Origin of the sequence: Yoonia sp. I 8.24, from assembly GCF_022096995.1 — a bacterium.
GTDB lineage: Bacteria > Pseudomonadota > Alphaproteobacteria > Rhodobacterales > Rhodobacteraceae > Yoonia.
Genome location: NZ_JACXGQ010000003.1, coordinates 514,256 through 554,938 on the forward strand (window position 1 = coordinate 514,256; position 40,683 = coordinate 554,938).

A 40,683-nucleotide genomic window follows, 5' to 3' on the forward strand; every position below is an offset into this window, starting at 1 on the left:
ACTCCGCAAGGCGGTTCCGGATTTGGATGATGATCTGGCCCAAGGGGATACGTCAGCGGCAACATCTTGGTTGCGCGAAAACCTGCAACAATTCGGCGGTCTGCGCACGCCGACCGATACAATCGCGCATGCAACGGGTACAATGCCAAGCGAAGCGCCATTGTTGGATTATCTCGAAGAGAAGTTCAGCGGTATCTACAGGCTGTAATCATCCTGCACAAAAAAAGGGCCGGAGAATTTCCGGCCCAGTCAGGAAGATGCAAACGTGTTAGGCTTGCCAGAAAGGTTTGATCACTTCCGCCTTGGCGGTTGCTGAATCCAAACCAATATCGTTCAACAAATGCGCGGGAAGCGCCTTGAGATGCTTGCGGGTTTTGCGCCGCGTTTCCCATTGCGTCACGGCCACTGCAAAGCGAACCGCAATACGTGCCGCGAGAGGCATGCTTGATGGTGAACTAAGTGCGGCGAATTGCGCCGCTGGGAGCGCGTATGACATGGGTATGTTCCTTAAATTGTATTGACACAATATCGTGCCTTGCTGTAATTGAATTGATACAAAGTGTTTTTGCGCGGGTCTAGAAAATGATTGTAACCGATACAATTTGGCAGCCAAATCTCGCTGACGCGGGGCGGTCCAAATATCAGGCGTTGGCGCATGCGATCCGCGAGGGGATTGCCTCTGGTCAGCTTGCTGAGGGTGAAAAGCTGCCACCGGTGCGCGATTTGGCGTACCGCGTCAGTGTGACACCGGGGACCGTTGCGCGGGCCTACAAGCTGCTTATCGATGAATCCTTGCTTGAGGCAGGCGTCGGGCGTGGGACCTTTGTCGCCAAAGCAAAGCCGTCCCCTGTGCGCAGTTTGCCCTCAGCGGATCGATTCTTCGACCCTGCGCTTGATCGTGATGGTCAGGCACATCTGCTGAGCCCAAAAATGCCCGACGTAGGGCAGGCGAACATGATCCGCGAAGCCATGCATATTTTGGCGGACACAACTGCACCAGACATGTTCCTGCGCTACCCGACGCGCGATACAGATCTCCCTGCGCGCGAAGCCTTTGCCGCGACGCTTGATCCTGAGCAGGTTGGCGCCTTTGACATTCATAACATTGTCACCAGCCATGGTGGGCAAAATGCGATTGTCATGATCTTACAAAGCATTCTGACTGGCACGAACCCGGTGATTGCAGTGGATGAGCTGAGCTACGGTGGGTTTCGATCCGCTGGCGTGCTTTGCCGTGCTGAGGTCGTGGGTATCCCATGGGATGAGGACGGGCCGCTTGTCAGCGCGCTTGAAACCGCAATTAAGACCCATAAGGTTCAGGTTTTCTGCACCTCCGCCGAAGTGAGCAACCCCACAGCCAAACAAACGACGCCCGAGCGGCGAGTGGAAATTGCGGCGCTTGCGCGCGCGCATGGTGTGCATATCATCGATGATGATTGCTACCGGTTGATGAACACAAGGCGGATCGGCCCGAGCTATCGCGCACTGCTACCGGGGTTGGGTTGGTATCTGACCTCGCCGTCGAAATCGATCACGGCCTCCTTGCGTATAGGGTTTACCGTAGCCCCCAAAGGCTGGAGCAAGGCACTCACCCGAACGGCAACCTTTTCATCGTTTGGCGTGACGCGGATGGTGACGGATCTTTACGCCGCGATCATGGGCCACCCAGAAATTAATACTGTTGTTGATCGGGTGAAAGATCGCATCGGCAAGGACATTTCCGCCGCCGTGCGTATCCTTGATGGCTACGAAATGCGCCACTCCGCCACGGTACCGTTTTTATGGCTTGAGCTCCCGATAGGTTGGCGGGCAGGGGAGTTTTGTCAGGCCGCCGAAGCCGCAGGGATCTTGATCAAATCGGCAGATGATTTTGCGTTGCGCGAAAGTCGATCAGTACACGCGGTGCGCATCGCCGTGAATGGGCTGGTGCCGCATGCGCATTTCGTGAAAGCAATGGAATGCTTGCGCGATTTGCTTGATCATCCACCAGAACGGATCGCGATTTAGTTGGGGTAAAATAATACCTAATTTGTAAGCTATTGTTTTTGAATATATAATTAACCCTCGCAGCGCTTGACTGCGTTGCGAACCTCTCTATAACACCCCAATCCGAATGACTGTGGCCTTGTGCCACCCCAAACTTCTGGTGAGATATGAAAACCTTTACCGCTACCCCAGCGGATATCGACAAGAAATGGATCCTGATCGACGCTGAAGGCGTTGTTTTGGGTCGCCTTGCGTCGATCATCGCTATGCGCTTGCGCGGCAAGCACAAACCATCCTTCACGCCGCACATGGATATGGGCGACAACGTGATTGTCATCAACGCTGAAAAAATTCAGATGACTGGCAACAAGCGTGATGAAAAATATTACTGGCACACTGGTCACCCCGGTGGGATCAAAGAAAAGACAAAAGCCGAGATTCTTGAAGGTGCGCACCCTGAGCGCGTCGTCATGAAAGCCGTCCAGCGCATGCTGCCCGGTGGCAAACTGTCCCGCCAGCAAATGACTCACCTGCGTGTATTCGCGGGCACAGAGCATGGCATGGAAGCCCAAAAGCCAGAAGTTCTGGACGTTAAGTCCATGAACAAAAAGAACACGAGGACTGCGTAATGTCTGATCAAGTGAATTCTCTCGAAGAGCTGGGCCAAGTTGCTGAAGCTGCTGAAGTTGTTGTTGAGGTTGCTGCACCGCGCGAACCTGTGCGTGACGAGCTGGGCCGCTCTTATGCGACTGGTAAACGGAAAGACGCGGTTGCCCGCGTTTGGATCAAGCCAGGCTCTGGTAAGGTCACCGTGAACGGCAAAGATATGAACACATACTTCGCACGTCCCGTTCTGCAAATGATCCTCGCACAGCCGTTTTCGGTTGCTGGCGTAACTGGTCAATTTGACGTCATGGCGACTGTCAAAGGTGGCGGTCTTTCTGGTCAAGCTGGCGCTGTGAAGCACGGTGTTTCCAAAGCCCTGCAACTTTACGATCCGTCCCTGCGCGCGGCCCTGAAAGCCGCTGGCTTCCTTACACGCGACAGCCGCGTTGTTGAGCGTAAGAAATACGGTAAAGCAAAAGCCCGTAAGAGCTTCCAATTCTCGAAGCGTTAATCGCAACCGAGACTATTTTTGGAAAAGGGCAGTTTCGCGACTGCCCTTTTTTGTTTTTGGGATACCCACAACCGACATGAGGGCGAAGATGTATATTCCTGCACATTTTCAAGAAACCGATCCATCTGCGATTGCGGCGATGATCGCGGCGCACCCGCTTGCGCAAGTCGTGGCGCATACGGATCAGGGGCTTGTTGCGAACCCGCTGCCGTTACTTGCTGTCAATGAAACGACGCTTGTCGGGCATCTTGCGCTTGCAAATGATATGCACCGTATTGTGCCGAATGGCGCGGATGTTTTGGTTATCTTTCAAGGGGGTGACGCCTATGTCTCTCCAAATTGGTACCCGTCTAAATCGATCGACCATAAGGTTGTGCCCACGTGGAACTATGAAACGGTGCAGATGCATGGTCGCATCTCTTTTCAACACGATATGAAATCCAAGATCGCTGCGGTTGGGCGGCTGACCAAGACGCATGAGCAGGCAACAAATGAGGCGCAGGCGTGGAAAATGGCGGATGCACCGCCGGACTATATGGCGCAGATGCTTGATGGAATTGTCGCATTCCAGATCGACATTGGGCGCGTCTTCGCAAAATCAAAGCTGAGCCAAAATAAATCTGCGGATGACATCAACGGCGTCGCTGACGCATTACATCAACGTGGTGACAAAGACATTGCAGCAGCCATGCTGCAATCCGAAAAGCCCGTCTAATTAGCGCAACACGACCGCATAGCGCAGGGCAATTGTTTCAAGCCCGGGGTTTAAATCTTGGGTATCTGCGTTGGATCGGTGGTCGTAGTGCAGCGAAAGCGTTGCCCCGCTATCAAATTCGTAACCAATGCCAAAGGCCGAACGAAAATGCAGGTTGCCACCCAGATCAGGCCCATCACCCCGGTGATAATAGCCGGGCATCAATGATGTCTCAATAAAGAACGGGCTGTCAATCGCGTCTGCACTTGTCCATTTGAAACCCGCGCCAACCCACGTTGCGCCATTGCTGCCGATTGAGGCACCGAATGTAGGTTGAAACGGGCCATAGCGTCGATCCATATCGTAACCGAAATAGACTTCTTCGCTGATGATCTCTTCTTGGAATTCCATATCCGCAACTTGGAACGAAAGCCGGGCTGTGGCGGTATCCTGCGTCAAGCACCCATCCGTCCGGCAGTCGTTTAACCCCATATCGGTGAGGCTGGTAATCAGAAAAATAATCGCAAGCGATCCATCCATCGGAAACTCCTATTGATCCGCGTCAAGCAACCCAAGGCCACGCAGGTAAATACCAATCCCGCTTTCCAGCAGGTCTTCGGGTGAAAATGGGCTTTTTGAACCGGGATTGCCGCGGGCAAAAAGTTCAACAACGCCATGCGACAGCGCCCAGATATGCGCGCTAAACATCTGTGGGGGCGGGCGACGATCGGCGGGAATGTGTTGACCAAGCTCCTCGGCGGCTTTTTCCAAAACGCCCATCGCGCGCGTTGCCGCCGCATGAAGGTCCGGTGAGCGGTGCATTGAAATACCCGATTCAAACATCGCGATATAGTAACCCGGATGATCGCGCGCGAACGTCAGATAGGCGCGGCCTGTGCGTTCAAACGCTGCCAAGTCTGACGGCTGACCATTGCCATATGCAATTTCCATAGCGTCGCCAAACATTTCATAGCCCTGCTGCGCGGCGGCGGCGATCAAATCTTCGCGCCCATCAAAATGGCGGTACACGGCGGCGGGGGTTACGCCTGCTTCGCGGGCCGCTTCCGACAGCGTAAACCCGGTCGGTCCCCGCTTTTCAATCAACGTCAAACAGCCTGAAATCAGGGCTTTGCGCAGATTGCCGTGATGATACCCGCGTTTAGACATGCCAGAGATCAGGGCCTCCTGCGATTTTCGTATCAATCGGCCCAACCGCATCCGCATCTTTGCGGGCATAGTCCAATTGGTGCAAAATACTGCGAATGGTCTGCACCCGCGCGCGCCGTTTATCGTCAGAGCGGACAATGGTCCAAGGGGCCGTATCACTATGTGTGCGGGTCAGCGTTTCATCAATTGCAGCGCTATAGGCATCCCATTTGGACAGGCCTTTGACATCAATACTGCTAAGTTTCCACTGCTTAAGCGGGTCTTTCTCACGGTCCAAAAACCGTTTTAATTGCGTGGGTTGCCCGACATTGAGCCAAATTTTGATCAACGTGATCCCTTCGTCGACCAGCATTTGTTCAAAGGCGGGCACCTGACCAAACCAGCGGCCGCGCTGTTCTGGTGTGCAAAAGCCAAACACATGTTCGACGACACCGCGGTTGTACCAGCTGCGGTCAAAAATCGTAATTTGCCCCTTTGCGGGTAGATGCGCGATGTAACGTTGGAAATACCATTGCGCTGCCTCAACATCGGTGGGTTTTGATAGGGCAACCACATTGGCGACACGCGGGTTCAGGTTTTCGCGCAGCCGTTTGATGGTGCCGCCTTTGCCCGCCGCATCGCGGCCTTCGAAAACAATCGCGATCCGCTGCCCGGCATCGCGCACCCATGCTTGCATGCGCACCAATTCGATCTGAAGCGCGGCAAGCGCATCTTCGTAGTCGTTTTTGTCCCAGCGTGTATCATAGGGATAATCGGGATTGAGAATATCGGATTTACCCGCGGATTTGATCGCTTTCTTGACCGTATCGGGGGCCTGATTGCGGTAAAATGCGCTAATGCCTCCATCGAATGGCAATTCCATTGAAACTCTCCCGATACTCTCTTGTTATATATATGGAGATTTGTGCGCCTAAGTGCAATTCACGCCGCGCAATAAACGATTTTTCGGTATGAACGGCGCGACGCCCAGACGTTGGGACCAAACACTAGGATCCAATATCATCTAGATTGAAATGGGTGGTCTGGTAGATTTGGTTAATCCAATTCCCATACAAAAGATGTGCGTGGCTTTTCCAACGGTTCAGCGGCTTTTGCTTTGGGTCATCATTTGGGTAGTAGTTCAGCGGAACATTAATCGCCGTACCCGCCGCGACGTCGCGGTCATATTCTTGCTTGAGCGTCTCACTGTCATATTCGAAATGGTTAAAGATATAAAGCGCGCGGTGCGCCGGATCTTCAACCAGACAGGGGCCAGCCTCGTCACTGCTGATCAATGTGGTTAGACCGCGGGCTGTGTCAATTTCAGATTGGCGCATTTCAGTCCAACGGCTGACGGGGATCACGCAATCATCTGAAAACCCCATCAAATAAGGTGATGTGTTTTCATTCAGATGGTGGCGATAGCATCCAAAAAACTTGTGATCCAAGAGGTGTTTTTTGACACCGTGGAAATGGTTGATCATCGCCATGCCGCCCCAACACACGCCAAAGGTGGAATGCACATTGGTTTGTGTCCACGCGAAAACCTGTTTGAGTTCTTCCCAATAGGTCACATCCTGAAAGGGCATATGTTCGATGGGCGCGCCGGTGATGATGAGCCCGTCGAATTTTTGGTCAAGCACCTCACTAAAGGGCACATAGAATTCTTCCATATGCTCCGCTGCGGTGTTTTTTGTCTGATGTTCCGACATGCGGATCAGGGTCAATTCGATCTGCAATGGGGTCGCCCCAATCAGCCGCGCAAACTGGTTTTCAGTTTGAATTTTCTTGGGCATCAGGTTCAGCAAAGCAATCCGCAGCGGGCGGATGTCCTGTCGGGCGGCTTGTTCTTCAGCCATGACGCTCACACCTTCGCGTGACAAAACGTCAAAGGCGGGCAGAGCAGAGGGCAGTTTAATCGGCATAATGGTCGTCCTAAAGCAGCAGGGTTAAGAAATAGGGCTCTTACCTGCGCATCTCAAGTGCGTCAGCGATCATGCCAACAAATCCCTCCGCGTCTTTGACCTTTGTCACGGCGTCCATCGGCACGGTGATGCCCCATTTTTCGGCCATCGCCCGGTAGCGCGGTTGACGGTGCGCCAATGCCTTTGCAAAAGCCCAGCGAATGAAATCATCCGGGTTCACCTTGTCTGGGGCCACGCCAAATTCATCCAAATAGGCGTTCCATGTCTTTAGCAAAAACACGGGATCATATGACATCGGTTTGGGTTCACGGTCGAACCGGCGTACAAATTCGGCGGTATGCGCATCCGATCCTTCGATCCAGACCATCAGCGTTTTAGATGCGAGGTCAGTCAAGATCGGATCATTGGGATCTGCCGCATCCACCCATTCGCAAATCGATCCGCCCGTGTCGCAGATGAAATGCGGATATTGGTAAAGATCATACGACCGTTCAATGAAATGCCCCGTGTCATGCAGTGCCGCGATTTCCGCCTGCTGGAACTGATCCTGACGTCGGGTGTATTCATCCCACGGCAGCCCGCCAAGGTCCGGATCACCCGGTTTACCCAAATAAGACGACATCGGCTTTAGGTCGTTAAAAGAGATATTCGACCCGATATAGATGCTATCCGACCGCAAAAGATCGCGCAAGAACGGCACTTTCATCGCTTCGCGCTTTGCATTATCCGCGATCAGTTCGCCCATGTACCGGGTCCCAATGCGGTAATCGATAGAATAGTGGAACCAGTCGCCTTGCGCGCGGAGCATCGACGAGAGATAGGTTTTCCCCAAGCCCGACATCGCGAACAGTAAGACACGTTTTTGCGGCGCAGCGCGCCATTCAGAGGCAGAATTGTAAATCATGGTCTCTGGGTAGCGGGCTGCACGGTTTTCTGCCAGTTGTTTTTCACCATATTTTACGCTTACCTGCCATTTGTGGCTCGACCTAGCCATTGTTAAAAAACGTGGAAATATGATGAGACCGATCCAACGCTCAGTTGCGCGAGTATTAGCCGTCTGCGGGCTTATCTTTGCCAAAAGTGCCACCGCAGATACACCACCTGATCCCTGCCATCTTTTTCAGACAGAGACTGAATTTGTCACCCAGACGCTGTACATGCGGCTAGAAGATGTGCGGCATCAGTTGACCGTGCCAGAAGTGTATTTCGAGGATGTGTTCGACCGGGTCGATGGTTCTGAGCATCGCGCGCAACTTTTTCGCATGATGGTCGCTGACTTCACACCTGTTTCGCGTCAAGATACCGCCGATTTGCTGAGAGAAGGCCGGAAAGAATACTTCAATTTTGTGCTCAGCGATTACGTCAGCATGGACGAGGCGCTTCCGATCATAGCGTCATTAATGCGTACTGGCGATGGGCGTGATATGTCGGCCTATTATGAGATTGAAGCTGACTTTAATCTGGCCACGCTTTTGCCACGGAGTGGTGCTCAAGTGCGTAACGACGTTTTTGTGGCGCGCGACCAGAACGGCCAGCCTGCATCGATAATTAGCTGTTCGAATAATCCAGCTTTCCTAAATCATAGCTGCTATCAGAATTTCCGCGCGAGCGGCATCGATGTGCGCATGTGGTACCCGCGTGAATACCTGAATGAATGGCAAAACCTTCAAACATCGGTGTCTGATTTTATTGCCTGTGCGCACCAAGGCCCGTAACGTATTCGTTAAGCCTAAGACTCTGACAAGGACATTGTCATACCATAAGGGAATGCACGACGCCGAGGCACTGCATTTAGCGGCAAAATTGCAAATCGTCGTCTCTCGAGAGAGATTGCATTATTTATTAGTTTTAAATTGACGGTGGGCTGGTTCTTGAATGCAGCGATGCGGCGGATTACGTACATCCTAACCTCATGATAAATAACAAGGACCACAGCATGCGCGCAGCTATCCATGATACATTCGGCGAACCTTCCGAGGTTATGAAACTGGCCGATGTGACCACCCCCGCACCCAGCGCGGGCGAGGTTTTGGTGAAAACCACCCTTTCCCCCATCCATAACCATGATCTTTGGACCGTGCGTGGCGACTATGGCTATAAGCCCAAACTTCCCGGCGCAATTGGTGGATCAGAGGCTTTGGGTGTGATTGAGGCCGTCGGCGCAGGCGTTGATGAGGCGATGATTGGCCAACGCGTCGCGATTGCGGGCGTACATGGCACATGGGCAGAATATTTCACGGCCCCAGCCGCAGGCGTGCTGCCACTGCCTGATATGATTTCCGACACTTTGGGCGCCCAGCTGATTGCGATGCCTTTCAGCGCAATTTCTTTGCTAGAAACGCTACGAGCAAAAGAAGGCGATTGGATCATTCAGACAGCTGCCAATGGGGCGGTGGGTAAGATCATGACGGTGCTGGCAAAGGCACGTGGGATCAACCTGCTGAATCTTGTTCGCCGCGCAGAGGCCGCTCAGGAGTTAACTGATCTTGGCATCGAAAACGTGGTCGTGACAGCGGACGCGGATTGGAAAGACGCCGCGCGCGTGATCATTGGTGATCCCGGCGCTGTATCGGCGATTGATTCAGTTGGGGGCGCATTGGCCGAAGATCTATGCGACCTGCTGGGCGTGAATGGCGAGTTGGTCGTTTTTGGCACGGCAACTGGCGCGCCGCTCACGCTGTCGTCTGGCACGCTGATTTTCAAGCATATCACAGTCAAAGGTTTCTGGGGATCACGGGTCAGCAGCGATATGCCTGCGGATGACCGTAAGCGCCTGATCACCGAATTAGTGACACTTGCCGCAACGGGCCAATTGGACCTGACCGACGGCGGCGTTTACGGGATTGATGATGTCACCAAGGCGATGAAAGCTGCGGTCACGCCGGGCCGCAAAGGCAAGGTTATGATCAAACCTTAGTGTCTGATCCCACGCGCGCATATTGATTATCGGCGTTTGTCTAAGAGGGGGCTTATATCACATAGGCCCCTTCATTTTGTCCGGCCCGGCACATTTTTTTGTGACAAAATCACCAAACTAATTTGGGCCAATCGCTAAACATTTGGCAAATGACCGAACCAGATGGGAATCGCGTAGATGGCATATACTGAAAAATTTCAAACCTTGGCTGATACTGCCCGCAAAAAAGTCGATGAGGTCCAGCCCGCAGACGTCGATCAGCTGATAGCGCAGGGTGCGGTCGCTCTCGATATTCGCGATAAAGAGGAACATGATGCAGGCCATATTCCCGGCGGCATCAATGTTAGTCGCGGCAAGCTTGAGATGAACATCGAAGGCGAGATCAGCGATCTCGATACAACAATTCTGTGCTACTGCAACGCTTACAACCGTGGTGTTCTCTCAGCGGCGACGCTACGCGATATGGGCTATAAAAATGCAAAGTTCATTGCAGGTGGATTAAATGCCTATCGCAAGTGCCACAAATAAATCGGATTGGCAGGGTTAACCCCTGCCATCCTCTGAATTGGAGCTACTAGGCCCCGCGCCAAATCCACCCACCACCCAGAACACGTGTGCTATCGGGATCGTAGAAAACACAGGCTTGTCCGGGGGATACGCCTTGTTCCGCGACCAGTAGTTCAACCTCGGCTTCGGTCGCTGAAATTGGGCGCAAGACCGCATCTGTTGGTGGCCGGGTGGAGCGCACCCGCACCATGATATTGCGCTCTTTCATATCGGCAAAGCCACCGTCACCCAGCCAATTCACCTCGCGGATCGGCACGCGCCGGGTGGCGAGCATTTCACGCGGGCCAACGATGACGTGCTTTTTATCAACATCTAGTTTCACCACATAAAGCGGATCAGCCAGTCCGCCGATGCCCAGCCCGCGGCGCTGCCCAACGGTATAGTGGATCACACCGTTGTGCTGGCCCAAAACGGAGCCGTTTGTATCGACAATATCGCCGGGTTCAGCAGAACCCGGGCGCAGTTTCTCGATCAGCTTGGCGTAGTTCCCATCGGGGACAAAGCAAATATCTTGGCTGTCAGGCTTATCTGCGACGCTTAGCCCGTATTTTGTGGCGAGCGCGCGGGTTTCATCCTTGGATTTCAAATGGCCAAGCGGAAAGCGCAGGTAGTCCAGCTGATCTTGCGTTGTGGAAAACAGAAAATAGCTTTGGTCACGGTTGGCGTCAGCGGCAGAATGCAGCTCTGCTTTTTGGGTGCCCATTTGGCGCTGGATATAGTGGCCTGTCGCCATGCAATCGGCGTCCAAATCCTTGGCTGTTTCAAGTAGGTCTTTGAATTTCACCCGCTCATTGCAGCGAATGCAAGGCACAGGGGTCGCACCTGCAAGATAACTATCTGCGAATTCGTCAATCACGGCTTCGCGGAATGTGTTTTCGTAATCAAGCACATAGTGCGGGAAACCCATTTCCTCAGCCACACGGCGCGCATCATGAATATCGCGCCCCGCACAGCACGCCCCTTTTTTGGCCAGTGCCGCACCATGATCATAAAGCTGCAAGGTCACGCCAACGACGTCATAGCCTTCTTCAGCGAGCTGCGCGGCAACAACAGAGCTATCGACCCCACCGGACATGGCCACAACAACCCGCGTTTCAGCGGGGGGCATTGCAAATCCGAGCGAGTTGAGCGGCGAATCAAGGGGCATAACGTGTCCAATTGGGTAAAGTTCGATATGAAATATAGGAAAATGCGCCGTACTCTCAAGGGCAGGTTATACGGATCATTAAGTCCTTGGCGTCATACCCGCTGTCGGGAGTAACCGAAAGGGGTGCATGATGTATCTTAGAAAAGTAGAAGGACCACGGTCAATCACGTTGCCAGACGGGTCGATTATGACCCGGGCAGATTTGCCACCCGAAAATACACGGCGCTGGGTGGCATCGCGTAAAGCGGCTGTTGTCCGGGCGGTATCAGGGGGGTTGATCCCGCGCAAAGATGCGCTCGAACGGTATGGGCTGTCCGAAGAAGAATTCAGTGAATGGGAAAATGCGGTCGCGCAGCACGGTGAAGCAGCGCTAAAGACAACTGCACTTCAACAGTATAGACAACCCTAGATTGAAGTGAGATAACGTAATCACTGGTAACGGGTGGTTAACCTTTCGCGGTTTAGGTTAACGCTATAAACGAGAAAGCGGAGAATCCCGAATGCGTGTTTTGCTGGTTGAAGATGACCCAACAACGTCCAAAAGCATTGAATTAATGCTGACCCATGCCAATTTGAACGTCTATGCGACGGATTTAGGGGAGGAGGGGATCGATCTCGCGAAGCTATACGACTACGATTTGATCCTGCTTGACCTGAATTTACCTGACATGAATGGGCATGAGGTCCTACGCCAGCTGCGGCTCAGCCGCATTGATACCCCGATTTTGATTCTTTCAGGTGATGATGGCACCGAAAGTAAGCTGAAAGGGTTTGGCTTTGGGGCAGATGACTATCTGACCAAGCCGTTCCACCGCGAAGAATTGGTCGCGCGTATTCACGCGATCATTCGGCGGTCGAAAGGCCATGCGCAGTCGATCATCAAAACAGGTCAAATCGCAGTTAATCTGGACGCGAAAACAGTTAACGTCGGGAAAACTGCGGTCCATCTCACGGGTAAAGAATATCAGATGCTCGAACTGTTGAGCCTGCGCAAAGGCACAACTTTGACCAAAGAAATGTTCCTCAATCACCTCTATGGGGGCATGGACGAACCTGAACTCAAGATTATCGATGTCTTCATCTGCAAACTGCGTAAAAAACTAAGTGAAGCAACCGATGGCGAAAACTATATCGAAACTGTCTGGGGCCGCGGTTATGTATTGCGTGATCCAGATCCAGTCGCGCAGTCCGAACCCATCGCGGTTAGCGCCTAACACAGGTATCTTCCACCACTCACGGATCTGATTGACCAGGTTTGGGGCGCTTCGGTACTGGACGTTATCGGCTGGGTTGCCTAAGAATTACACCGGTTACCAGCGCAGGCTGGCTGTGAAATTCTGGGGGGCCTCGTGACCAAGAAAACGCCGACCACGCTGCAAGCACCTGTCGAAAGTCTTACAAATGCACAAGCCAAGGCAGAACTGTCGTGGCTTGCGACCCAATTGCGTGCGGCGAACAAGTCTTACCATGGCGCTGACGCCCCTGACATCTCTGACGCTGACTATGACCACCTGAAACAGCGCAACAAATCCATCGAAACGGCGTTCCCGACGCTAAAGCGCGACGATAGCCCCAGCGAACAAATCGGTGCAGCCCCGGCGGACGGATTCGGTAAAATTAAACATGTTGTCCGCATGTTGTCGTTGGGTAACGCATTTAGTGACGATGACGTGTTTGATTTTGATACACGGGTTCGTAAATACCTCGGTCGCGAAAATGAGATCGGCCTGGCCTATACAGCCGAGCCAAAAATTGACGGTCTATCGCTGTCTTTGCGTTATGAGAACGGGCATCTTTTTCAGGCTGCGACACGCGGCGATGGTGAGGTTGGGGAAAACGTGACGGCAAACGCGCGCACGATCTCCGATATCCCGCATCAGATTAGCGGCGCGCCTGACGTGCTAGAGGTGCGCGGCGAAGTTTACATGAGCCACGAAGATTTCGCGGAGCTCAATGCCCGCCAATCAGATGCGGGTGCCAAAACATTTGCAAACCCGCGTAACGCCGCTGCCGGATCGTTACGCCAACTAGATGCCAGCATCACAAGGGCGCGACCGCTTCGGTTTTTCGCCTATGCATGGGGTGATCTTTCTGCGCCTTTGGCGCAAACACAATCAGACGCGATTGCGCGGCTGCAAAGTTTTGGGTTTTCAACCAATCCTTTGACACAAATATGCAGCGATCCCGCAGCGATGATTGCGCATTATCAAAAAATTGAGCAGCAGCGCGCCACGCTTGGTTATGATATCGATGGGGTGGTCTATAAGGTGAACGACCTTGGTCTCCAGCATCGTCTTGGCTTTCGGTCAACAACGCCACGTTGGGCGATCGCGCATAAATTCCCGGCTGAGCTCGCGTGGACACGGTTGGAACGGATCGATATTCAAGTGGGGCGCACTGGCGCATTGTCACCCGTTGCGCGGCTGACGCCGGTCACAGTTGGCGGCGTCGTCGTATCAAACGCAACTTTGCACAACGAAGATTACATCGCTGGTCGCGATGGTGACGGGCAACCGATCCGTGAAGGGCGCGATATTCGGCCCGGTGACTGGGTGCAAATTTACCGCGCGGGCGATGTTATCCCCAAAATTAAGGATGTTGATCTGTCGCGCCGGGCTAAGGATGCGCCGGCCTTTGTGTTTCCGGATCACTGTCCCGAATGTGGATCTGCTGCGATCCGCGAAGAAGGTGACGCTGTGCGCCGCTGCACGGGCGGGATGATATGCCCCGCGCAAGCCATTGAAAAATTACGCCATTTTGTATCGCGGGGCGCGTTCGATATCGAAGGCATGGGTGCGAAACAAGTCGAACAGTTTTACGCAGACGGATGGGTGGAGACACCCGCCGATATTTTCACCTTGCGTGCGCGGTTTGGCGACGGGCTTCAGCAACTTAAGAACCGCGACGGCTGGGGCGAAACGAGCGCGAATAAGCTCTTTGATGCGATTGATAGCAAACGACAAATCGCGCTTTCACGTCTGATATATTCGCTTGGTATTCGGCATGTCGGCGACAGTTCTGCAGGCCTGCTCGCGAACCATTACGGACGCTGGGACGCGTTTGAAACTGCCATGACACAGGCCCAAATCGGTGAGGGCGATGCTTGGGACACATTAACCAGCATTGATGGCATCGGCGCGGTTATGGCGACATCCTTGATCACGGCGATGCAACAAGAGGCAGAGCGCGCATCGATTGACGCCTTGGTCGCGCAACTAGAAGTCCAAGATGCGGTCGCGGCCAGCAGCGATAGCCCGGTTGCTGGCAAAATTGTCGTGTTTACCGGAACGCTTGAAAAAATGACCCGTGCCGAGGCAAAAGCGCGTGCAGAAGCGCTTGGCGCAAAGGTATCGGGGTCGGTCAGCGCAAAGACTGACATTCTGGTCGCGGGTCCTGGTGCAGGATCAAAGGCGAAGAAGGCGGCCGATTTGGGTGTCCAAACCATGGATGAAGACGATTGGTTAACCTTGATCGGCGACGCATGACAGGGCGCCCCGAAATCCTTTTTCCGCTTTTTGGGGCATTGACCAAATTGGATGGTGTCGGCCCCAAGACTGCGCAGATTTTCGACGGCGCAGGAATAAACAAGCCACGCGATCTGTTGTTTACCCTGCCTCTGTCCGGCGTTGACCGCCATCGCCGTGCCTCTATCCGCGAAGTTGTCGCGCCCGCAGTGGCAACTGTTGCGGTCACGATCGGTGAACACTATCCGCCAAAAACGCGGGGGCGACCGTATCGGGTCAACGTTACGGATGAACAAACCTCTTTTCAGCTGGTGTATTTTCACGTGCGCGGCGATTATTTGCAAAAATTACTGCCCACCGGGCAAAAACGCGTGGTGTCTGGCAAGCTCGAGATTTTTGATAGTATCGCGCAGATGGTTCATCCCGATCATGTGGTTACCTTGGAAGAGGCCACAGAAATTCCCGCATTTGAACCGGTTTACGCGCTGCATGCTGGAATCAGCCAAAAGCTAATGTACCGGGCGACCCGCTCTGCGCGCGCGATGGCAGCGACTTTGCCTGAATGGATCGATCCCGCGCTGAAAAAGCGCGAAAAATGGCCCGATTGGCATGATGCGCTGGCGGCGGCCCATAGCCCCAAATCGGCGACAGACCTATCCCCGCATGATCCCGCGCGACAAAGATTAGCCTATGATGAACTGCTTGCGCATCAGTTAACGCTTGCCTTAGCGCGGGCGGTGATCCGACGCGCAAAGGGTGTGCCATCACAGGGCACTGGCGCTTTATCCAAGAAAGTATTGGGCTTGCTTCCGTATCGCCCGACTGCCGCGCAGACCCGCGCAATCGCAGAAATCAACGCCGATCTCGGATCCCAATTCAAGATGAACCGCCTGTTGCAAGGGGATGTTGGGTCGGGCAAAACGCTGGTCGCATTTATGGCTTTGCTCGCGGTGGTCGAATCTGGCGGGCAGGGGGTCATGATGGCCCCAACCGAAATTCTGGCGCGTCAGCATCTCGAAGGTTTGCAACCGCTTGCGGCGGATGCAGGCATTAGGCTGGAAATCTTGACTGGTCGCGACAAGGGTCAGCAACGCGCGCAAAAGCTCGCAGCGCTTGCCAGTGGAGAGATCGCAATTCTTGTTGGCACCCATGCTGTGTTTCAAAAGGACGTCATTTTCAATGACTTACGTCTCGCCATCATTGATGAGCAACATCGGTTTGGAGTGTCGCAACGCATGGAACTAGGGGCCAAAGGTGCATCGACAGATGTACTGGTGATGACGGCCACGCCGATCCCACGGTCACTGGCGCTGGCGCAATATGGCGATATGGATGTCTCGGTTTTGGATGAAAAACCGCCTGGCCGAAAACCGGTACAGACTGCGTTGGTGTCGACTTCACGCATGGATGAGGTTGTCGAAAAGCTGCGCCATGCCGTGGCAGAGGGGCGCCAGGCCTATTGGGTGTGCCCCTTGGTCGAGGAAAGCGAGTTTATCGATATGACCGCCGCGCAAGAACGGTTCAAACAGTTGCGCGCCGCATTGGGCGAAGGCGTCGTGGGATTGGTTCATGGCCAAATGCCACCCGCCGAAAAAGATGCCGCAATGGCCCGATTTATCGCCGGAGAAACCAAGGTGCTGGTTGCGACGACCGTGATCGAAGTTGGCGTCAACGTGCCAAATGCCTCTATCATGATGATAGAACGCGCGGAAAGCTTTGGGCTTGCACAATTGCACCAGCTACGCGGGCGGGTCGGGCGCGGGGCCGCCGCATCGACCTGTTTGTTGCTGTATCAGGCCCCGTTGAGTGAGACGGGTAAACGACGTCTTGAAATACTTCGCGAGACCGAGGATGGCTTCAAAATCTCTGAAGAGGATCTTGCGATGCGGGGCGCGGGCGATGTGATTGGCACGGCGCAATCGGGGTTACCACGGTTTCGGATTGCCGATTTGGAACGGCAAACCGCGCTGATGGCCACCGCGCAAACAGATGCGCGTGCGCTGCTGAACGATGACCCGACACTTGAAACAACACGCGGGCAGGCGGCGCGGACCCTGCTTTGGCTGATGGAACAAGACAAAGCTATTCGTTTAATTTCAGTTGGTTAACTATTTTGTTCTCAAATGTTCTTAAAAAGTTCTTTACACAGGGTTAACGGTGTGAGAACAAAGGTGCAACAGAACAAAGGAGCAACAAGATGGCCAAGGAAATCAAAGACGTTATTGTCCGATCCCGTGACACAATCTTGGCCGATGCGCTTGGTGTTATTGCTTTGATGATCATGTTGTATGTCGGATTGTCCCTGCCCGGACTAATCTGATTGCCTATGTAACGTAGGGTTTGGTTGCCCTCAGTTTGCGCTGTCCCACCGATGCAATACTGAATGACCTGCCTGTCGTATATCCTGACCGGGGTTTTGCCTCTCCCGATGGAATTGACCAAATCTTGCGTTGCAAAGACTTTGCCGCCGCCATCCTGTCCCGGATGTGCGGCGGTTTTTTATGCGGGGACGGCGTTGAGCGCGTCTAAAGTCGCATCAAAGGCAAGCAAGATCGACGCGTGGCGGTTTTTGTAGTCTTTGGCAGGCTCAAGCACCGCAAGATCGCCAAACGGGGCAGCGGGGGGCGGCCCGCTATTCTTGAGCATATCAAACAATTGGTCGCGTCCCGCCTGGACCTGCGCCGGCGACAGCCCAACAACATTTGCCCCAACCACAGCCGCAGCCGCCTGACCCAAGGCGCAGGCTTTCACGTCTTGGCCGTAATCTGTGATAATGTCACCCACGATTTGCACATCCACGGTCACTGTCGATCCGCACAGTGGTGCGCGTTTTTTTGCGGTCGCGGAGGGCGCTTCAAGCCGGGTTGTGCGGGGCATATCAGCAGCCAGCGCCAATATCCGCCCAGAATAGAGTTTGATCATATCTGTTTCTGCTGACACAGTGTTTGCCCTTCCGTACGGTCCCCCCTAGATAGGGTCCAAACAGCCGGATGCAAAGGGGGCCGCCATGACTTTTGACCCAACTAACCTCACTTATAACGACGCAGGATTGATCCCCGCGATCGCCCAAGATGCCACATCAGGCGAAGTCCTCATGATGGCCTGGATGAATGCTGCCGCGGTCGAAAAGACGCTTGCGACAGGCAGGGTGACCTATTGGTCCCGTTCGCGGCAGGCGTTTTGGATCAAAGGCGAAACCAGCGGCCATACGCAAGAACTGGTTAATTTCAGCATTGATTGCGACCGTGACTGCCTTTTGGTCACGGTCAACCAGATTGGCGCGGCCTGCCACACGGGACGCCGGACCTGTTTTTACACGGATGTTGTTGATGGCACGGAAACTATCACGCAAGCGCCATTGGAGAGCTAGGGATGCGCTCCGCGCGGGAGTATTTTTAGCAAGATGATAGGGGAAGATTGATCATCTCGCGGATGTCATTTGGGGATGCGCCTTCGGACCGGTATTTGGACAGTGCCCTTGAGCGGTCAATTTTCGCGAGGCGTTTTCCGTCCGCGTCGGTGATGAGAGCGTGGTGCAGGTATTGCGGTGTCTCCCAGCCCATAAGCTGTTGTAAAAAAACCTGAAACGGTGTCAGCGCCCAAAGATCCATACCGCGCACGACATGGGTGATATTTTGGAGCGCATCGTCATGGACGCAGGCAAGGTGGTAGGCAATGTCGCCGCTGTCTTTACGTTTGAGAACCGGATCGCCGAAGCTATCACGCAAGAAAGCGGGTGAAATCTGGTGTTTTACTGGCAGTCCAGAGCCGCGTTCAACAAAGCTGCGTAGCGGCCCCAACTGATCAAGGCCTGTGGCGATATTGAGCCGAATTGCGTCGCCCGGATTGGCCGAATCCATCGACCGCTTTCGACATGTACCCGGGTAAACCAGCCCTTCGGCACCGGATTTTGCACCGGCGTTCACAATATCGCGCCGGCTGCAGCTACACGGGTACAGCAAGCCACGCGCGCCGAGCGTTGCGAGCACAGCTTCGTAATCGGCCAGGTGATCTGATTGACGCCGCACAGGGGCCGGCCATTCTAACCCAAGCCAGCGCAAATCATCGTAGATCCCATTTTCAAAAATAGGTTTTGCGCGGGCGCGATCAGTGTCTTCGATCCGCAAGAGCGCAGTGCCTGCGTGGCGCTGTGCCACGCCCCAAACGGTGAGCGCGGAGTAGGCGTGCCCCAGATGCAACGGACCTGTTGGCGAAGGGGCAAACCGCGTGATCATCTAAGCGATCTGATCCAGCCAGTTTTGCCAATCCAGCTTGGCCCGGTCGGTATAGCCTTTATAACGCGTTTTGCGGTTGCGCCGTCCATTTTTCGCACCTTCGAGCGGCGGAAATAGCCCAAAATTCACGTTCATCGGCTGGAATGTCTTCGCCTCGGCCCCGCCTGTAATATGTGTCACAAGTGCGCCCATTGCCGTGGTGTTCGGCACCGCTGGCACAGATTTTCCAATGATTTCAGCAACGGCCATACGTCCGGCAAGCAGCCCCATCGCAGCACTTTCCACGTAGCCTTCAACGCCTGTAATCTGACCTGCGAAACGAATATTGGGACGTGAACGCAGCCGCATTTGTGCGTCAAGCAATGTTGGCGAATTGATGAATGTGTTGCGGTGGATACCGCCCAGTCGCGCAAATTCAGCATCTTCAAGCGCAGGAATTGTTTTGAAAACATCCTTTTGCGCGCCGTATTTCATCTTGGTCTGGAAGCCAACGATGTTGTATAGTGTGCCAAGCGCGTTATCGCGGCGCAGCTGCACGACGGCATGGGGTTTGGTGTCAGGGTCATGCGCATTGGTAAGCCCCACAGGCTTCATCGGGCCAAAGCGCAAGGTTTCGCGGCCACGTTCGGCCATCACCTCAATCGGCAAGCAGCCATCAAAGTAACCTGCGGTTTCGCCCTCTTTGAATTCCGTCTTATCCGCCGCTAAAAGCGCGTCGATAAAGGCCTCATATTGGTCTTTGGTCATCGGGCAATTTAGATAGGCGGTTTGCTCTTCGACGGTCTCGCCTTTGTCGTAGCGCGATTGCATCCACGCGACATCCATATTTATGCTTTCGTGGTAAACAATGGGGGCAATTGCGTCAAAGAAAGCAAGCGCCTCTGCGCTGGTTTCGGCCTGGATCGCTTCGGCAAGCGCACCTGAGGTCAACGGTCCCGTTGCAATGATCCAATGACCATCTTCGGGCAGGGCGGTGATCTCATCATAAGAAATCGTGATATTTGGATGGGCTTTGAGCGCCGCAGTCACACTTTCTGCAAAGGGATCGCGATCAACAGCCAAGGCACCACCCGCAGGAATGCGGTGTTTCTCAGCCGTCTGCATAATTAGCCCATCAGCCGCGCGCATTTCCCAATGCAGCAGCCCGACAGCATTTTGTTCATGATCGTCGGAACGGAACGAGTTTGAGCAGACCATTTCGCCAAGGTTCCCAGTGCGGTGCGCAAAGGTTTCGACCTTAGGGCGCATTTCATGGATAACCACGTTCATGCCTGCATTCGCGGCTTGCCACGCTGCCTCTGATCCGGCCATGCCGCCGCCGATGATATTCAGTGTGTTTTTCATAGGCGTCGTGTAGTGCGCGCGCATAAAAATGAAAAGCCCCGAGGTTTCCCACGGGGCTTTTGTAAACTATTTTCAAACGCAATTATCTTCAGACTAGAAGAAGAATAGGTCGTAACCCTTAGGCGTTCTAAATGTGGTGCCACCCTCTGGGCCAAACGCAAAGGTCGTGCCAACAGAAACAAAGGTTTCTTCGTCAGAGAAGCCACCATCATCATAATCGATGCGGCCGAGATCAGCTGAAATTGATACACCGTTCCCAAAATCGTAGGTTGCACCAATAGTTGAGGTTGCAACAGTGACATCAAAGTCTTGGAAATCGATGACATCGACGGCAGCTTGGACGCCAAAACCGTTGGCGAACGCGTAATCACCGTTCAATCCGAACAGTGTCATTGTCTCGTCTGCAATTGCGAAATCGGCAGCACCAATATAGCCAGCTACATTATATGATCCGCCATCATAAGCGGCTTCAATCCCATAGCTATCTGAATCGTAGTAGAAAAAACCGTTTTGGGCGACAAATGCGCCGACTTTTACGGCGTCGTTCACGCTATAAATCCCGTGCAGGGAAATATCTGAAGACGTGAGATCAAACGGCACGCCATCAACGTCTAAGCTTTCGCGCGACATGTTCAACGCCATAGAAAAGCTGGGAGCGAGTGAAAATTCGAGCTCGCTTGAAAATCCGAGTGAGGTTACGTCGTCTAAGTCTGAGCTGGTATACGCCATGTATTCAGCGCCAATTGTAGCGCCGGTAAATTCAAGTGCGCTCGCGCTTGTCGCCCCAACAACAAGGCAAGTTGTTGCGAGTAAAAAATTCTTAGTCATGGTTCGTCTCCTAGTTAGTGACCCTAAATAAGGTCAGTTTATGAGATTTTCGGCGGTCAAAATTGATCACCACTCATTAAATTATGAATAATTGGTTACCTAACGTCAGGTTTCGCAAAATGAAAGTAGGAAAATCCCTACTTATACTCACAAAAACTAAAGCAAACGTGAGATCAACTAGCCTTCGCCGTCTTCCTCTTCATCACCCTGGCCTGCGATCCAGGCCACGCCGACAACGGTTTCACCTTTGCCTGTGTCAAAAACTTTGACGCCGCCGATGATATTCAGTGTGTTTTTTGTAGGGAGGATGTAGATGGACCTTGCGCAAAAGAAGAGACCCGCAGCAAAATACTGCGGGTCTCCGATAAAACATATTCTGATCGACTGTGTTCAGATCAGAATGAGCCGAGATCGCCGAATGACCGAACATCTGTCAACGTGCCGCCCGCCGCACCAAAGTTGTAACCAACGTTGAATCCAACATAACCTACTGGGTCTTCATTGTAGTATCTCGTGCCATCATCGCCCGTGGCGGATGAGCTTAGGCGGCCAAGTGATGCAGATAGGTTTACGCCATTTTCTAATGCATAACCTGCGCTGACGGATAGGTCATTTTTCTTCCCATCAAGATATTCCCCACCGTCTGTTACGCCTTCAATTGGCGTAAAGGCGTCATAATTTAATGCAAACGCGAAGCCTTGTTCTGTGATGTACGAAGCCGACAAACCACCAAATGTGAAGTCATCGCCGTTGTACGCTTCTAAGTCTGTCAGACCATAGTAACCGTCAAGTGCGATGTTCCCGTTGCGCATTCCAAATTCGAAACCAACGGTATTAATATTGTCGTCTAACCCATCATACGCCTCGGTGGCAGCGAACACGCCAATCCCGGTTGTGGGAGTGTACATATACATCGCGTGGAGGGTCATATTCGTAGAGTCAGCATCAGATGTTTCATAGAGATCACCACCATGGCTAAATAAGCCAAGGCTAGCGCCAACTAAAATGTTTGGCGTGATCGCAAATTCAGCTGTGCCTTTAAGCGTGGATTGATACGCATCAACATCGTCTTCGATAGCTGAATCGATGCTTGCGTCTATTGATGCTGCCTTCAATTGAAGGCCCTGTGCCATAGCTGGTGTCGTCGCTAATGCTGCCAAAAGCGCCGTCAAAAATGTCTTGTTGCTCATTGTATAATCTGCCTGATTTTCTTCTTGTAGTTGCAATCTAAGGCTGATTTTCGGTGTGGGCAACAAGCGGTAATTCTATATCGCAACTGTTTCATTTTTGACACGCCATTAGGCAAAGCCAAAAATATCACTCATAAGATAACCCCTGCGGGCTGAAACCGGCAGGGGGAATACGCGCCTTAAACGCTATCGCGCAATTAGCCTTCGTCGTCTTCCTCTTCATCACCCTGATCTGCGATCCAGGCCACGCTGACAACGGTTTCACCTTTACCTGTGTCAAAGACTTTGACGCCGCCAGCACCGCGTGAGCGGAATGAGATGCCTTCGATGGGCACGCGGATCGATTGGCCCGTCGATGTGACCAACATAATCTGATCAGAGGTTTCAACAGGGAACGAAGTGACCAACGGCCCGCCGCGCATCGCTTTGTCCATTGCGGCAACTCCCATGCCGCCACGTCCGCGCACGGGATAATCGTGGCTGGATGACAATTTACCGGACCCCTGCGACGTGATTGTTAGGATCAAGTTTTCGGCTGCTGACATTTCCGCATAGCGTTCTTGGCTGATCGCGCCAGGTGCCGCCTCGTCTTCATCATCTGTTTCCGCATCATCAGCAAGCCCGGCCATTGCGCGGCGCATTTTCAAATATGCGGCACGTTCAGATGCTTCGGCTTCAAAATGGCTGATGATCGACATCGATACGACTGTGTCGTTACCTTGCAGTTTGATCCCACGCACACCAACTGATGCGCGTGAATTAAACACACGCACATCTGTGGCAGGGAAACGGATCGCGCGACCTGAATCAGTGACAAGCATCACGTCGTCATCGTTTGATGCGATGCGTGCGTTGATCAGGGTTGTTTCGGCATGATCGTCCTCAAATTTCATCGCGATCTTGCCGTTGCGCATAACATTTGTGAAGTCTGACAACTTGTTACGGCGCACAGTTCCGGCAGAGGTCGCAAAGACGACCTGTAGGTCTTCCCATTCTTCCTCGGGTCTGTCGACCGGCATGATGGCAGCGATTGATACACCTGTAGGGATCGGCAAGATGTTGACGATTGCCTTGCCTTTGGCTGTTCGGCTGCCCAACGGCAGGCGCCAAGTTTTCAGTTTGTAGACCATGCCATCCGTCGTAAAGAACAGCAGTTGCGTATGCGTATTGGCCACAAACAGGGTCGTTACGACATCTTCTTCTTTGGTGCCCATAGACGACAGGCCTTTACCGCCGCGCCGTTGCGCCCGGAAATCGGCAAGCGCTGTGCGCTTGATATAACCGCCGGAAGTGACCGTCACGACCATGTCTTCGCGTTCAATCAGGTCTTCGTCGTCCATATCGCCAGCCCAGTCGACGATTTCAGTACGGCGTGGGACAGCGAATTTTTCGCGGACTTCGTTCAATTCATCGCGGATGATCTGCATGATCCGGTCACGTGATCCAAGAATTTCAAGATATTCCCGGATCTTACCGGCGAGTTCTTGAAGCTCATCAGTCACTTCTTTGACGCCAATTTGGGTCAAACGTTGCAGACGCAATTCAAGGATGGCGCGGGCTTGGGTTTCAGACAGATTATAGGTGCCGTCATCATTTGCCGTGTGTGTTGGGTCATCGATCAGGGCGATATATTCAAGGATCGTTTCCGCAGGCCAACGACGGGTCATCAATGCCTCGCGCGCGGTTGCAGCATCAATAGAGGACCTGATCGTCGCAACGATTTCGTCGATATTGGTGACAGCAACAGCCAGACCACATAAAATATGCGCCCGTTCGCGGGCTTTACGCAGCTCAAACGCGGTACGGCGCGCGACCACATCTTCACGGAAATCGATAAAGGAGGTTAGGAACACGCGCAGCGTCAATTGTTCGGGCTTGCCGCCATTCAACGCCAGCATGTTACAGCCGAAATAGGTCTGCATTGGCGTAAAGCGGAACAATTGGTTCAGCACAACCTCGGCCGTGGCGTCGCGTTTGAGTTCGACAACGACCCGGACACCGTTTCGGTCAGATTCGTCTTGGACGTGTGCGATGCCTTCGATCCGTTTGTCGCGGGCGGATTCGGCGATTTTGTCGATCATCGCGGCCTTATTCACCTGATAGGGAATTTCGTCGATGACGATGGCATAGCGATCTTTGCGTATTTCTTCGATGTGGGTTTTGGACCGAACGATGACCGAACCACGCCCTTCAAGATAGGCTTTGTGCGCGCCGGAGCGGCCCAAAATGATCCCGCCAGTTGGGAAATCAGGGGCAGGGACATATTCAATCAATTGCTCTGATGTCAGATCAGGTTCATCGATTAACGCAAGTGTCGCTGTGATGACTTCGCCAAGGTTATGCGGCGGAATATTTGTTGCCATACCAACGGCAATACCCCCCGCACCATTGACCAGCATGTTCGGAAAACGTGCTGGTAAAACAGTAGGTTCGCGGTCTTTGCCGTCGTAGTTATCTTGAAAATCGACGGTGTCTTTATCGATGTCAGCGAGCAGGAATGCGGCCGGTTTATCCATGCGCACTTCGGTATAACGCATCGCGGCGGCGCGGTCGCCATCCATAGAACCAAAGTTGCCCTGACCATCCAACAGCTTGAGCGACATCGAAAAATCTTGTGCCATCCGTACCAGCGCATCATAGATCGCGCTATCGCCGTGCGGGTGGTATTTCCCCATCACGTCACCGACAGACCGCGCAGATTTGCGGTAGGATTTATCCGACGTATTCCCGGCTTCGTTCATTCCGTACAGAATGCGGCGATGCACAGGTTTCAGCCCATCACGCAGGTCCGGGATCGCACGCGAAACAATCACGCTCATCGCGTAATCAAGGTAGCTGGTTTTCAGCTCGTGCTCGATGGTGACAGCCGGGCCGTCATACACATAGGCCGCTGGCGTGTTTTCATCATCATTTTCAGGGGTTTGAGGAGTATCGTTCACGTGGACCGCCCGTTATTATGCATGCTGCTATATCTCGTTCACGATATCCTATCAGACACTTGATATAGGGTGCAATGGGCGATGCAGATGCGTCGGGTTAGGATGCGATTGGGCATCATAACCCACTGTTATAAAGACTTAAAAATTGGCAAAATTCCACGCTTAGCCAGCGCGTTTAATCATCCCAAACAAGTCACGCGGATCATCGGGGTCAGCCACCAGATCAATATCGACATAAAACGGTGTGTCTTTAATCTGATTGTGGACGTAACGCAGGGCGCTAAAATCCTCGATTGCAAAGCCGACACCATCAAATAGCGTCACCTCATCGCTGGTACTGCGTCCTTTTTCTGCGCCGGTGATGACTTGCCATAGCTCTGTGACCGGGTGGTCATCGGGCATCTGCTGGATTTCGCCTTCGATCCGGGTTTGGGGCGGGTATTCCACAAAAACAGACGAACGCGCGACAATATCGCGGTGCAATTCAGTCTTGCCGGGGCAATCGCCGCCAATCGCGTTGATATGCACGCCAGCGCCAACCATGTTATCGGTCAGAATAGTTTGCATATCTTTGTCAGCCGTCGCCACGGTAATGACATCCGCACCTTCGATAGCATCTTCAGGGGTGGTGCATGTTGTGATGGTAAACCCAAGCCCTGCAAGGTTATTGGCGCATTTTTCGGTTGCGGCCGGGTCAATATCATAGAGGCGAATATCACTGATGCCGCAAACCGCTTTGATTGCGAGGCATTGGAACTCAGACTGCGCGCCATTGCCAATCATGGCCATTGTTTTTGACTCCGTGCGGGCCAGTTGCTTTGTCGCCATTGCAGAGGTGGCAGCGGTCCGCAGGGCGGTCAGGACAGTCATTTCCGAGAATAAAATCGGATAGCCCGTATAGACATCCGAAAGCACTCCAAAGGCGGTGACAGTTTGCAGCCCTTCTTTCATGTTTTTAGGGTGGCCGTTTACATATTTGAACCCATAGTGGGTTCCGTCCGATGTCGGCATCAGTTCGATGACCCCAACATCTGAATGGCTGCCGACACGCGGCGTTTTGTCGAACAGTTCCCACCGGCGAAAGTCGGATTCGATCTCGCGCGAAAGATCGGCCATAAAGGTCTCTATGCCGATGCTATGAACAAGCCGCATCATATTGTCGACGCTGACAAATGGCACAAGCGCCAGCTCTGAGGCTTTGAGGGTCATGAAATACTCCGGGTTGGGCGGTCAAAGACACGGCGACCGAGCAGCGATGCTGTCAGGTCTACCATCAGGTTTGCGGTCTGGCCGCGATCATCTAGGAACGGGTTAAGCTCAACCAAATCGAGCGATGTCACCAGCCCGGAATCAGACAGCATTTCCATCACCAAATGCCCTTCGCGCACCGTTGCGCCGCCGGGAACAGTGGTGCCCACCGCTGGGGCGACCGATGGGTCGAGAAAATCGACATCCAGTGAGACATGCAGCATCCCATCTACCGCAGCGACGCGGTCAAGGAAGGTTTGCAGTGGCGCGCTGATCCCTTGTTCGTCGATCATCCGCATATCCACAAGCGTTACAGCGCCGTCAGCAAGCACCGCATTTTCTGCGGCATCCACAGAGCGTAGGCCAATCATACAAATATTGGCCGGATCAACGGGTGCGGAAAGGGGTGGGAAGGCGTCAAACCCATCGCGGCCAGTGACATAGCCCATCGGCGTGCCATGCAGATTGCCGCTATCCGTGGTGTCCGGCGTGTGAATATCGCTATGCGCGTCCAGCCAAAGCACAAAGAACGGGCGGTCTTGATCTGCAGCATGCGCGGCCATGCCTGCAACCGTACCAGCGGCAAGCGCATGATCTCCGCCTAGAAAAATCGGCATCCCACGCGGGGCATTTTTGTGCGCGGTTTCCATAAGCGTTTTGGTCCAACCGACATTTTCCGCCAGCGCATAAACCAGCGGATTGGATGGCGGCGCCACATCCACCGCAGCAGGGGCAAGGTTGCCCAAATCCTCTAGGGAATGGCCAAGCGCGGTGATCGCCTCGGATATCCCTGCGGTGCGATAGGCGTCAGGCCCCATGATACAGCCACGTGTGCGCTTGCCGCAGTCCACCGGGGCCCCAATTAATATGCAGTGTTTTTGTGTCATGCCGAAGCATCGCGCAAAAAAGCGGGTGCCAACAGGGAACAAATCGTACAAAATGCATTCAAACCTGACATATTGAGTAGTTAAAATGGACGAAATGGATAATCAGCTGATTGGGGCTTTACGCCGCAACGGTCGGGCCTCTTTATCAGAGCTTGCAGCAGAATTGGGCGTTACACGCAGCACTGTGCGCAGCAGGCTTGACCGGCTGGTGGCAGGAGGCGAAATCGTGGGGTTTTCGGTTGTCACCCGCTCGGATGTGCGGCCTGATCCGGTACGCGGGTTGATGATGGTGGAAATTGCCGGGCGCGGGACCGAAAAAATTTGGAAAAGCCTCACCCGTATGTCGCAGGTGCAAATGGTCCATTCCACCAATGGGACTTGGGATTTGATCGCCGAAATCAGCGCCAGCACATTGGAAGAATTCGATCAGGTGCTTTTTGCGATCCGGCGATTAGAAGGCGTGACCCGTTCTGAGACTAGCCTGCTTTTATCGTCCCGTCGTTCAGCTTAATCGCGGCGATCCAAAATCCGACCAAGACAAACGAGAAAATTCCATTCCACGTTGGCATCGACAGTGACATGAAGGCCCAAGAAACTTGGTCGCACATGATCACTTTCGGGCCTTCAATCGCAAGCAATCCAGCCCCATCAAGACCGTCCAAAACGCCACCGCTGCCCGTGCAGCTAGATGGGCCTTCCCACCAATCGCGTTCGACACCCATATGGTAAAACCCGATCGATCCGGTCGTCGCTGCAGCAACGGCGCCCAAAGTGGGAAGGAAGTTTCCACGGGTTTTCCACGCTAAAAGCCCGATCACAATCGCAATAACGTGCGGGTAGCGCTGCCAAAGGCACATAGCGCAGGGTGGGTAGCCAAGCGCTTGAAAGACATAGGCTCCGGCCATTAGTGCGGCCGATCCACCTGCAGCAATCAAAACCATCAGATTACGCGTCATAGCAGCCCCACAAGCGCGAACCCGCCCAGCAAGAGCACGCAAAAAAGAATAAACATCAGCCCCAAACGGCGTTCGATAAAGTCGCGGATCGGCTCGCCGAATTTCCATAAAAGCGCGGCCACTAAAAAGAAGCGCAGCGCACGGGCGATGATGGCAGAAACCACGAAGACAGGGAATGACAGTTGCGTGACCCCTGACGCGATCGTGATGACCTTGAACGGGAAGGGGGTGACGCCTGCTGTCAACACAGCCCACGCGCCCCATTCATTATATTTCACCGCGAATTCTTCGAAGTAATGCCCTTTGCCGTAGAAATCCAAAATTGGCTGCCCGACGCTCTCCATCAAAGCAAAGCCAATATAATAACCAAACATCCCGCCAAGAACCGAAGAAGCGGTCGCCACTGCGGCGATCAAAAACGCGCGGGACGGGCGGGCGATAATCATTGGAATCATCAAGACATCTGGCGGAATCGGGAAGAACGATGATTCCACAAAGGCGACACAGGCCAACGCCCAAAGCGCATAGCGCGATTGCGCCAATGACAACGTCCATTCATAAAGGCTGCGCAACATTTATCGACCCTTCGCAAGTTCCACGTGTTAGGCCATGATGAGGGCGCAGGGTCAAGCAGTCGGAATATTTGCATGAATCTGCATTCCACTGATTGACGCCGCCCGCGCACCGCATTAGGAGGTCCGCACTGGCCGATGTGGCGGAATGGTAGACGCAGGGGATTCAAAATCCCCCGATAGTAATATCGTGAGAGTTCGAGTCTCTCCATCGGCACCAGTAATGTCACCCGGTGACATCATTCCCCAGACAAACATAGACAAAGCTGGCGTCACGCACAGGGCGCAAGGTCGTTTGTCCTTGCTTTGCAGGCACGTTTTGCCAATTCATTACGAATAAATTCCCAAGGATTCGTAATGTCCAGCATCAAGAAATTACCGTCAGGGCGTTGGCAGGCTCAAATTGCGCGTCAAGGAATCAGAAAATCCAAGTCATTTAAGTCTCGACAGGAGGCCAAAGACTGGGCTGCGCGCGAAGAACATTTAATTCTTAACGTCGAAGTGACTGAAAGAAGTGTGACCTTGGGGGAGGCGTTTCTGCGGTATGCCCGCGAGGTATCTCCGCGCAAGCGCGGGGAGCATTGGGAAGTTTTACGCCTGAGGCGTTTGCGCAAGGAGCCGTTTGCTGGCATTGAATTGACCGCGCTTAAGGCGTCCGACTTTGCCACGTGGCGGGACAAGAGGTTGGAGACTGTAGCGGGCGGGACGGTCACTCGCGAACTCGGCCTGATATCCGGTGTCCTTACTATTGCCCGACAGGAGTGGGGCTATATGACCAGCAATCCGTTGATCGATGTGAGACGCCCAAAGCCCGCGCGTCCTCGTGATCGTCTCGTGACAGAGCGTGAGCTGGAAGCGCTTTCAATCTCTGCTGGTACCGATCTAACTAAGGCCACGGCGCGCGCATTTCATGCATTCCTATTCGCTATTGAAACGGCGATGCGGTCGGGGGAGTTGCTAGGGCTGACTTGGGGCAATGTAGATATAGACAACCGGGTGGCGCATCTACCGATCACAAAAAATGGTACGGCGCGTGACGTGCCGCTATCAAGTGAGGCGGTTCGGTTGTTGCTTGCTTTGCCGCGTGCCGATCCAATATTCGATTTGGATGCGGCGACGAGGGATGCTCTTTGGCGCAAGCTTCGGGATCGCGCGGGCATTGAGGGGCTGACGTTTCACGATGCAAGGCACTCTGCGATCACGCGATTGGCGCGAAAACTGGACGTCTTGGATTTGGCCCGGATGGTTGGGCATAAGAACATTTCGCAATTGATGACCTACTATAATGAGCCAGCTGCATCTATCGCGAAGCGCCTTGATTGAGTCGGACCATCCGAACGCCGCATTCGTTTCGAGCTTCCAACTCTCCAGCATCGATCCGTCTAGTGACCGTGCGAAGGCTACGACCGATGTGGGCCGCATACTCTTTTACAGTTACCCAGTCGGGGCGTGGTGTCATTTCAACTGCGTCCAAACGCTGATGAAGGCGTTTAATCTCCGCCGTTAGATTTTCAATGGCCGCTGGGTCCACGGCGATCAATGTTGGTTGCATGGCTAGGCCTCTCTCAGGTCTGCGCAATTCGCAGCCACGAACGCCGCCCCGACTGGCGGGCTGACACTGTTGCCGCATTTGTGGGTTTGCTGTGTTTTGGGGATTGGCTTGCCGTCCATCACAGAGCGCCCGTTAAGATCGACGCATCCAACTTGGCCTGTCGATCAAATCGATCACCGCCTAAACGGTACTGGCGAATGCCCCAACGGATCGCACGACAGCACCAAATGTATCGGAATGTGAATTCATCAAGGTCATGGTCCCACAATTCATCAATGCGAAAGTTACTGCCATCCCAAGTGCCGTATGGATTGGCATCAAGGTCTATGTGATCAAAGAAGCGATAGGCTTCGTCCATGCTTTCGATATTGCCGCCCCAATCTTCACTCTTTAGGGCCGCTTTGACTGCGCGGCGGTGCGCCTTGTCATCGAATTCAAAATCGGCGAAATGCTCCTTTACCAAAGCCTGAAACTTGTCACGACTAAATGATTTGTACCCGCCGTTCTTGTCGATGGATTCCAGCTTTTGCCCCCAATAGCTTGGGTTGATGTCGTGCGGATCGCGCTTGCTGTGGTCAAAGAACTCAAACATGTCGTACAGGCGTGAGAAAACGTATGATCCACAATCACCCGTAATGCATAAGAAGCCCGGCCAAGTGTGCAGGTCAAAGCGGTAGGTGCTGGAATTCGATTTCGAAAACCGGATGTGTCTGTTTGCGCCATCATCCTGAAGAATGGTCATGCGGTGATCTGATGTATCGCTTAGAAATCTTGGCAACGTGCAGGAATATGTCATCGTTCAATTCTTTCCTTGTTGGCGGCGCATGCGCCGGATGCAGCGGTTCATGATGCGTTGGCGTTCGGCGATCAGTTCGTCGAGGCTTTGCTTGCGGCGGTTGATGCGGCCATGCAGTTTTGCCAAACGGCGAAGTTCGACAACGTTTGCGAAATGCAACCAAGCGGCCCGCAGGCCGAAAGGTTCATTTGTGTCAGTGGCTTGCTGGCTGTTGTGGCCAATGGTTGGCGAGGCTTGTGTAGTGGGTGCCGCTGTACATTTGATTGCGTCGGGCATGATTTATCTCGGGGATTGAATGCGGCCCGCCCAAGCGTCGAACTCGGTGCGCAGCATCTGAAATTGGGTGCGGGCGGTTGGGTCGCTGGCCAGCTGACGGCGGCTTTTGATTTGGCAGCAGTCGCGCAGGTATTGCGCAGCGGCACTGGTGCTGAACTGCTGGTCGGGCAGACCGCTGCGTGTTGCGGCAAACTTTTGGAATTGCGGGTCGTTGCACAGGATGCCCGCTTGTTGTGCGGGCTCGAGCGCGTTGAATGGTTTGCGTTGTTGCGATGTCATTTCTTGACCTCGCCTTTGTCGTTCACCATCCGCCATAGATCAGTGGCAAGCTGGCGTTCGGCATGATCGCGGCTGTCGTTTAAGATCGTTTTGCAGGCGCGACGGATGCGGGCGTCTGAGTGGATTTCGATATCGTCCAAAACCCCACGCGCCCAACCCAAGCGCTGCGCAATTTCGCAACGCTTGGGGGGCTTGCCCGCTGTCGTCGTGTGAGTGGTGGTCGGGGCGGGGCTGTTCATTTTGCGCACGCAGGCCGTGTTGGTGCAGGGTTAGCCCGCGCCCGCACGTTTGCTTCGTCAAGAAGTTGGGCAACGAGGGCACCCATTGGTAAAGTCATCATTGGAACCGTCCTTGTTGGTTGGTCCCGCCAACGGGCGGGTGCGCGGTGATAAAGCCGTCGTCTTCGATCTGCGCGGCAACGGCATTGGCGGATATGATCCAGTTGCGGATTGTCTCAGCCTCGGTCGCGCCAAAGGCACTGACATTGTGCAGGCTGATTTCGAACATGTGGCTAGACGTGTCGGTGCTGGCAGGCGGTACGTAGGTTCCGCCATTTTCCATGACCGCGTTCATGAATGCATCTTGATGGCCGTCGCAGCCGCAGCGCGAGAGGCACACAAGGAAGTCCGACAGAGGGTTGTTCAGCAGTTGCGTGGTCATCGTGCCACCTGCTGATCAGTAGCTTGCGACATTGCCTGCAGGCGGTGCTGGCGGATGGTTTGGCCGCGTGCAGCTTTCAGCGCTGCCCATGCGAGCGTGCGAAGATTGCGAGAGTGAAACCACTGCGGGTTTCCGGCGATGTCGCTAGCTTGGGCTGTGTTTTGCTTTTGCATTTGGCGTTCTCCATTTGATGGATGCACGCTAGTATGGACAAAAGTCCACGTCAACAATATAATGGACAAAAGTCCCTTTCGCATGAGCGTGAAAATTTTCACACAAAAAAACCCGCGCAATGGCGGGTTGATTTATCTAACTGGGTGGGTCGATTAGCTGTTGGTGAACATAGACGCTATTTCACTGCGCAGGATTACAGCAATGATGCCCAAAACATAGACTGCCAGCCACTTGTAATCTATTTTGCTGTCAAGCTTTGCATTCACTTCCGCGAGCGTGACCTTGATGTCGGTCATGTCTTTCCGCATTGCGCGCAGGTCATTCTCTAGTGATGATACACGATGTTCCATGCCGTCATGTGTACCACCGCCGCCGCCGCCTTTCAAATTATTTGAAACGAGGTGAATGATATCTGCGCTTGGCTTTTGGGGGAATTCGCTCATTTCTCGTCCTCCGGCCATATGAGTGCCAGTGCATCTCTGCTCGCTTCGGAAAATTTCTCAGTGAGATCGGAGCGCTCTCTATCTTCTTCTTCGCTAGCAGGTTGGTTTAGGGGTGTTTTCATTGCCCTTATTGTCGAAAGGTTGCTTAATATGCGTCCATACAGCGCCATATTATAGAGCAGTGCGTCACGCTTATGCGCAACATCTTTTTCGGCCTCAAGGGTGGCGATACGCGTCTCTAGGGCGGCGAATTTTGCCTCTATATCCATTATTCCTCAATCAACTGCATTAATTCACGGGACAGTAATCTGTGCAGTCTGCGCTGATTCTACTATATATCCAACATCATACCCGAGATTGCAGTGTAAAGTTACCCGCAACCTCGAGGTGTTGCGTAGTTGATGTTCGTCAAATGTTCCATTATTGATTTGTGGTGATCAGATAGTTTCTGGCTGCAAGGGTACACGCCGTATCGGTCGTCTGCGAGACCATGCGCCCCGTTTGTTGAAATACAGGTGGGGTGCGTAAATGCAAAACCAAGATATTATTGACTATCTTTGTCAGATTGTTTCCGAGCTTGACCGCGCGCGGCGATCTGAGCTTTTGCAGCGTTTAGCAAAAACTCGCGTTCCGAAGGTTCTAGCTGAGAAAGAGTCTTTGCTAAATCAACATCTTCTTTCGATATGGGGTGACCAATGAAGTTGTCCAGGGTTTTCCCAAATGCCGCTGCAATTTTTCTGGCATCTTCTACGTTCGTTTTGGCGGTCTCGCGCTGACGTAACTTATTGAGTTGATCCTTGGAGACACCAGAAACGCGCGCGAGCTCAGCAACAGACATTTTTGTTTGTTCAAGCATTTCAACTAGAGCGTCGCGGAAGGTTTTAGTCATGCTGTGAGCATAAGTTATTCGCGGACGATGGTGTAGCGGACAAAAGTCCATTGACTTGAATTGGACAAAAGTCCACATATGGGGCATGAATGAAAAACGTATCATAAAAATGATTGAAGCATTTTCGGTCAACTCTGGCCTTGCAGCTTCTACTGTTTGTGAGCGGGCCGTTGGAAATAGTCGACTCTATTCGCGTCTTTTGAATGGTGGGACTTGTTCGCTTCGGATCGCTGATCGGTTGAGCGAATATATCGTGACAAATAGCAAGGAGGCCGCACCATGAACGCGGCCCGTTTACTGGACTTTTGACTTCGAGTTTCCTTTCCATACTGCAGTTGTGCCGCATTGATGCCCGTGTGCAAAGGAAACGGGGTTTCGGATGTCTGATCTTTTGAAGCTTTCCCGCGCCCATATGAAATCAATCGTCGGTTGGTTTGGATGCTATGACGCGGTGGCTGCAACGATCAACGCGCGTTGGGGCGGGGGTTCCAGCAAGGGGACCGTCAGCAAGAAAGCGTCCGGCGCGCTGGATTGGACGGTGGCAGACGTGATCGCGCTAGAAGACGCGTCCGAGCAATTCCCAATCACGCAAATGATGGTCAAGCGCTTAGACGCTCACGAGGTGATCACTGATATTTGCCTGATGTCATTGACGGGCGTGATCGCCAAAGAAAACGGAGAAGCCATATCGGCCATTTTGGCGGCTGAACAATCCAGCAGCGCAGATGATCGTGTTTGTGCAATTAAAGAAATCGAAGAAGCCATCGTCGCACTAGAGCAAGCGCGTGCACGTCTTGCGGGGCGTGCCGAATGAACGCCTCAACCCCAATGCCTCGCCGCGCATCAACCACCGCGCGGCCAACTGTGGGCACAGCAACATGTCCCGTCGCTGTGCCCGTTTTTTTAAGTTAGTTCGTGCGTTTTCGAAGCGGTTTCCCGGTAAGAATATCCAGCGCGACTTGCCGCGCGCAGGGGTGTGTATCACCGCGAAAGACCTCGCCAACCCGATGGGTATTGGTGCCAAGCTTTTGCGCAACACTGTGATAGCTGTCACCTTTTTGCCGCAAAATTACAGCAGTAATCGCCTCATCGAAGGTGAGACTCTTGCGGCTGATTTCGATACGGTTCAATGGCACCCCGGTCAGGGGATGCTTATCAATTGCCATGGTAGGTCCTTTCCTATGGCATGTGCGGCGGCGGATTGCAGTCCGGTCGTCGCTGTTAGCTGCGATGTGTGTGTCGCAGTTACACAAGCCGGGCGACTGAGTGCCAATCGGTCGTCCGGCATTTTCTCACCAGTTCAATCTGACATTTGCCAAAATGAATCGGTGAGAAGCCAAAGATGGCAGACGCGGATAGGGCTAACAAGGTTAAGGAACCTATCCCTTAAGAAGCTTGACACGTTTGTTCATGGTTTTGCTGGGCTATTGGTGACGCGTCATGCGCGTGGTTTTACACATAGTTTTTTGAGCACATGCGACCGCAATCTTTTCCCTTTTGGGGCGAAGGTCGCCGGGAAGGTCATACCGGGGGGGCGTGGCCGGTCGCGTTCAATGTGCCCCTCTACCTCCTCCCTGTTGGGACTGGGCGCGTGGTTTATGCCGCGCGCCCAGACTTGCGCGGGGATAGCCCTTTGACTGTTTGCGCAGATATGGGGTTGGAGGGTTTGGATAACCGCCTCTATGCGCTTTGGGCGACCGGATTTACCCGCCGCTGGCATATGAACCCGGCGATGTCTTGTTTCGACGATTACAACTGCGGACACCAAGGCCGCTGTGCGCAACTGGTGATCACGCTTTTCCCTGACCATTCGATTGAATTGCTCCGCGCCGCCGTCACGCATGACGCAGCAGAGAGCCGCGTTGGCGATCTGGCGCGCCCATTCAAAGAATGTGGTGGTGATCTTGTAAAGGCGCATGCCGCGTTGGAAGGTCAGGTGCTGCGCGCGATGGGGTTCAAGGAACCCTTGACGCTTGATGAGGCAATGCGCCTGCAACTGGTCGATTATCTTGATGCCTTTTTGTTTGTTGAACTGCGCCACCCTGCAGAGGTCGCGCGCAATGGCTGGCCAGAGGCCCGCGATTGGCTGTTGCTGCGGTCCCGCCTGCTGAACTGTCACGATGAGGTGGCGGGCATCCTGAGCGCGTCAGCAAAGGCGGATTTCACATGAGGAGGCGGCGCTGATGTCCAGGGCGATCAAATACGATGATGATGAATTTCGGCGCCTCTGGTCGTCCGGTGCAGCAACGCGACAGATTGCAGAGCGCTTTGGTTCATCAAAGAGCGCAGTATCGGTTCACGTCAAACGCCTTGGTCTCAAGCCCCGCCCGTATGGCCGGCAAGCGCCGATGGTTATCAAAGATACGCAGGCGTTTCGAGACGCATGGGCATCAAAGCTATCCTATGCTGAAATCGGTAAGGCGATGGGCTGCAGTGCTGACACGGTCAAGCGGGCAGGGATTAGGTTTTGCTATCCCAAACGGAACTTGCGCCGGACCGCTGTGCCGGAGCCAGTCGCATTGCCGCCAACCCGCGCGGGTGTACGGCGTGACGATAGCCAAGTTTCGCTTTTGGCAGAGCCTTGGTCGTTAAAATCTGGGGCCCATGCAGAGGCGCCACGGGCGCGGTGGCAGGCTGAGGTTGCGCGCCTTGCTGCACATGGGTTTGACGCGCCGATCATTGCTAAGAAGCTCATCTGTCATGAAATCGACGTGCGGAACGAATTGGCGCGTTGTCAGGTGGGCGGTGCTGGCCATGTCTAATACTTTCCACGAGATCACTATCGGTGATTGCCGGTTGATCTTGGGCGATATGCTTGAGGTGTTGCCAGAGCTAGATGTGAGCGCCGATCTAGTGGTCACCGACCCCCCGTATTTGCTTACGAGTGGCGGCACGGCTGAGCAATCGATGGGCGGCATCTTTGCCCATGCGGCCTACGCAAACGATGGTGCGCTGATGGATGTTGTCCCCTGGAATGACATGGGTGGTCCATTGTACCGCGCATGCGCAGCCAACGCTGATTGCTACGTGATGTCGAACGACAAGAACATCTTTGCCGCTGGTGGCGCGTTTCTGGGGGCAGGGTGGCAATTCCATAACCTGCTGGCTTGGGACAAGGTTCGCGCAACTCGTAATCGCTGGTACATGAAACACCTCGAGTACACGCTGTATTTTTGGAAGGGCGCGGCTGACCCGAAGGGCATCAATGATTGCGGGTCCAAGCAGTTGTTCACGTTGAATGCCCCGCGTCGCAGCGATCATCCGACAGAAAAGCCGGTCGAACTGTTTTCACATTACATCCTGAATTCATCGCACCAAGGCGACCTCGTGCTTGATCCGTTCATGGGGTCGGGCACGGCCATGCTGTCATGCATTGCGCACGGTCGGCGGGGCATTGGGATCGAGAAAGACCCAGATCACTTCGCGACTGCCGTAAAGGCCGTCACCGAGGCATATCAAGCAAAGGAAGCAGCATGACCCGCACAACGCAAGAGAAGCGAGGGAATCCCATCCTTATTCGTGGAAAGGCATACCCCTCGCAGGCTGCGGCTGCGCGCGCGTATGGCGTGTCTTGTGCTGCGATATCTTATGCGCGGTCGCGTGGGGCATTAGATCGTGTCGGGCTCACCACGCGCCTGCGCGAAACCGCAAGCGAGTGTGCAGACCCGCCTGCGACCATCGCGCCTACAGAGCCGTCATCTGTGCAGCGGGTGTCGCTGCACAAACACCTCTTACCGATCTTTCATCCACGTTGGTGTCCGCGCGACGATCTTGCGCTTGTGCGGGCCAAAGCGGCGGGGCGAAATTTCTCTGAGATTGCCCAAAGCTTAGGGCGGTCGCGTATTGCTGTTGAGCAGCGCTGGCACCGACTGCGAAATGTTCCAGATATCGAAAAGCATCTCAAAGCCTATCAGCCCCTTGGCGCGCCCTACCCAGTGGCAGGCTTGTCTGTTGCGCCCGAAGAACCCGTGTCCAGAATCCAGACACGGGATCAGTCAGGGGCCGCCGTATTAACACGATCCGATGGGGGGATTGACCATGAGTATTGAGGCTGTCCGTTGGGCATTTGATCAGCGAGGCCTCAAGCCTGCCGCGAAGCTTGTCCTCGTATTCCTCGCTGACTGCCATAATCGCCACAGCAAGCGCTGTGACCCCTCACAGGCGCTTCTGGCGAGCGAGTGTGAGATGTCGCGGGCAAGTGTGAATGTGCATCTTAAGGCGCTTGAGGATGATGGTTTCATTCGTCGGATACAGCGCTCAAACGCGAAAACAAAGAAGCAAAAGAGCACGCTTTACGTCTTGGGGTGCGATGATGAAAAACCACAAGATGATGTGAAAGCCGTGTCCAGAATCCGGACACGGGAACAGGCAAAAGCCGTGTCCAGAAAACGGGCAATCCCGTGTCCAGAAAATGGGGGTTCCCGTGTCCAGACGTCTAGACACGAACCTGAAAAGAACCGGAAAAGAACAGCGTGCGCGACAAAAACTGCACCATTCTTCACAGCTGATGAGCGATCCGAAGCCGGGCAGATTGCGGATCACATTCGCGGCGGCGGTCGGATCAACGCTGGCGCTGTTGGGCAACGGGTGCGTGCCTGCATCGCCGACGGCGCATTGCTGACCGATGATGAAATCAACAAGCACGGTTTGCGTGTAGCTGAAATTTAGAATTGCTGAGAAAAGGAAAGCGCGGATGGATAGCACAAAACAGGCCGATGGCGAAAAGCGCGTTGATGCGGTTTTGATTAAACCTTTGCAGCGCCGGGGTTTGGCAAAGCCGGGTAGCCTGACCAAGGCGCAATTCGAAGAGATGATCAAAGATCTTTGTGCGCGTCTGGCGTATATGTCCGCACCCAACCTGATGGCGCTCGAAGAGCAGGCCGCGTCAAATGCGGGCGGCAAGGACCGTGATCGTTTTCCGATTGCCAATCGCATCTTGGAATGGGCGGGCCAGATCCAGTCGCCCAGTGACGAGGCATCCCCGTTGATCCGTGCGGTGTTATCATCGCAGCTTGGCGTGGATGCCCTGGCCGCTGGTTGGGCACCGGAATTGCTGGTCGAGCTTAAGAAAAACCGTCGCTGGCCGAATGCCTATGTGATTACCCAAATCAAGCAATCTGCGGGCGATAGCGTAACCCGCATGATCCGCAGTGATGAGGCTTTGGCGCGTGGCGATGAGCTTTCGCCTGACCTCGCAGCTTGGCGCGCCCGCCGTCTTGCCGCCCTGCAGAAGTGCCGTGACATCGCTGCGATGGGTCAGGTTGATGGGGCAGGGGTATGAACGCAATGACCGAAGTAACTGCCCGTCAAATCCAATGGTTCGCCGTGCGGATGAAGCCCAACGCCAATGGTGGGCCACGCACGGCAATTGTGGACGTTGAGAAAGCGAAGTACGCGGATCGTGCCGGTAAGATCGGTTACCGCACTGTGAAAGGTACGGGGAAACGGGTTTTCCTCCCTGAGCATTTGTTGAAACGTGCTGGTTTCGAAGTGTTTTTGCCCGTGAAGAAGGTTCAGCGGATCAAGAACCGTTTCACCAAAGAAAAACATTTGGTCTCCGTTCCGCTGCTGGCTGATTGGATCTTTGTGGGCTGGCCCGTTGATGAACATCGTTGGCAAGAGCTTATGGGGTTTGATGTGGTGGCTGGCGTGATGGGCACGGGGGGGCGGCCAATTCAAATGTCGGACGCTACTGTGATGCGCATGATGCGACAGTTCAGCGGAGACCGCGTATCAGGCGCTGTGCGGCGACGGATGCAAGCACGCTTGGATTTCGGGATTGGTGATTGTGCACGTATCACCGAGGGCCCTTTGCAAGGCCAATCGGTGCGGGTCATTGACATCAAAGGCGTCACGGCGCGCGCCTGCCTCAATATTCTTGGTGGCGATGTCGAAATTGAGTTGGGCGTTGATTTGATGAGGAGTCAGTAAACCGTCTGTGTGTAAGCAAGGCGGTTATCGGTGGCGTTGAGCCTTTCACCCAGATGGGCTCACAAGACTAAACGCCACCATTTGTTTCTTTCGTTATGCAAACAAGAAGTCGTCTATCGTTAACACAGTATTATTCACAGTAATGCTGCTATCGACGCCATAGTTAACGACAGTATCGCCACTCATTGTGTCGATCTGGATATCGTTTTCTGTCAATCCCGGAGTAGTGAAGACAATGAAGTCCGTACCATCCGCAAAGTCTGTAATGACGTCATCCCCATCATCGGCAGCAAAGATAAACTGATCACTCCCGTAGCTACCTGTGAGCGTATCATCGCCCAAACCACCAGTTATGAAATCATCGCCAGAGCCCGCACTGATCGTGTCGTTGCCGAGGCCGCCGTCGATAATGTCGGCAAAGGCTGTGCCAGTAATGGTATCGTCACCATCAGTTCCTTGATCCAACACCGCACGCGCCACAACGGCAGCATTGCTATCAAGCGTGCCATCACTGAACAGAA

52 protein-coding genes and 1 tRNA gene (1 of these 53 running past the window's edge) are annotated in these 40,683 nt (G+C 53.8%); 25 read left to right on the forward strand and 28 right to left on the reverse strand.

What is annotated here, in order from left to right:
• A protein-coding gene (locus tag Yoon_RS08285) for a carboxypeptidase M32 (RefSeq protein ID WP_238111673.1) crosses the window boundary here: on the forward strand, positions 1 to 208 show its end. 1,262 nt of this gene lie to the left of the window's left edge; the window shows 208 of its 1,470 coding nt (coding positions 1,263-1,470); its start codon lies beyond the left edge, outside the window; the stop codon is at positions 206 to 208.
• Between the two features lie 60 nt (positions 209 to 268).
• Here the strand turns inward: Yoon_RS08285 and Yoon_RS08290 are convergent, their stop codons facing one another.
• On the reverse strand, positions 269 to 496 hold the full coding sequence (locus tag Yoon_RS08290; protein WP_238111674.1) for a DUF1127 domain-containing protein: 228 nt from the start codon (positions 494 to 496) through the stop codon (positions 269 to 271).
• 86 nt (positions 497 to 582) lie between these two features.
• Here Yoon_RS08290 and Yoon_RS08295 point away from each other — a divergent pair, with 86 nt between their 5' ends.
• The 4 genes from Yoon_RS08295 (at position 583) to Yoon_RS08310 (ending at position 3,818) form a co-directional block, all read left to right on the forward strand.
• On the forward strand, positions 583 to 2,007 hold the full coding sequence (locus tag Yoon_RS08295; RefSeq protein WP_238111675.1) for a PLP-dependent aminotransferase family protein: 1,425 nt from the start codon (positions 583 to 585) through the stop codon (positions 2,005 to 2,007).
• Positions 2,008 to 2,153: 146 nt separating this feature from the next.
• Positions 2,154 to 2,615 (forward strand): 50S ribosomal protein L13, encoded by a 462-nt coding sequence (gene rplM, locus Yoon_RS08300; protein WP_113776680.1) that lies wholly within the window; start codon positions 2,154 to 2,156, stop codon positions 2,613 to 2,615.
• Complete coding sequence (rpsI, locus tag Yoon_RS08305; RefSeq protein WP_113776679.1) at positions 2,615 to 3,103, forward strand: 30S ribosomal protein S9; 489 nt, start codon at positions 2,615 to 2,617, stop codon at positions 3,101 to 3,103. Before rplM ends, rpsI begins: the two co-directional genes overlap by 1 nt.
• An 88-nt stretch (positions 3,104 to 3,191) precedes the next feature.
• Positions 3,192 to 3,818 carry an FMN-binding negative transcriptional regulator gene (locus tag Yoon_RS08310; RefSeq protein ID WP_238111676.1) on the forward strand — a complete coding sequence of 209 codons (627 nt, stop codon included), beginning with the start codon at positions 3,192 to 3,194 and terminating at the stop codon, positions 3,816 to 3,818.
• Here Yoon_RS08310 and Yoon_RS08315 read toward each other — a convergent pair whose 3' ends face one another.
• The 5 genes from Yoon_RS08315 to Yoon_RS08335 all read right to left on the reverse strand — a co-directional run bounded on the left by Yoon_RS08315 (position 3,819) and on the right by Yoon_RS08335 (position 7,772).
• Positions 3,819 to 4,337 carry an acyloxyacyl hydrolase gene (locus Yoon_RS08315; RefSeq protein ID WP_238111677.1) on the reverse strand — a complete coding sequence of 173 codons (519 nt, stop codon included), beginning with the start codon at positions 4,335 to 4,337 and terminating at the stop codon, positions 3,819 to 3,821.
• Between the two features lie 9 nt (positions 4,338 to 4,346).
• Complete coding sequence (locus tag Yoon_RS08320; RefSeq protein ID WP_238111678.1) at positions 4,347 to 4,964, reverse strand: TetR/AcrR family transcriptional regulator; 618 nt, start codon at positions 4,962 to 4,964, stop codon at positions 4,347 to 4,349.
• Positions 4,957 to 5,826, reverse strand: coding sequence for a polyphosphate kinase 2 (gene ppk2, locus Yoon_RS08325; protein WP_238111679.1), 870 nt, complete (start codon positions 5,824 to 5,826; stop codon positions 4,957 to 4,959). Before ppk2 ends, Yoon_RS08320 begins: the two co-directional genes overlap by 8 nt.
• A gap of 124 nt (positions 5,827 to 5,950) precedes the next feature.
• The gene (gene metA, locus Yoon_RS08330; protein WP_238111680.1) at positions 5,951 to 6,868 is read right to left on the reverse strand and encodes a homoserine O-succinyltransferase; all 918 of its coding nucleotides are present in this window, start codon (positions 6,866 to 6,868) and stop codon (positions 5,951 to 5,953) included.
• Positions 6,869 to 6,908: 40 nt separating this feature from the next.
• On the reverse strand, positions 6,909 to 7,772 hold the full coding sequence (locus tag Yoon_RS08335) for an ATPase (protein WP_238111731.1): 864 nt from the start codon (positions 7,770 to 7,772) through the stop codon (positions 6,909 to 6,911).
• Positions 7,773 to 7,881: 109 nt separating this feature from the next.
• Between Yoon_RS08335 and Yoon_RS08340 the strand changes: the two genes are divergently transcribed.
• From Yoon_RS08340 to Yoon_RS08350, 3 genes are all read left to right on the forward strand, one after another.
• Positions 7,882 to 8,583, forward strand: a complete 702-nt coding sequence (locus Yoon_RS08340) for a hypothetical protein (RefSeq protein WP_238111681.1) — start codon at positions 7,882 to 7,884, stop codon at positions 8,581 to 8,583.
• A 221-nt stretch (positions 8,584 to 8,804) separates the two neighbouring features.
• Positions 8,805 to 9,785, forward strand: coding sequence for a zinc-binding dehydrogenase (locus tag Yoon_RS08345; RefSeq protein ID WP_238111682.1), 981 nt, complete (start codon positions 8,805 to 8,807; stop codon positions 9,783 to 9,785).
• Positions 9,786 to 9,962: 177 nt separating this feature from the next.
• Positions 9,963 to 10,313 carry a rhodanese-like domain-containing protein gene (locus tag Yoon_RS08350; RefSeq protein ID WP_238111684.1) on the forward strand — a complete coding sequence of 117 codons (351 nt, stop codon included), beginning with the start codon at positions 9,963 to 9,965 and terminating at the stop codon, positions 10,311 to 10,313.
• 46 nt (positions 10,314 to 10,359) lie between these two features.
• On the opposite strand, the gene mnmA is transcribed toward Yoon_RS08350, so the two are convergent.
• Positions 10,360 to 11,499 (reverse strand): tRNA 2-thiouridine(34) synthase MnmA, encoded by a 1,140-nt coding sequence (gene mnmA, locus Yoon_RS08355; RefSeq protein ID WP_238111686.1) that lies wholly within the window; start codon positions 11,497 to 11,499, stop codon positions 10,360 to 10,362.
• A gap of 130 nt (positions 11,500 to 11,629) precedes the next feature.
• Between mnmA and Yoon_RS08360 the strand changes: the two genes are divergently transcribed.
• The 5 genes from Yoon_RS08360 (at position 11,630) to Yoon_RS17920 (ending at position 17,283) form a co-directional block, all read left to right on the forward strand.
• On the forward strand, positions 11,630 to 11,908 hold the full coding sequence (locus Yoon_RS08360; RefSeq protein ID WP_238111732.1) for a DUF1153 domain-containing protein: 279 nt from the start codon (positions 11,630 to 11,632) through the stop codon (positions 11,906 to 11,908).
• 91 nt (positions 11,909 to 11,999) lie between these two features.
• Complete coding sequence (gene ctrA, locus Yoon_RS08365; protein WP_238111687.1) at positions 12,000 to 12,713, forward strand: response regulator transcription factor CtrA; 714 nt, start codon at positions 12,000 to 12,002, stop codon at positions 12,711 to 12,713.
• Positions 12,714 to 12,848: 135 nt separating this feature from the next.
• The gene (ligA, locus tag Yoon_RS08370) at positions 12,849 to 14,984 is read left to right on the forward strand and encodes an NAD-dependent DNA ligase LigA (RefSeq protein WP_238111688.1); all 2,136 of its coding nucleotides are present in this window, start codon (positions 12,849 to 12,851) and stop codon (positions 14,982 to 14,984) included.
• Positions 14,981 to 17,071: an ATP-dependent DNA helicase RecG gene (recG, locus tag Yoon_RS08375; RefSeq protein ID WP_238111733.1), complete on the forward strand. Its 2,091-nt coding sequence runs from the start codon at positions 14,981 to 14,983 to the stop codon at positions 17,069 to 17,071. The genes ligA and recG overlap by 4 nt, the downstream gene beginning before the upstream one ends.
• Positions 17,072 to 17,160: 89 nt before the next feature.
• Complete coding sequence (locus tag Yoon_RS17920) at positions 17,161 to 17,283, forward strand: hypothetical protein (RefSeq protein WP_255698728.1); 123 nt, start codon at positions 17,161 to 17,163, stop codon at positions 17,281 to 17,283.
• Between the two features lie 179 nt (positions 17,284 to 17,462).
• Here the strand turns inward: Yoon_RS17920 and Yoon_RS08380 are convergent, their stop codons facing one another.
• Entirely contained in the window at positions 17,463 to 17,903 is a 441-nt protein-coding gene (locus Yoon_RS08380) for an iron-sulfur cluster assembly scaffold protein (protein ID WP_238111689.1), read from the reverse strand.
• Positions 17,904 to 17,970: 67 nt separating this feature from the next.
• Here Yoon_RS08380 and hisI point away from each other — a divergent pair, with 67 nt between their 5' ends.
• Positions 17,971 to 18,333 carry a phosphoribosyl-AMP cyclohydrolase gene (gene hisI, locus Yoon_RS08385; protein ID WP_238111690.1) on the forward strand — a complete coding sequence of 121 codons (363 nt, stop codon included), beginning with the start codon at positions 17,971 to 17,973 and terminating at the stop codon, positions 18,331 to 18,333.
• A 25-nt stretch (positions 18,334 to 18,358) separates the two neighbouring features.
• On the opposite strand, the gene gluQRS is transcribed toward hisI, so the two are convergent.
• From gluQRS to rocF, 7 genes are all read right to left on the reverse strand, one after another.
• Positions 18,359 to 19,198 (reverse strand): tRNA glutamyl-Q(34) synthetase GluQRS, encoded by an 840-nt coding sequence (gene gluQRS / locus Yoon_RS08390; RefSeq protein WP_238111691.1) that lies wholly within the window; start codon positions 19,196 to 19,198, stop codon positions 18,359 to 18,361.
• The gene (gene trmFO / locus Yoon_RS08395) at positions 19,199 to 20,542 is read right to left on the reverse strand and encodes a methylenetetrahydrofolate--tRNA-(uracil(54)-C(5))-methyltransferase (FADH(2)-oxidizing) TrmFO (protein ID WP_238111692.1); all 1,344 of its coding nucleotides are present in this window, start codon (positions 20,540 to 20,542) and stop codon (positions 19,199 to 19,201) included.
• 93 nt (positions 20,543 to 20,635) lie between these two features.
• Positions 20,636 to 21,370 (reverse strand): hypothetical protein, encoded by a 735-nt coding sequence (locus tag Yoon_RS08400; protein WP_238111693.1) that lies wholly within the window; start codon positions 21,368 to 21,370, stop codon positions 20,636 to 20,638.
• 395 nt (positions 21,371 to 21,765) lie between these two features.
• Positions 21,766 to 22,560 (reverse strand): hypothetical protein, encoded by a 795-nt coding sequence (locus Yoon_RS08405; protein WP_238111695.1) that lies wholly within the window; start codon positions 22,558 to 22,560, stop codon positions 21,766 to 21,768.
• 197 nt (positions 22,561 to 22,757) lie between these two features.
• Positions 22,758 to 25,499 carry a DNA gyrase subunit A gene (gyrA, locus tag Yoon_RS08410; RefSeq protein WP_238111696.1) on the reverse strand — a complete coding sequence of 914 codons (2,742 nt, stop codon included), beginning with the start codon at positions 25,497 to 25,499 and terminating at the stop codon, positions 22,758 to 22,760.
• Positions 25,500 to 25,661: 162 nt separating this feature from the next.
• Positions 25,662 to 26,708 (reverse strand): ornithine cyclodeaminase, encoded by a 1,047-nt coding sequence (locus Yoon_RS08415; protein ID WP_238111697.1) that lies wholly within the window; start codon positions 26,706 to 26,708, stop codon positions 25,662 to 25,664.
• Positions 26,705 to 27,634: an arginase gene (rocF, locus tag Yoon_RS08420; RefSeq protein ID WP_238111698.1), complete on the reverse strand. Its 930-nt coding sequence runs from the start codon at positions 27,632 to 27,634 to the stop codon at positions 26,705 to 26,707. The genes Yoon_RS08415 and rocF overlap by 4 nt, the downstream gene beginning before the upstream one ends.
• Before the next feature lie 85 nt (positions 27,635 to 27,719).
• On the opposite strand from rocF, the gene Yoon_RS08425 reads away from it, so the two are divergent.
• On the forward strand, positions 27,720 to 28,145 hold the full coding sequence (locus tag Yoon_RS08425) for an Lrp/AsnC family transcriptional regulator (RefSeq protein WP_238111699.1): 426 nt from the start codon (positions 27,720 to 27,722) through the stop codon (positions 28,143 to 28,145).
• On the opposite strand, the gene Yoon_RS08430 is transcribed toward Yoon_RS08425, so the two are convergent.
• Both Yoon_RS08430 and Yoon_RS08435 read right to left on the reverse strand, forming a co-directional pair.
• Positions 28,111 to 28,590, reverse strand: coding sequence for a disulfide bond formation protein B (locus tag Yoon_RS08430; protein ID WP_238111700.1), 480 nt, complete (start codon positions 28,588 to 28,590; stop codon positions 28,111 to 28,113). The genes Yoon_RS08425 and Yoon_RS08430 overlap by 35 nt on opposite strands.
• On the reverse strand, positions 28,587 to 29,165 hold the full coding sequence (locus tag Yoon_RS08435) for a YqaA family protein (protein WP_238111701.1): 579 nt from the start codon (positions 29,163 to 29,165) through the stop codon (positions 28,587 to 28,589). The genes Yoon_RS08430 and Yoon_RS08435 overlap by 4 nt, the downstream gene beginning before the upstream one ends.
• A gap of 131 nt (positions 29,166 to 29,296) precedes the next feature.
• Between Yoon_RS08435 and Yoon_RS08440 the strand changes: the two genes are divergently transcribed.
• Together Yoon_RS08440 and Yoon_RS08445 are read left to right on the forward strand one after the other, a co-directional pair.
• A tRNA-Leu gene (locus Yoon_RS08440) sits at positions 29,297 to 29,382 on the forward strand.
• Between the two features lie 86 nt (positions 29,383 to 29,468).
• Positions 29,469 to 30,485, forward strand: coding sequence for a site-specific integrase (locus tag Yoon_RS08445; RefSeq protein WP_238111702.1), 1,017 nt, complete (start codon positions 29,469 to 29,471; stop codon positions 30,483 to 30,485).
• Positions 30,486 to 30,832: 347 nt separating this feature from the next.
• Here Yoon_RS08445 and Yoon_RS08450 read toward each other — a convergent pair whose 3' ends face one another.
• The 9 genes from Yoon_RS08450 to Yoon_RS08490 form a co-directional block, all read right to left on the reverse strand.
• A complete protein-coding gene (locus Yoon_RS08450; protein ID WP_238111703.1) occupies positions 30,833 to 31,456 on the reverse strand; it encodes a hypothetical protein in 624 nt (207 codons plus the stop codon).
• Positions 31,457 to 31,513: 57 nt separating this feature from the next.
• Positions 31,514 to 31,786, reverse strand: a complete 273-nt coding sequence (locus Yoon_RS08455) for a hypothetical protein (protein ID WP_238111704.1) — start codon at positions 31,784 to 31,786, stop codon at positions 31,514 to 31,516.
• 3 nt (positions 31,787 to 31,789) lie between these two features.
• Entirely contained in the window at positions 31,790 to 32,065 is a 276-nt protein-coding gene (locus tag Yoon_RS08460; protein ID WP_238111705.1) for a hypothetical protein, read from the reverse strand.
• Positions 32,062 to 32,304, reverse strand: a complete 243-nt coding sequence (locus Yoon_RS08465; RefSeq protein WP_238111706.1) for a hypothetical protein — start codon at positions 32,302 to 32,304, stop codon at positions 32,062 to 32,064. Before Yoon_RS08465 ends, Yoon_RS08460 begins: the two co-directional genes overlap by 4 nt.
• A 97-nt stretch (positions 32,305 to 32,401) precedes the next feature.
• Complete coding sequence (locus Yoon_RS08470; protein ID WP_238111707.1) at positions 32,402 to 32,725, reverse strand: hypothetical protein; 324 nt, start codon at positions 32,723 to 32,725, stop codon at positions 32,402 to 32,404.
• Complete coding sequence (locus tag Yoon_RS08475) at positions 32,722 to 32,898, reverse strand: hypothetical protein (protein WP_238111708.1); 177 nt, start codon at positions 32,896 to 32,898, stop codon at positions 32,722 to 32,724. Before Yoon_RS08475 ends, Yoon_RS08470 begins: the two co-directional genes overlap by 4 nt.
• Before the next feature lie 153 nt (positions 32,899 to 33,051).
• Positions 33,052 to 33,342, reverse strand: a complete 291-nt coding sequence (locus Yoon_RS08480; RefSeq protein WP_238111709.1) for a hypothetical protein — start codon at positions 33,340 to 33,342, stop codon at positions 33,052 to 33,054.
• Positions 33,339 to 33,611, reverse strand: a complete 273-nt coding sequence (locus Yoon_RS08485; RefSeq protein WP_238111710.1) for a hypothetical protein — start codon at positions 33,609 to 33,611, stop codon at positions 33,339 to 33,341. The genes Yoon_RS08480 and Yoon_RS08485 overlap by 4 nt, the downstream gene beginning before the upstream one ends.
• A gap of 275 nt (positions 33,612 to 33,886) precedes the next feature.
• The gene (locus Yoon_RS08490) at positions 33,887 to 34,231 is read right to left on the reverse strand and encodes a helix-turn-helix transcriptional regulator (RefSeq protein WP_238111711.1); all 345 of its coding nucleotides are present in this window, start codon (positions 34,229 to 34,231) and stop codon (positions 33,887 to 33,889) included.
• A gap of 379 nt (positions 34,232 to 34,610) precedes the next feature.
• Here Yoon_RS08490 and Yoon_RS08495 point away from each other — a divergent pair, with 379 nt between their 5' ends.
• Entirely contained in the window at positions 34,611 to 35,045 is a 435-nt protein-coding gene (locus Yoon_RS08495; protein WP_238111712.1) for a hypothetical protein, read from the forward strand.
• Positions 35,046 to 35,139: 94 nt separating this feature from the next.
• Here Yoon_RS08495 and Yoon_RS08500 read toward each other — a convergent pair whose 3' ends face one another.
• A complete protein-coding gene (locus Yoon_RS08500; protein WP_238111713.1) occupies positions 35,140 to 35,397 on the reverse strand; it encodes a hypothetical protein in 258 nt (85 codons plus the stop codon).
• Positions 35,398 to 35,864: 467 nt separating this feature from the next.
• Here Yoon_RS08500 and Yoon_RS08505 point away from each other — a divergent pair, with 467 nt between their 5' ends.
• The 7 genes from Yoon_RS08505 to Yoon_RS08535 are packed head-to-tail and all read left to right on the forward strand — an operon-like array spanning position 35,865 to position 40,162.
• The gene (locus Yoon_RS08505; protein WP_238111715.1) at positions 35,865 to 36,401 is read left to right on the forward strand and encodes a hypothetical protein; all 537 of its coding nucleotides are present in this window, start codon (positions 35,865 to 35,867) and stop codon (positions 36,399 to 36,401) included.
• 13 nt (positions 36,402 to 36,414) lie between these two features.
• A complete protein-coding gene (locus tag Yoon_RS08510) occupies positions 36,415 to 36,993 on the forward strand; it encodes a hypothetical protein (protein ID WP_238111716.1) in 579 nt (192 codons plus the stop codon).
• On the forward strand, positions 36,986 to 37,708 hold the full coding sequence (locus Yoon_RS08515) for a DNA methyltransferase (protein WP_238111717.1): 723 nt from the start codon (positions 36,986 to 36,988) through the stop codon (positions 37,706 to 37,708). Before Yoon_RS08510 ends, Yoon_RS08515 begins: the two co-directional genes overlap by 8 nt.
• Positions 37,705 to 38,280, forward strand: a complete 576-nt coding sequence (locus tag Yoon_RS08520) for a hypothetical protein (RefSeq protein ID WP_238111718.1) — start codon at positions 37,705 to 37,707, stop codon at positions 38,278 to 38,280. Before Yoon_RS08515 ends, Yoon_RS08520 begins: the two co-directional genes overlap by 4 nt.
• Entirely contained in the window at positions 38,270 to 38,899 is a 630-nt protein-coding gene (locus tag Yoon_RS08525) for a helix-turn-helix domain-containing protein (protein ID WP_255698732.1), read from the forward strand. The genes Yoon_RS08520 and Yoon_RS08525 overlap by 11 nt, the downstream gene beginning before the upstream one ends.
• A gap of 25 nt (positions 38,900 to 38,924) precedes the next feature.
• Positions 38,925 to 39,512 (forward strand): hypothetical protein, encoded by a 588-nt coding sequence (locus Yoon_RS08530; protein ID WP_238111720.1) that lies wholly within the window; start codon positions 38,925 to 38,927, stop codon positions 39,510 to 39,512.
• Positions 39,509 to 40,162 (forward strand): transcription termination/antitermination protein NusG, encoded by a 654-nt coding sequence (locus Yoon_RS08535; RefSeq protein WP_238111721.1) that lies wholly within the window; start codon positions 39,509 to 39,511, stop codon positions 40,160 to 40,162. Before Yoon_RS08530 ends, Yoon_RS08535 begins: the two co-directional genes overlap by 4 nt.
• A 93-nt stretch (positions 40,163 to 40,255) precedes the next feature.
• Here Yoon_RS08535 and Yoon_RS17945 read toward each other — a convergent pair.
• Positions 40,256 to 40,683: calcium-binding protein (locus tag Yoon_RS17945; protein WP_370642147.1), on the reverse strand; the 428-nt coding region annotated here is incomplete at its 5' end.

Bases quoted from the DNA above. Each gene is read 5' to 3' on its own strand.
- Yoon_RS08290 (WP_238111674.1), bottom strand. From the start codon at position 496: ATGTCATACGCGCTCCCAGCGGCGCAATTCGCCGCACTTAGTTCACCA.
- Yoon_RS08295 (WP_238111675.1), top strand. From the start codon at position 583: ATGATTGTAACCGATACAATTTGGCAGCCAAATCTCGCTGACGCGGGG.
- rplM (WP_113776680.1), top strand. From the start codon at position 2,154: ATGAAAACCTTTACCGCTACCCCAGCGGATATCGACAAGAAATGGATC.
- rpsI (WP_113776679.1), top strand. From the start codon at position 2,615: ATGTCTGATCAAGTGAATTCTCTCGAAGAGCTGGGCCAAGTTGCTGAA.
- Yoon_RS08310 (WP_238111676.1), top strand. From the start codon at position 3,192: ATGTATATTCCTGCACATTTTCAAGAAACCGATCCATCTGCGATTGCG.
- Yoon_RS08315 (WP_238111677.1), bottom strand. From the start codon at position 4,337: ATGGATGGATCGCTTGCGATTATTTTTCTGATTACCAGCCTCACCGAT.
- Yoon_RS08320 (WP_238111678.1), bottom strand. From the start codon at position 4,964: ATGTCTAAACGCGGGTATCATCACGGCAATCTGCGCAAAGCCCTGATT.
- ppk2 (WP_238111679.1), bottom strand. From the start codon at position 5,826: ATGGAATTGCCATTCGATGGAGGCATTAGCGCATTTTACCGCAATCAG.
- metA (WP_238111680.1), bottom strand. From the start codon at position 6,868: ATGCCGATTAAACTGCCCTCTGCTCTGCCCGCCTTTGACGTTTTGTCA.
- Yoon_RS08335 (WP_238111731.1), bottom strand. From the start codon at position 7,772: ATGATTTACAATTCTGCCTCTGAATGGCGCGCTGCGCCGCAAAAACGT.
- Yoon_RS08340 (WP_238111681.1), top strand. From the start codon at position 7,882: ATGATGAGACCGATCCAACGCTCAGTTGCGCGAGTATTAGCCGTCTGC.
- Yoon_RS08345 (WP_238111682.1), top strand. From the start codon at position 8,805: ATGCGCGCAGCTATCCATGATACATTCGGCGAACCTTCCGAGGTTATG.
- Yoon_RS08350 (WP_238111684.1), top strand. From the start codon at position 9,963: ATGGCATATACTGAAAAATTTCAAACCTTGGCTGATACTGCCCGCAAA.
- mnmA (WP_238111686.1), bottom strand. From the start codon at position 11,499: ATGCCCCTTGATTCGCCGCTCAACTCGCTCGGATTTGCAATGCCCCCC.
- Yoon_RS08360 (WP_238111732.1), top strand. From the start codon at position 11,630: ATGTATCTTAGAAAAGTAGAAGGACCACGGTCAATCACGTTGCCAGAC.
- ctrA (WP_238111687.1), top strand. From the start codon at position 12,000: ATGCGTGTTTTGCTGGTTGAAGATGACCCAACAACGTCCAAAAGCATT.
- recG (WP_238111733.1), top strand. From the start codon at position 14,981: ATGACAGGGCGCCCCGAAATCCTTTTTCCGCTTTTTGGGGCATTGACC.
- Yoon_RS17920 (WP_255698728.1), top strand. From the start codon at position 17,161: ATGGCCAAGGAAATCAAAGACGTTATTGTCCGATCCCGTGACACAATC.
- hisI (WP_238111690.1), top strand. From the start codon at position 17,971: ATGACTTTTGACCCAACTAACCTCACTTATAACGACGCAGGATTGATC.
- gluQRS (WP_238111691.1), bottom strand. From the start codon at position 19,198: ATGATCACGCGGTTTGCCCCTTCGCCAACAGGTCCGTTGCATCTGGGG.
- trmFO (WP_238111692.1), bottom strand. From the start codon at position 20,542: ATGAAAAACACACTGAATATCATCGGCGGCGGCATGGCCGGATCAGAG.
- Yoon_RS08400 (WP_238111693.1), bottom strand. From the start codon at position 21,370: ATGACTAAGAATTTTTTACTCGCAACAACTTGCCTTGTTGTTGGGGCG.
- Yoon_RS08405 (WP_238111695.1), bottom strand. From the start codon at position 22,560: ATGAGCAACAAGACATTTTTGACGGCGCTTTTGGCAGCATTAGCGACG.
- Yoon_RS08415 (WP_238111697.1), bottom strand. From the start codon at position 26,708: ATGACCCTCAAAGCCTCAGAGCTGGCGCTTGTGCCATTTGTCAGCGTC.
- rocF (WP_238111698.1), bottom strand. From the start codon at position 27,634: ATGACACAAAAACACTGCATATTAATTGGGGCCCCGGTGGACTGCGGC.
- Yoon_RS08425 (WP_238111699.1), top strand. From the start codon at position 27,720: ATGGACGAAATGGATAATCAGCTGATTGGGGCTTTACGCCGCAACGGT.
- Yoon_RS08430 (WP_238111700.1), bottom strand. From the start codon at position 28,590: ATGACGCGTAATCTGATGGTTTTGATTGCTGCAGGTGGATCGGCCGCA.
- Yoon_RS08435 (WP_238111701.1), bottom strand. From the start codon at position 29,165: ATGTTGCGCAGCCTTTATGAATGGACGTTGTCATTGGCGCAATCGCGC.
- Yoon_RS08450 (WP_238111703.1), bottom strand. From the start codon at position 31,456: ATGACCATTCTTCAGGATGATGGCGCAAACAGACACATCCGGTTTTCG.
- Yoon_RS08455 (WP_238111704.1), bottom strand. From the start codon at position 31,786: ATGCCCGACGCAATCAAATGTACAGCGGCACCCACTACACAAGCCTCG.
- Yoon_RS08460 (WP_238111705.1), bottom strand. From the start codon at position 32,065: ATGACATCGCAACAACGCAAACCATTCAACGCGCTCGAGCCCGCACAA.
- Yoon_RS08465 (WP_238111706.1), bottom strand. From the start codon at position 32,304: ATGAACAGCCCCGCCCCGACCACCACTCACACGACGACAGCGGGCAAG.
- Yoon_RS08470 (WP_238111707.1), bottom strand. From the start codon at position 32,725: ATGACCACGCAACTGCTGAACAACCCTCTGTCGGACTTCCTTGTGTGC.
- Yoon_RS08475 (WP_238111708.1), bottom strand. From the start codon at position 32,898: ATGCAAAAGCAAAACACAGCCCAAGCTAGCGACATCGCCGGAAACCCG.
- Yoon_RS08480 (WP_238111709.1), bottom strand. From the start codon at position 33,342: ATGAGCGAATTCCCCCAAAAGCCAAGCGCAGATATCATTCACCTCGTT.
- Yoon_RS08485 (WP_238111710.1), bottom strand. From the start codon at position 33,611: ATGGATATAGAGGCAAAATTCGCCGCCCTAGAGACGCGTATCGCCACC.
- Yoon_RS08490 (WP_238111711.1), bottom strand. From the start codon at position 34,231: ATGACTAAAACCTTCCGCGACGCTCTAGTTGAAATGCTTGAACAAACA.
- Yoon_RS08495 (WP_238111712.1), top strand. From the start codon at position 34,611: ATGTCTGATCTTTTGAAGCTTTCCCGCGCCCATATGAAATCAATCGTC.
- Yoon_RS08500 (WP_238111713.1), bottom strand. From the start codon at position 35,397: ATGGCAATTGATAAGCATCCCCTGACCGGGGTGCCATTGAACCGTATC.
- Yoon_RS08510 (WP_238111716.1), top strand. From the start codon at position 36,415: ATGTCCAGGGCGATCAAATACGATGATGATGAATTTCGGCGCCTCTGG.
- Yoon_RS08515 (WP_238111717.1), top strand. From the start codon at position 36,986: ATGTCTAATACTTTCCACGAGATCACTATCGGTGATTGCCGGTTGATC.
- Yoon_RS08520 (WP_238111718.1), top strand. From the start codon at position 37,705: ATGACCCGCACAACGCAAGAGAAGCGAGGGAATCCCATCCTTATTCGT.
- Yoon_RS08525 (WP_255698732.1), top strand. From the start codon at position 38,270: ATGAGTATTGAGGCTGTCCGTTGGGCATTTGATCAGCGAGGCCTCAAG.
- Yoon_RS08530 (WP_238111720.1), top strand. From the start codon at position 38,925: ATGGATAGCACAAAACAGGCCGATGGCGAAAAGCGCGTTGATGCGGTT.
- Yoon_RS08535 (WP_238111721.1), top strand. From the start codon at position 39,509: ATGAACGCAATGACCGAAGTAACTGCCCGTCAAATCCAATGGTTCGCC.